The sequence below is a fragment of the Streptomyces sp. NPDC051310 genome (assembly GCF_044455245.1).
Taxonomy (GTDB): Bacteria; Actinomycetota; Actinomycetes; order Streptomycetales; family Streptomycetaceae; genus Streptomyces.
The window spans coordinates 1-56,029 of the sequence record NZ_JBITEO010000013.1; the positions used below are offsets into that span (position 1 = coordinate 1).

The window sequence follows — 56,029 nt, forward strand, 5'->3', positions numbered from 1 at the left end:
CCCCCCCCCCCCCCCCCCCCCCCCCCCCCCCCCCCCCCCCCCCCCCCCCCCCCCCCCCCCCCCCCCCCCCCCCCCCCCCCCCCCCCCCCCCCCCGACACTGCGCTGCATGGGGACACGAAATCAGGCACAACGGGACGCCATCACCGTCGAGATCGGGTACGCACTGGTGACCGGCGCGTTCCTCGCGGCGGTGGTGTTCTGTCTGGTCGGCGCGCCCGTCGTCGTCCTCGGGCTCGACGGCGCCGCGGCCCGCGGAGTACTGGTCGCGGCCGCCCTCACGGCATGTGCGGCCTTCGTGATCCGTGCTGCCCGGGTGCTGTGGGGCTTCACCGGCGCACCCGCCCAGCCCGGCCGACCCGGACACACCGGGCCCGACGCGTAGGGCGGTACGGCGAGTTCGGCCGGGCATCGCGAGTTCGGCCTGGCCATCGCGAGTCGGCCTGGCATGGTGCTTTCGGCGCGGCATCGCGGGTTCGGCGCGGGCACCGCGCTCTGCGCCGCCGACAAGTTCGGCGCGGTTGCGGGCGTGGCGCCTGCGACCGGCGCCGCCGCCGCTCCCGCCCGGCGTCGTGGTGACGGCCGCCGCGCCGCCGCCGGACCGCCGGCCTCAGCGCATCAGCCCCACCTCGCGTCCGAGGCGGGCGACCACGTGCCCGAAGAAGACGTCCCGCTCCTCGACAACCCGGTTGAACTGGCCGAACACCTCGAAAGAGATCAGCCCGAACAGCTGCGACCAAGCTGATACGAGTGCGACGACGAGTGCCGGCGGCAATCCCGGCGCGATGTCGGCGGTGAGCCGGTGCGCCTCGGGACGGAGCTCCTCGGCGAGCGGCGGCAGCGCCACACCGTCGCCGCGGTAGGCGTCACGGGCGACGGAGATGAGCGCGAGCCCGACCCGGGACGCCGGCTCGATGGTGGCACTCGGAGCGGTGTAGCCGGGGACCGGGGAACCGTAGATCAGCGCGTACTCGTGGGGGTGTGCGACGGCCCAGCGGCGTACGGCGGTGCAGACGGCCGCCCAGCGCGCGAGCGGACCGGCGTCCGGTTCCGCGGCGGCGAGCCCTTCCTCGGCGGCGGCGCCGATCGCGTCGTACGCGTCGACGATGAGCGCGGTGAGGAGGTCGTCCCGGCTGGGGAAATAGCGGTAGAGCGCGGAGGACACCATGCCGAGCTCGCGGGCGACGGCCCGCAGGGACAGTTTCGCCGCCCCCTCGGCGGCGAGCTGCTTGCGCGCCTCGTCCTTGATGGCGGCGGTGACTTCCACGCGAGCCCGGGCGCGGGCTCCTTGAACGCTGGTCATGAGGTCAGTGTGCCAGTGAGTGAGCGCCGCTCCGCTCCGAGAGCACCGCTCCGACGGGTGGCGCGGCAGTCGATGCCGGAGCGGCGATCCGAAGCCGGAGCGGCGAATCCCAGCACGAGTGGCGACCCGAGCCGGAATGGTGATCCAACGCTGGAGCGGTGACCTGACGCTGAACTGGTGAACCGCGAGGAGATCGGCGATCAAAAAGGAGAGCACCGCTCTTGCTTTACTTCACCACTCCCGTGCACACTGCTCTGAAGAGAGAGCAGTGCTCTCACGAAGGCCTGTCCCCCGAGAGGACCCGCCCATGTCCCCCACGCCGTCGTCGCCGTCCCCCTCGCCCGGCCCCTCGCCGTCGCACCACGTCATGAAGCCCGGCTGGTTCACCGTCAACGTTCTGAACCGCATCGTGAGCTGGCTGACCCGTCGCGGTGTCAGCGTCTGGGGGTCACGTGTCCTCGCCGTCCGGGGACGGAAAAGCGGCGAGTGGCGCCGTACGCCCGTCAACCTGCTCACCCTCGACGGGAACCACTACCTCGTCGCCCCGCGTGGCCACGTCCAGTGGACGCACAACATGCGTGCGGCCGGCGGGGGCGAGTTGCACCTGGGCAAGCATGTCCAGGCGTTCACGGCGCGGGAGGTCGCGGACGAGGACAAGCCCGCCCTGCTGCGCGCCTACCTCAAGCGCTGGAAGGCGGAGGTAGGCGTGTTCTTCGGCGGCGTCGGGCCGGACGCGTCGGACCGGGAGCTGCGCGCGATCGCGCCCAAGCACCCCGTTTTCCGGATCACCCCCAGCTGATCCGGAAGACCACCTCGGGGCCGCCCCGCCCACCCGGCCCACCGGCCGCGCGCCGAGCCGGCCGACCCCGGCCGCGGCACCCACAAGCCGACGACAAAGCGAGCCGACGACAAAGCGAGCTGACGACAAGCCGACGGTAGGCCGACTGGGCGACGAGGGGCGACAGGCCGGCCGGCAGGTCAGCCCGCCAGGCGTCGGTCCAGCGCGTCCAGCGCCCGCCTGGCCATGCCGTGCGTGCTGATGAGCCCCGCCAGCGTGGTCACGCCGCGCGTGATGTCGGCGAACGCGTGCCACGCGGGCCTGAAGCCGGTGATGGTCGCGTGCAGCAGGCCGGGCCGCCGCTCGAACAGCGTGAGCATCCGCCGCCCGACCGCCATCTCCACCCCCAGCCCGGATTTGATGGCGAAGGCGTAGTTCAGCGCCTGGCGCCGCGCGTCCACGGCGTCGGGCGCCTCGGCGATCCGGACCGCCCACTCGCCCGCCAGCCGACCGGAGCGCAGGGCGTACGAGATGCCCTCGCGCGTCCACGGCTCCAGCAGCCCCGCCGCGTCCCCGCAGACCAGGACCCGGCCGCGGGACAGCGGCGAGTCGTCGCTGCGGCACCGGGTCAGGTGCCCCGACGAGATCGCCGGCTCGAAGCCCGCCAGCCCGAGCCGCGCGATGAAGTCCTCCAGATACCGCTTGGTCGCGGCGCCCTCGCCGCGCGCCGAGATCACGCCGACGGTCAGGGTGTCCCCCTTCGGGAACACCCACCCGTAACTGCCCGGCATGGGGCCCCAGTCGATGAGCACGCGCCCGGCCCAGTCCTCCGCGACCGTCGCCGGTACGGGAATCTCCGCCTCCAGGCCGAGGTCGACCTGGTCGAGCTTGACGCCGACGTGAGCCCCTATGCGGCTGGCGCTGCCGTCCGCACCGACGACCGCCCGTGCGAGCACGACGTCCCCGTCGGCCAGGACGACCGCGACCGTGCGCCGGTCCGGCACCGCCGAGCCGTGCTGCTCGACACGCGCCACCGTCACCCCGGTCCGCAGCTCGGCGCCCGCCTTCTGCGCGTGCTCCACCAGGCCGGCGTCGAACTCCGGCCGGTTGATGAGCCCGAAGAGCATGCGCTTGGAGCGCCGGGTGCGGGCGAAACGGCCGTTCAGGGAGAACGTGACGGCATGGACCCGGTCCTGCAACGGCAGTTCGAAGCCGGGCGGCAGCGCGTCGCGCGAGGGCCCGATGATTCCGCCGCCACACGTCTTGTAACGGGGCAGCTCGGCCTTTTCGAGCAGGAGCACCCGTCGGCCGGCGACGGCCGCCGCGTAGGCCGCGGAGGCTCCGGCCGGTCCGGCGCCGACCACGACGACATCCCATACCGGCGCCGCGTACTCGTTACCGGCGTCTGCGTTCTCGCTGCTCACGATGTGCTTCTGCTCCCGTCCCGAACTGGTCCCGCTGTTCCCACCGGTCCGACCTCGTGACCGGATGATCTCGACCGCATCCTACGGCTCGGGCGCGCCCCGCCCCTGTGGGAGGATCGGAACTGCGTTCGCCGTACAGAAAACGGTCACCCCCGTCCGTCACAACGTCGCACCTACGAGGAGCGTGCCCATGACCGCCACCGCCGGCCACCCGATCGCCGCGCAGATCGCCGAGACCGTCGCATCCCTGATGCCGCGGGCGAAGGAGGAGCTTGCGGAGCTCGTGGCGTTCCAGTCGGTGGCGGACGCGGAGCAGTTCCCGCCGAGCGAGTGCCGGGCCGCCGCGGCCTGGGTGGCGGACGCCCTGCGCGCGGAGGACTTCCAGGACGTCGCCGTACTGGACACGCCGGACGGTTCGCAGTCGGTGTACGGCTACCTGCCCGGCCCGCAGGGGGCGCCGACCGTGCTGCTGTACGCGCACTACGACGTGCAGCCGCCGCTGGACCTGGCGGGCTGGGACACCCCGCCGTTCGAGCTGACCGAGCGCGAGGACGGCCGCTGGTACGGACGGGGCGCCGCCGACTGCAAGGGCGGCTTCATCATGCACCTGCTCGCGCTGCGCGCCCTCAAGGCGAACGGCGGTGTGCCGGTGAGCATCAAGGTGATCGCCGAGGGCTCGGAGGAGCAGGGCACGGGCGGTCTGGAGCGGTACGCGGAGCAGCACCCCGAGCTGCTGGCCGCCGACACCATCGTGATCGGTGACGCGGGGAACTTCCGGGTCGGGCTGCCGACCGTGACGGCGTCGCTGCGCGGGATGACGATGCTGCGGGTCCAGGTGGACACGCTGGCGGGCAATCTGCACTCGGGGCTCTTCGGCGGGGCCGCGCCGGACGCGCTGGCGGCGCTGATCCGGGTCCTGGACTCGCTGCGGGCCGAGGACGGATCGACGACCGTGGACGGGCTGGAGGCCGACGGGCGGTGGCAGGGCCTCCAGTACCCGGAGGAGGACTTCCGCAAGGACGCGAAGGTGCTGGACGGGGTCGAGCTCATCGGTGACGGCACGGTCGCCGACCGGCTGTGGGCGCGGCCGGCCGTCACGGTCATCGGTATCGACTGCCCTCCGGTGGTGGGGGCCACGCCGTCGGTCCAGTCCACCGCGCGCGCCCAGATCAGCCTGCGGGTGCCGCCGGGCCAGGACGCCGCGGAGGCGACGAAGCTGCTGACGGCGCACCTGGAGACGCACACGCCGTGGGGCGCTCGGGTGACCGTGGAGCAGGTGGGGCAGGGCCAGCCGTTCCAGGCGGACGTCACGAGCCCGGCCTACACGTCGATGGCCGAGGCGCTGCGCATCGCGTACCCGGGGCAGGAGATGCAGACCGCGGGCATGGGCGGCTCGATCCCGCTGTGCAACACGCTGGGGGCGCTGTACCCGGAGGCGGAGATCCTGCTGATCGGGCTGAGCGAGCCGGAGGCGCGGATCCACGCGGTCAACGAGAGCGTGTCGCCGCAGGAACTGGAGCGGATGTCGGTCGCGGAGGCGCACTTCCTGCTGAACTACGCCCACGCGCAGCGCGGCTGAGCCGGGCCGTCCCGGCAGGACGGGGCGGACCGGGGGCGGGACGGGGCGGACCCGGGTGGGACGGCGCCGCCGTGAGCGAGCGCGTCCGCACCGCTGCGGTCCGCACCGCTGCGATCCGCTCCGCCGCGGTCCGCTCTGCTCGTGGCTAAGAGGGAGGCGCGGGGCGGGCACCGGTGCGTACGGTCGCCGCATGGACCTCGACCTCATCCGGGTGACGCCCCGCCTCCACATGCTCCGCTTCCCCATCGGCCAGGCGTATCTGTGGCGGGACGCGGACGACGACCTGACCCTGATCGACGCCGGCTGGGCGGGGGCGGCCGCGGCGGTCGAAGCGGCGGTACGGCGTGCCGGGCTCCGGCCGGCGGGCCTGCGGCGCATCGTGCTCACGCACTGCCACCGCGACCATGTGGGCGCGGCCGCGGAGCTGGCCGAGCGGTACGGGGCCGAGGTGGTGGCCCACCCGCTGGACGCGCCGGTGGTCCGGGGCGAGGCGCCGGTCCCCGAGCCCGTGCTGCTGGACTGGGAGGTGCCGCTGTACGAGCGCGGGCTGACCGTGCCGGAGGCGCCGCCGACCCGGGTGGACCGCGAGCCGGTGGACGGGGAGGAACTGGGCTTCGGCGACGGGGCGCGCGTGGTGCACACGCCGGGCCACACCGACGGGTCGATCGCCGTGCATCTGCCGCGTCACGGGGTGCTGTTCACGGGCGACACCGTGGCATCGGTGGGGCAGGTGGGGCTCGGTGTCTTCCATGTGGACCGGGCGGCGGCACAGGGGTCGATGCGGCGCTTGGCCGCGCTCGCTCCGGAGGTGGTCTGCTTCGGCCATGGCGACCCCCTCACGGCCGGCGCGGCGGCGACGCTGCAGGCGGCGGCCGACCGGGACGCCGCCGAGCCGGCCGCGCCGGCGGAGCCGGAACCGTAGGCCGGGGTCGGCCCCACCCCGGCATCCGGGCGCCGCGGCTCACGCGGTGCCGACCGGGACGCCCGCCTCCAGGTTGAGCACGGTCCCGCGTTCGCGGGCGCGCAGGGCCCAGCGGAGCCGTTCGTAGCGGACCGGGGGCAGCATGCCGGAGGCTTCTTCCTCGGTGACGAAGCGCCAGCCGCGCAGCTCGGCCCCGGGCAGAAGGACGCCGTCGGCCTGGGCGCGGGTGAGGCGGCCGCCGTCGAAGAGGAGGCGCAGGCCGCCGTAGCCGGGCGGGCGGGGCGGTTCCCAGTCGACGAGCAGCAGCCGGGGCACGGTGTGCAGTTCTAGGCCTATTTCCTCGGCGACCTCCCGCATGCCGGCGCGGGCCGGGGGCTCACCCGGTTCGACGACCCCGCCGGGGAACTCCCAGCCGGGCTTGTAGGTGGGGTCGACGAGCAGGACGCGGTCCTGTTCGTCGAAGAGGAGCACCCCGGCCGCGAGCGTCTCGCCGGTCGGTTCCGGTGTCTGCACGATCTCGCACGCGGCGACCGCTCCCCCGCGCACCGCCCGGGCGATGGCCCCGGCGGTCTCGTGCGGGCTGAGGCGGCTGTTGTCGACGGCGTACGCGTCGGTGGCCAGCCAGCCGTCGAGCGCGGCGCGGTAGGGCTCGATGTGGTCGTACGCCCACTGGCGGACGCGCTCGTTGCCGTCCGGGTCGGCGTCGTACTCCTCACGGCCGGCGATACGCCCGCGCAGGATCGTTTCGTCCGGCGTGAGTACGACATGGTGTACGGAGATGCGGCGTGCGGCCAGTCCGCCGAAGATCTCGTCGCGGTACTCCTGGCGCAGCAGGGTCATGGGCACCACGAGCACCCCTCCCACCTCGGCCAGCATGGCGGCCGCGGTGTCGACGACCATGCGCCGCCACATGGGCAGGTCCTGATAGTCGGTCACCTCGGCGAGCCGCTTCTGCGGCAGCAGGTACCGCAGCGCGCCTCCGACGATCTCGGGGTCGTACAAGGTGCTGTCAGGGATCAGATCGATCAGCTCGCGCGCGGCGCTGGTCTTGCCGGCACTGAACGCACCGTTGATCCAGATGATCACGGGTCCCCCTCCTCCGTAGCCCCCAGTGGCTTTGCCCGCACCACCCTGCCATGGAAACCCGCGCCCGGACAGGAGGGCGCGTAGACACTGTCTACTCGCTCTGATAGACAGTGTCCATGAGTGAACAGGAACCGGGACTGCGCTCCCGACTGGTCCGGACCGGCGTCGAGTTGGTGACCGAGGAGGGTCTCGCACCCTTGACGCTGCGGGAGATCGCCCGCCGGGCCGGGGTGTCCCACGGCGCGCCGCGACGCTACTTCCCCACCCACGTCGCGCTGCTGTCGGCCATCGCGCGCGAGGGCTTCGCCGACCTGGCGGCCCGGGCCGGCCGGGCCGTCGGTGACGGCACCGCGACCCCCCGGGACCAGCTCATCGCGCTGGGGCGCGTCTACCTGGAGTTCGCGCAGGACAACCGCGGCATGTTCGAGCTGATGTTCCGCCACGACCTGCTGGAGTCCGACGAGCTGGGCCTGCGCGAGAGCAGCCTGCCGCTCTTCGGCGTCCTCGTGGACCTGGTCGCCCGCGCCCGCCGCGGGGCCGGCCCGGCGCCCGCAGTGGTCGCGGGCGCGCTGTGGGCCAACCTCCACGGCATCGCGCAGCTGTGGCGGTGGGGCAGCCTCCCGCTCGCGACGGGGTGCGAGGACGTCGAGCCGCTGCTGCGCGCCGCGCTGGACGCGCACCTGGGGCCGGAGGGACCGGCGCAGCCGCGGCGGGAGGCAGGGCCACTGGGCCCGCACGGGACGAACGAGACGCACGCGACACACGAGACGCGTGGGCCGCAGGAAGCGGGGGGCCGGTGAGGGCGCGGCGGTTCCGGCTGCTGACCCTCACGGGCAGCATCACCGGGGCCTCCGTGGTCGCGCTGGACGGGACGGTGCTGACCGTCGCTCAGCCGTCTCTGCAGCGCGACCTGCACGCGTCGTTCGCCCAGACCCAGTGGACCAGTACCGGGTACCTCATCGCCGTGGCGAGCCTGCTGGTGTTCGCCGGGCGGCTCGGCGACCGGTACGGACACCGGCGGATATTCGCCGTCGGCATCATCGGCTTCGGCGCGGCCTCCGCGGCCATCGGCCTGGCCCCGGACATCGCGTGGGTGATCGGGCTGCGCGTCGTCCAGGGGGCGTGCGGCGCGCTGCTGCAACCGGCCACGCTCGGGATGCTGCGCGTCGCCTATCCGCCGCACCTGATCAGCAGGCCCCTCGCACTGCGCACCGCCGCCATCGGGGTGGCGGCGGCCGCGGGGCCGGTGGTCGGCGGTGCGCTGACCACGCACTTCGGCTGGCGGGCGGTCTTCTTCCTGAGCGTGCTGCCCGCTGTCGTCGTCGGCGCGGCGGCACTGGCCGTACGCGAGGGGTACGCGGCCCAGGAAGCCGTTCGCTGCGGACCCGGCGGCGCGGGGGCCGACCGGGCCCGGGACGGATCCGGTTCCGCGGAGGGCGGTGCCTGGGGCGGACCTGGCCCCGCGGAGGGCGACGCGCGGGGCAGACCGGGCCGCACGGAGGGCGGCGGAGCCCGGGGCGGCCGCGGCGGCACCGGGCTGGACCTGCCGGGGGCGTGCCTCCTCGCCGCCGCCCTCGGGTGTCTCGTCCACGCCCTGGTGGGGCTCCCGGCGACCGCGCCGTGGCTCGTGGCCGCCGGGGTGTGCGGCGCCGCGTTCGTCCGGCACGAGCGGCGTACCGCGAGCCCGCTGCTGCCGCCGGAGGTGACCGGCTCCCGGACCGTCACCGCCGCACTGGCCGTGCTGCTGGCCGCGTCGGCCGCGATGTTCGGTGCGCTGTTCGTCGGCACGTACGTCCTCCAGGAGATCCAGTCCATGGACCCGCTGCGCAGCAGTCTGACGGCCCTCCCCATGGCGGTGGCGATGGTGGCGAGCGCCACCGCCACCCCCGCCCTGATGCGCCGGCACGGACCGCGCGGGACGACGGTGACGGCCATGGCGGTGCTGGCCCTCGGCATCCTGCTGCTGTCGCGGCTCACCGCGGCCGACGCGGCGTCGTGGGCGGTCGGCGGCGGCTTCCTGCTGCTGGGCACCGGTTTCGGCACGGTGATGGTCACCGCCACGACCGTCCTCGTACGCCGGGTGCCCGCCGCACACGCGGGTGTGGCGGGGGGACTCCAGCAGACGGCGATGAACACCGGCCCGGCGCTGGGCATCGCCGCGGCGGCCATGCTCCTGACCCTCGCCGCACCCGGTACGGCCGGAGTCCGTGCGACCGGCGCCGGCGGGAGTAGTGCCGGAGCCGTCGAGGCGTTCGGATCCGCGGCCGGCGGCACGCTGACGGGCCTGGCGGCCGTCGCCACGGCCGGTGCCCTGTGCGCACTGCGGCTGCCGGCGCGCGACGAGCCGGCGGAGTTCGTGGCACCCGGCCCCGGCCAGGCGCCTGCGGCACGGCGGTAAAGGTGCGGGCGGCGGGGCCCGCCGCCGGGCTGCCCGCCGGACCGGAAGGCTCCGCCGGGCAGGGAGCCTCCGCCGGCCAGGGAGGCCCCGGCGCCACACCTGACGAAACGCACCCGCGCCGCCCACACGCTGTTACGCTCCGTGTTCACTCGATCACTTCACTGTCAGCGACGGGAGCCCGCGTGAAGATCGTCTGCGTCGGCGGAGGGCCCGCCGGCCTCTACTTCTCCCTCCTCATGAAACGGCAGGATCCGTCCCACGACATCACCGTCCACGAGCGCGACCCCGCCGGTTCGACGTACGGCTGGGGCGTGACCTACTGGGCCGGACTGCTGGACGCGCTGCGGGCCCATGACCCCGAATCGGCGCGTGCCATCGGGGAGAACTCCGTCCGCTGGAGCGGCGGCGCCGCGCACATCCGCGGCGGGACGACCGTCCACCACGGCGACGAGGGCTTCGGCATCGCCCGCCGCCGCCTCCTCGACGTCCTCACCGAGCGTGCGGTGGAGCTCGGTGTGCGGCTGGAGTTCGGGCACCCGGTCACCGACCCGGGACAGGTGGCGGACGCCGACCTCGTCGTCGCCGCCGACGGGGCGCGCAGCGGGCTGCGGGACCGCCACGCCGACCACTTCGGCACCGAGGTGACGGCCGGGCGGAACATGTACATCTGGCTCGGCACCACCAAGCTCTTCGACACCTTCACGTTCGCCTTCACCGAGACCCCGCACGGCTGGATCTGGTGCTACGCCTACGGGTACGGGGAGAACCGCAGCACCTGCGTCGTCGAGTGCCCGCCCGCCACCTGGCGGGGCCTCGGGCTGGACCGGGCCGGCGAGGCGGAGGGGCTCGCCCTGTTGGAGGAACTCTTCGCCGGCCCGCTGGACGGACACCGGCTGCTCGGGCGGGGGCGGACCGGCGGCAGCGCGCGGTGGCGCACCTTCCGCACCGTCACCAACCGCACGTGGCACCGCGACAACCTCGTACTGATGGGCGATGCCGCCCACACCACGCACTACTCCGTCGGCGCGGGCACCACGCTGGCCCTGGAGGACGCCATGGCCCTGGCGGGGGCGCTGCACGACAGCCCGGCGCTGCGGCCCGCGCTCGTCCGCTACGAACGCGCACGCACATCGGCGCTCCTGCCCGTCCAGAGCGCGGCCCGCTACAGCGCCCAGTGGTACGAGAACCTCCCACGGTACGTGGACCTGCCGCCGGCACAGATGTTCGCGCTGCTGGGCCAGCGGCACTCCCCGCTGCTGCCGTACGTGCCGCCGCAGCTGTACTACCGGATCGACCGGGCCGCCGAGCGGCTGGAACCGCTGCGCAGGCTGAAACGGCGCCTGGGCCCGCGCCTCGCGGGCGCCCTGCACGGCCTCGGCCGCTGAGCGTCAGCGGTCGGCGAGGCCCGACCGCCGAGAATTCATCGGCGCACGGCTCAGCCGCTGCAGGACCCGGACCCGGCCGCCGAGGACGCAGGGGGCACCCGGTTCAGCCGCAGAAGAGCCCGGCCCCGCCGACGAGTGCGCGGCCTCAGCCGCTGAGGGGGGCGGGCGTCGGCGCCCCGCCGGGCAGCCTGCGGGGCGAGGCCGCGGCGGCCGCGCCGAGCAGCCCCGCGTCGGTGCCGGTGAGCGCCGGGGCCACCGTCAGCCGGCCGACGAACGAGAGCGTGGCGTAGTCGCGCAGGGCGCGGCGCAGCGGGGCGAACAGCACCTCGCCCGCGCCGGCCACTCCCCCGCCGATGACGGCGATCTGCACCTCGACGAGCGTCGCGGTGGCGGCGATGCCGGCCGCGAGGGCCTGGGCGGCCCGCTCGAAGGACGCGACGGCAACCGGGTGCCCGGCGCGTGCGGCGACGGCGACGGCGGCGGCCGTGGAGTCGCCGTCGAGGCCGGGCCGCCAGCCGCCGTCGAGGGCGCGGCGGGCGATGTTGGGGCCGCTGGCGATGCGTTCGACGCAGCCGCGCGATCCGCAGGGGCACGGGTCGCCGTCCAGCTCGACGCTGATGTGGCCGATGTGGCCGGCGTTGCCGGTCGGTCCGGTGTGCAGGCGCCCGCCCAGGACGAGTCCGCCGCCCACCCCCGTGGAGACGACCAGGCACAGGGCGTCGGCGTAGCCGCGCGCGGCTCCCTGCCAGTGCTCGGCGGCCGTCATGGCGACGCCGTCCCCGACCAGGGTGACGGGCAGGCCGCCGGTGGCCTGCCGGACCCGCTCGACCAGCGGGAAGCCGCGCCAGCCCGGCACGTTGACGGGGCTGACCGTACCGGCGGAGGCGTCCACCGGCCCGGCGCTGCCGATGCCGACGGCGGTGACGCCGCCCCAGAGCGGCGAGGCCGCCAGTTCCGCGAGCACCCCCTCCACCGCGCCCATCACCGTCTCGCCGTCCTCGCGGGCCGGGGTCGGCCGCTGCGCCCGGACGATGATCACGCCGTCGCCGTCGACCAGCGCGCCGGCGATCTTGGTGCCACCGATGTCCAGCGCGGCGGTCAGGTCGGAGTGCATCGGTGTCGGGTCCCCCGTGAGAGCTGTCATTACCTGCGGATACAGAGGTGGTTCGGGAAGAGTCTGCCTCAGTCTCCCCGGCACTGACAACGTTGTCCAGGGCCTATGCTCGACGCCACAGCCTTGCACAGCCGATGACAGTACGACAGGACAGGACAGCGCACTGTGGCCGAGACCGCCCGCCGACCCGATCACCGCTACGGCAACCGGCCCACCATGAAGGACGTGGCGGCCCGTGCGGGCGTCGGCCTCAAGACCGTTTCCCGCGTGGTGAACGGCGAACCGGGCGTCACTGCCGACACCGAGCGGCGTGTCCAGGAGGCCATCGAGGCGCTCGGCTTCCGCCGCAACGACAGCGCACGCGTGCTGCGCAAGGGACGCACCGCCTCGATCGGCCTGGTCCTGGAGGACCTCGCCGACCCGTTCTACGGGCCGCTCAGCCGCGCCGTCGAAGAGGTCGCCCGGGCCCACGGGGCGCTGCTGATCAACGGCTCCAGCGCGGAGGACCCGGACCGGGAGCAGGAGCTGGCCCTGGCGCTGTGCGCGCGCCGGGTCGACGGGCTGATCGTGATCCCGGCCGGTGACGACCACCGCTACCTGGAGCCCGAGATCAAGGCGGGCGTCGCCACCGTCTTCGTGGACCGCCCGGCCGGGCGCATCGACGCCGACGCGGTGCTCTCCGACAGCTTCGGCGGGGCCCGCGCGGGTGTGGCGCACCTGATCGCGCACGGCCACCGCCGCATCGGCTTCATCGGCGACCAGGCGCGGATCCACACGGCCGTGGAGCGGCTGCGCGGCTATCGGGCGGCCATGGAGGACGCGGGGCTCGCGGTGGACGACGACGCCTGGGTGTCGCTCGGCTCGACCGACCCGGAGCGGGTGCGGGGCGCCGTCGCGGCGATGCTGGCGGGGCCGGACCCCGTGACGGCGGTGTTCGCGGGCAACAACCGGGTGACGGTGACGGCCGTGCGCGAACTCGCCGGGCGGGAGCGCCCGGTGGCCCTGGTCGGCTTCGACGACATCGAGCTCGCCGACCTGCTCGGCATCACGGTCATCGCCCAGGACGCGGCCGCGCTGGGCCGTACCGCGGCGGAGCGGCTCTTCCGCCGGCTGGACGGCAGCGACGACGCCCCGGCGCGGGTGGTGCTGGACACGACGCTGATCCCGCGCGGCTCGGGCGAGATCCCGCCGTCCTGACGCGCGGACGACGACCCGCGGGCGCCCGCAATCCCCTGCGGCTCACGCGGCGCCCGCACCTCCTGCGGCTCCCGCGCGGTGCCCGACCTCCGCGGCTCACGCGCGGCTCCCGCACCACCGGGGCTCCCGGCTCCGGAATCTCACCACGGCGGGGCTGCGGCGGCGCCGGGCCACCTCGCGCCCATGACGCCGCGGCCCGGCGGCGCCGCAGCCCCGCCGTGCACCGCCCACCGCCGTGGATCGCTCCCGAGGCGGACCGGCCCCACGCGGGCAGACACCCACCGCAACGGGCCGCACCCGGCCGGGGCCCGCCGCCTGCGCGGGCCGGGCGGGGTCAGCAGACCGGCAGGCCCGGGAGCGGGGCGTCGTTGTCGCCGCCCTGGATGTAGACGTCGCTCACGTAGACGCCGGTGTTGCCGCTGTCGTCGTCGGTCTTCGCCCACCAGACGTTGGTCCACTCGCCGTGGGTCTCGCGGCGGCCCAGGTCGGCCTGGCAGTAGAAGTAGTTGGTGCCGGCGTTGAGGGTGCCGGCCGCGCTGCCGTCGGCGCGGTACGACGTCGCGGTGCGCCACACCTGGCAGTTGTACTTGCCGCCGCCGATGGGGTGGCAGACGGGCGCCGCCGCGGGGGCGCCGCCGCCCCCGGTCGTGGTGGTGGCTCCGGAGGTGCCGCCGCCGGTGCTGCCTCCGGAGGAGCCGGTGCCGCCGCCGTCGCCGCCGCCGGAGCCCTTGCCCCCGTCCGTGCCCGCCGCCGGGGCGGACGGCTTGCGCGACGGCGTGGGCGAGGCGGGGCCGGCGGACTCCGGGGAGGACGGCGAGGCGTCGGCGCCGGGCTTCTCCGAGGACTCCGGGGCGCCGGGCACCTGGTCGAGGGCCCGGGCGGGGTCCGGTGTGCCGCCCGTCGAGGCGTCCACGCGACCGCCCGCCAGCTCCTGGTCGGTGCCGCCACCGGAGCCGTCCATGAAGGCGTACGTCACGCCTCCTCCGGCCAGCAGCACGGCCGCGGTCGCCGCCGCGACCAGGACCCTCGAACGGCCCCTGCGGCGCCGCTCCGCCCGGGTGGACGGCGCCGGCGCCCCCGGTGCCGTGGACGCCTCCGGTGCCTCGTACGCCGCCTGGGTGGGCGGTACGGGGGCCGCGGGCCCCAGGGGGACCATGGGCGTGGCGGGCGCCGGGCCGAAACCCTGGGGCTGGTGCGGCAGGACGGTCCGCTCGGTCGGTACGTACACCGGCCCGGGCGCCACGGGCAGCCGCCCCTCGCCCACCGCCGCCAGCAGCCGCGCCGCCGTCAGGGCGTCCGGGCGCTGCGCCGGGTCCTTGTGCATGAGCTGCTGCAGCACCGGGCCGAGGGGCCCCGCGCGGCGCGGCTCGGGCAGCGGCTCCGAGACGATCGCGGTGAGCGTCGACCACGTCGACGTACGGCGGAAGGGCGAGGTGCCCTCGACCGCGGCGTAGAGCGTGGCGCCGAGGGCCCAGACGTCGGACGCGGGTCCCGGGTCCTGGCCCTGCGCGCGCTCGGGCGCGAGGTAGTCCAGGGAGCCGACGATCTCGCCGCTGCGGGTCAGGTGGGTGGCGGAGCCGTCGCCGGGGTCGTCCATCGCGGCGATGCCGAAGTCGGTGAGGACGACCCGTCCGGTGCGGTCCATCAGGACGTTGCCGGGCTTGACGTCCCGGTGCAGCACGCCCACCGCGTGGGCGGCGCCGAGCGCCTCCAGCACCTCGGCGCCGATGGCGGCGGCCTCGCGGGGGTCCAGCACGCCGCGTTCGGCGAGCACGTCGTCGAGGGACGGCCCGTCGACGAGCTCCATGACGATGACGGGCCGGCCCTGGTGGTCGGCGACGTCGTGGACGGCGATGACCCCGGGGTGGCGCACCCGCGCGGCGGCCCGGGCCTCACGCTGCATGCGCAGTCGCAGGTCGGCGAGTTCGTGGCCGGAGGAGTCCGTGTACGTACGGAGCTCCTTGACGGCCACCTCGCGGCCCAGCACCTCGTCGAGCGCGCGCCAGACGATGCCCATGCCGCCGCGGCCGAGCTGCCGGACGACCCGGTAGCGCCCCGCGATCAGTTCGTTCTCCCCCGAAGACACCGCTGCCCCGTTCCCGTGTACGCCGATCGATACGGCGTACAGAGTACGGGGCGCCGGCGGCCGTCCCGGCCGCTACGGGGCGGTGGTGGTCAGGTCGCCGCGCCGGGGGGCGGCGAAGCCGTCGAGGTCCGCGCGGCTCAGGCCGGTCAGACGGGCGACCTCGTCGGTGTCGAGGGCTCCGCAGTCGATGCCGCGCAGCAGGTAGGAGCTGAGGGCCTTGGCGGTGGCGGGCTCGTCCATGACGTCGCCGCCCGCCTGGTTGGCGTACGCGGACAGGCGCGCCGCGGCCTGCTCGAAGCCCTCGCGGTAGAAGGCGAAGACGGCGGCGTACCGGGTGGGCAGGTGGCCGGGGTGCATGTCCCAGCCCTGGTAGTAGGCGCGGGCGAGCGCGCGGCGGGTGAGGCCGTAGTGGAGGCGCCAGGCGTCGTGGACCTTTTCGGTGGGGCCGACGGGCAGGACGTTGGTGGAGCCGTCGGAGACGCGTACGCCGGTGCCGGCGGCGGCGACCTGCATGACGGCCTTGGCGTGGTCGGCGGCCGGGTGGTCGCCGGCCTGGTGGGCCGCGGAGACGCCGAGGCAGGCGCTGTAGTCGAAGGTGCCGTAGTGGAGGCCGGTGGCGCGCCCCTCGGCGGCGTCGATCATGCGGGCGACGGTGGCGGTGCCGTCGGCGGCGAGGATGGCCTGGCTGGTCTCGATCTGGATCTCGAAGCCGAGGCGTCGGCTCTCCAGGCCGCGGGCCTTCTCGAACTCCTCCAGCAGGCGGACCATGGCGGTGACCTGCTCGGGATAGGTGACCTTGGGGAGGGTGAGGACGAGCCCGTCGGGCAGGCCGCCCGCCTCCATGAGGCCGGTGAGGAAGATGTCCAGGGTGCGGATGCCGCGGTCGCGTACGGCGGCTTCCATGCACTTCATGCGGATGCCCATGTAGGGGGCGGCCGTCGCGTTGCGGTACGCCTCGGAGACCAGGCGGGCGGCGCGGGCGGCGTGCCGGTCCTCCTCGGCCCCGCCCTTTCCGCCGTAGCCGTCCTCGAAGTCGATGCGCAGGTCCTCGACGGGTTCGCGCTCCAGCTTCGCCCGGACGCGCGCGTGGACCGGCTCGGCGAGCTCGTCGGACAGGCCGAGGACGGAGGCGAGGGAGGCGGCGTCCGGCGCGTGCTCGTCGAGCAGGGCGAGGGCCTGGTCGCCCCAGGACCGGATGGTGCCGGCCTCGAAGGCGTCGCCGGGTACGTAGACGGTGTGGACGGGCTGGCGGGTGCCGGGGTCGCCCGGGTACCGGCGGGCGAGTTCGGCGTCCACCGACAAGAGCGAGGCGCTGATGCCGTCGCTGACCGCACCGGCGAGACTCGTCGCCACCTTCTCCTGCTGACCCATTCCCGAACCCTCCGCACTCTCACTGGCACTTTTCCGCTTCACGGAATCAACAATCCGCATAGTGAAGTTAATCGGTGGGCCTGACCTGCGTCAATGGTGCCTCCAACAGAACGGGGCCGCGCGGTGAAGATCACCACGCGGCCCCGGACCGTTACGGAAGGCGCAGGTCAGCCCTTGCGCGCCTGGACCTCGGCGGTCAGCTGCGGGACGACCTCGAAGAGGTCGCCGACCACGCCGTAGTCGACCAGGTCGAAGATCGGGGCCTCGGCGTCCTTGTTGATGGCCACGATGGTCTTCGAGGTCTGCATGCCCGCGCGGTGCTGGATCGCGCCGGAGATGCCCGCCGCGATGTACAGCTGCGGCGAGACCGACTTGCCGGTCTGGCCGACCTGGTTGGTGTGCGGGTACCAGCCGGCGTCGACCGCGGCGCGCGAGGCGCCGACGGCGGCACCGAGCGAGTCGGCGAGCTGCTCGATGATCGAGAAGTTCTCGGCGCCGTTGACACCGCGGCCGCCGGAGACCACGATCGCGGCCTCGGTCAGCTCGGGACGGCCGGTCGACTCGCGCGGGGTGCGGGAGACGACCTTGGTGCCGGTGGCCTTCTCGGAGAAGGAGACCGACAGGGCCTCGACGGTGCCTGCGGCCGGGGCGGCCTCCACGGCGGCCGAGTTCGGCTTGACCGTGATGACCGGGGTGCCCTTGGAGACACGGGACTTGGTGGTGAAGGAGGCGGCGAACGCGGACTGCGTGGCCACCGGGCCCTCGTCGCCGGCCTCGAGGTCGACGGCGTCGGTGATGATGCCGGAGCCGAGACGGACCGCGAGGCGGGCCGCGATCTCCTTGCCCTCGGCGGAGGACGGGACGAGCACGGCGGCGGGCGAGACGGCCTCGTGCGCGGCCTGCAGCGCGTCGACCTTCGGGACGACGAGGTAGTCGCCGAACTCCGGGGCGTCGGCGGTGAGGACCTTGACCGCGCCGTGCTCGGCGAGCGTGGCGGCGGTGGCCTCGGCGCCGGAGCCGAGGGCGACGGCGACCGGCTCGCCGATGCGGCGGGCGAGGGTCAGCAGCTCCAGCGTGGGCTTGCGGACGGCACCGTCCACGTGGTCGACGTAGACGAGAACTTCAGCCATGGGACTCAATCTCCTGCGGTGCGAGAAATCTGGGCGGGTGAGTGGCTCGCGCGAGCCTCAGGTGCCGGGCCGGTCCGGGGAGGGCGGCGGATACGGCTCCACCGCGCGGCCCCGGACCCCGGGCACCTAGATGAACTTCTGGCCCGCGAGGAACTCGGCCAGCTGCTTGCCGCCCTCGCCCTCGTCCTTGACGATCGTGCCGGCCGTGCGGGCCGGGCGCTCCGTGGCCGAGTCGACCTTGGTCCAGGAGCCCTCGAGGCCGACCTCGTCGGCGTCGATGTCCAGGTCGTCCAGGTCCAGGGACTCGACCGGCTTCTTCTTGGCGGCCATGATGCCCTTGAAGGACGGGTAGCGGGCCTCGCCCGACTGGTCCGTCACGGACACGACGGCCGGCAGGGACGCCTCCAGCTGCTCGGACGCGGTGTCGCCGTCGCGGCGGCCCTTGACGGTGCCGTCCTCGACGGAGACCTCGGAGAGCAGGGTGACCTGCGGGACGCCCAGGCGCTCGGCGAGGATCGCCGGCAGGACGCCCATGGTGCCGTCGGTGGACGCCATGCCGCAGATGACCAGGTCGTACCCGGTCTTCTCGATCGCCTTGGCGAGCACCAGCGAGGTGGCCATGACGTCCGAGCCGTGCAGGTCGTCGTCCTCGACGTGGACGGCCTTGTCGGCGCCCATGGACAGCGCCTTGCGCAGCGCGTCCTTGGCGTCCTCGGGGCCGACGGTCAGCACCGTGATCTCGGCGTCGTCCGCGTCCTCGGCGATCTGCAGCGCCTGCTCCACCGCGTACTCGTCCAGCTCCGACAGCAGGCCGTCGACGTCGTCGCGGTCGACGGTCAGGTCATCGGCGAAGTGCCGGTCGCCGGTGGCGTCGGGCACGTACTTCACACAGACAACGATCCTCAAGCTCACGCCGGCTCTCCTACTGCATCGTCATAACTGGGCTGCCTTGTTGCACGCAGCATAGGCGCCTGATGGGACGGTTTCCGCTCGGGGCGGGTGCCGCCCCCAGCGGAAATATTACTCGTCAGTACACCCACTGTGTTCCCGGTAAGCAAGCGCTTTGAACTGTGACCTTGCCAACGCTGAGTAACCGGGTTGTACGGGCGCTTCTCAGTCGCGCAGCGCGTTGAAGCGACCCTGGTGATACAGCAGCGGGCGTCCGGCGCCGTCGGGGTCGCCGTCCACCACCTGCGCCAGCACGATGCGGTGGTCCCCCGCCGGGACGCGCGCCACCACCCGGCACACGAGCCAGGCCAGGACGCCGTCGAGCAGGGGGACGCCCTCGGGGCCGGCGTGCCACCGGGTGGGCGGGGCGAACCGGTCGGCGCCGCTGCGCGCGAAGGTGGCGGCCAGCTCCTGCTGGTGCTCGCCGAGTATGTGGACACCGATGTGTTCCGCCTCGGCCAGCACCGGCCAGCTGGACGAGGTCGTGCCCACCCCGAACGAGATCATCGGGGGTTCGGCGGCGACCGAGCTGAGCGAGGTCGCGGTGAATCCGACGGGCCGCCCGGCTCCCTGCGCGGTGACGACCGCCACCCCTGCCGCGTGCCGCCGGAAGACGGAGCGGAGCAGCTCGGGCGTGGCGGTGGGCACCGGCGTGGCGGGCCGGGAGGAGGTGCGCAGGCCGGGCGAGACGGTCATGGGGCGTCAGCCTTCCGATGCGTGGCATGCACAGTCAAGTGCGGCCGGGGAACTGCGAGATGTGTCACGGCGATCACACCGCGTGGCCCAGGGCGGCGATGACGTCCGCCCTGCGCGGCTGGCCGGCCGCGCGCCGCACGATCCGGCCGTCGCGGTCCAGCACCAGCACGGTGGGGGTTTTGACGATGCCCAGCGCGCGGACGAGGGAGAGGTGGCCCTCGGCGTCGATCTCGACGTGGGTGACGCCGTGGATCATCCCGGCCACCTCGGCGAGGGTCCGCCGGGTGGCGCGGCACGGCTGGCAGAACGCGCTGGAGAACTGCACGAGCGTCGCCCGCTCACCGAGCCGCGCGCCGCCCAGCTCTGCCGGTCCGAGCACGCCCTCGCCCGCGCCGCCGCCCTCGCCGCTCACGCCTCCGCCTTCCGTCGCGTCTTCCCTCACACCCGTCTCCCCTCTCCGTACCGCCGGACACCCGCCGCGGGGAGCGCCCGGCCCGGCACCGGAGCACCCCTCCGGGAGCCGACCGCCGGCACGGGCAGCCCCGCCGAGGTGGCCGGGCGGCGGACCGCCCCGGCAGCGCCTCCTGGGCCGCCGTCAGATGGAGCGTCCGTACGGCCCTCGATGATTCCCGCGCGGCGCCGATCAGCCACGACGTGACGAGAATCTCGCCCCACGGAGCCGTCAGGACTGGTTTGAAGGGCGGACATGGGGCACGATCTGCCCCATGCCGGATACCTACGGCTGCGTAACTTCCGACGGGAGAACCTCCCGGGGCATGTCAGACAGAGAAGGGTCCTCTCCGTGGCAGAACTCGTCTATCGGCCGGTCATCGGCGCCGCTCTCACCATGTTCAAGGCGCTCGACCTGAAGATCGACACACAGGGTTCGGAGAACATTCCGCGCAGCGGCGGAGCGGTGCTGGTGAGCAATCACATCAGCTACCTGGACTTCATCTTCTCGGGCCTCGCGGCGCTGCCCCAGAAGCGTCTGGTCCGCTTCATGGCCAAGGATTCGGTGTTCCGGCACAAGATCTCCGGTCCGCTGATGCGCGGGATGAAGCACATTCCGGTCGACCGCGCCCAGGGCGAGGCCGCGTATCGCCACGCGCTGGAATCGCTGCGCGCCGGCGAGATCATCGGCGTCTTCCCCGAGGCGACGATCTCGCAGTCCTTCACACTGAAGAGCTTCAAGTCGGGCGCGGCGCGGCTGGCCCAGGAAGCCGGCGTCCCCCTGATCCCGATGGCGGTGTGGGGCACGCAGCGGCTGTGGACGAAGGGACGGCCGCGCAACTTCCGGCGCAGCCACATCCCGGTGACGATCCGGGTGGGCGAGCCGGTGGACGCGCCCACCGACCAGTACGCCGGTGCGATCACCCGGCGGCTGCGCGAGCGGGTGCAGGAGCTGCTGGAGGCGGCGCAGCGCGCCTATCCCGTGCGGCCGAAGGACGCGGGCGACACCTGGTGGGTGCCCGCGCACCTCGGTGGTACGGCGCCGACGCCGGCCGAGGTCCGCGAGGCCAGCTGAACCGCCGCCCGGCTTGCCGGGCGCACAGGACACCGGGCGCCGGGGCCACCCTCCGGGGGCCGCCGGCTCACCGCGCCCTCCCGCTTCCGCCCTCCCCCGGCTGTCCGCGCGCGTCTCAGCCGCCGGACGCGCGGACGGTGATCCGGGCGCCGGGGCTGAGGGCCTCCAGCGCCTCCGCGAGTTCGACGCCCGCCGCTTCGAGGGCGCCGTGGGTCATGGGCGGCAGGCTCTCCAGCAGGAAGAGCGCGTTCACGGACCGTTCGGTGAGGCGGGTGCGCACGCCCTGGCGCCAGTTCCAGCGACGGCAGGTGACACCTTCGTCGTCGCACCAGACGACCTCACCCGGTTCCGGGTGCTCGGTCACCTCCTCGCCGCCGGCCGCCGTGGCGAACGGCTCGTCGCCGGTGGCGCGCACCAGGCGCATCCCGCCCCGGATGCGGTCGAGGTCCTCGCCGCCGACCGGGATCAGGTGGGCGACGCTGATGGCGTTGTACGCGTCGACGAGCAGGTTGATCCGGGGCAGGCCGCCGTCGGAGACCGCACGCCGGGCGAGCGCCTCGGCGGAGTTGCGGGTACGGGAGGGCTTGGCGCCGAAGGCGCCGTACGCCGCGCGCCAGGCGGCGACGTGGGGGTCCTCGTGCGGGGCGCGGCCGTCCAGCCGCTCGGTGAGGCGGCGTACGGCCTCGTCGAGGAGGGCGGAGCTCGCCGCGTTGCTGGGCCCGTTGACCAGACCGCGGGCCTCGACGGCCAGATGGGTGAAACCGGGGGCGAGCGCGCGCACCTCGTCGGCGACGGTGAGCGGCAGGGAGAGGGGCAGGGGCAGCGACTGGGTCATGGTCCGCCGTTCAGAGTTCCGTGGGCAGCGTCTGCCACAGGTGCGCCCGGTCGGGAGCGGCCTGCGGGACGTTCGACACGACCGGTTCAGAATACTGTACCGGATAGTCCAATACATTGGACTCCGAGCGCACGGCGAAGGCCGACTGCCCCCGGTCGGCGTCCACCGAGTGCGCGATGGCGTCGCGGACCAGCTCGAAGGAAGCCTTCTCGCATGAGTATGCATCCGGATGATCAACGGTGAGACGGGCGGCGATGCCGCGCACCGGCGAATGCTCATGATCGATGGCTTCACCGGGCGCGATTTGGGCGGAGAGTTCGGGGGTGTGCTGAATCAGCTCCATATGCACCGACCATAGAGAAGCGACCGGCTGGAGTCAATGAACTTCCAGCCGGTCGCATACTCATGCATGTCATCAGGTGGCGCCGAGGGCGCGGGATCCATGGCGGATCAGCGTGCCATCTCGTCCTTCAGCGCCAGGAGGAAGGCATCGACGTCGTCCTCCGACGTGTCGAAGGAGCACATCCACCGTACGTCTCCGGCCGCCTCGTCCCAGAAGTAGAACCGGAAGCGCTCCTGGAGCCGCAGCGACACCTCGTGCGGCAGGCGCGCGAAGACCGCGTTCGCCTGGACGGGATAGAGGATCTCGACGCCGTCGACCGCCCGGACGCCCTCCGCCAGCCGCTGCGCCATCGCATTGGCGTGGCGGGCGTTGCGCAGCCACAGGTCCTTGGCGAGCAGCGCCTCGAACTGCACCGACAGGAACCGCATCTTGGACGCCAGCTGCATCGACATCTTGCGCAGGTGCTTCATGTGCCGCACCGCGTCCGGGTTGAGCACCACCACGGCCTCGCCCATGAGCATGCCGTTCTTGGTGCCGCCGAAGGTCAGCACGTCCACGCCCACCGCGTTGGTGAACGCGCGCATCGGCACGTTCAGCGACGCGGCGGCGTTGGCTATCCGGGCACCGTCGAGGTGGACCTTCATGCCCAGCCCGTGGGCGTGCTCCACGATCGCCCGGATCTCCTCGACCGTGTACACGGTGCCGAGCTCGGTGTTCTGGGTGATCGAGACGACCTGCGGCATCGCGCGGTGCTCGTCGTCCCAGCCGAACGCCTGCCGGTCGATGAGCTCCGGCGTCAGCTTGCCGTCCGGAGTGGTGACGGTCAGCAGCTTCAGCCCGCCCATCCGCTCCGGCGCCCCGCCCTCGTCCACGTTGATGTGGGCGGACTCGGCGCAGATGACCGCGCCCCACCGGTCGGTGAGGGCCTGGAGGGCCGTGACGTTGGCGCCGGTGCCGTTGAAGACGGGGTACGCCTCGGCGGTCGGGCCGAAGTGGCTGTGCATCACCCGCTGGAGGTGCTCGGTGTAGACGTCCTCGCCGTACGAGACCTGGTGGCCTTCGTTGGCGAGGGCGATCGCCGCGAGGACCTCCGGGTGGGCGCCGGCGTAGTTGTCGCTGGCGAAGCCGCGTACGGTCGGGTCGTGGCGCCGCCGGGCGTCGGTCCTGACGGCGGGGGTCACGGCTTGGGGGTCAGCCACAGGCGCTGTCCATTCACTTCCTGGGCGGGCTTCTCCCACAGGCCGGCGATGGCGTCGGCCAGGTCCCTGGCGTCCGTGAAGCCCGCGAACTTCGCATTGGGGCGCTCGGCGCGCATCGCGTCGTGCACCAGTGCCTTGATCACCAGGATGGCAGCCGCCGCCTTGGGCCCTTCCTCGCCCCCCGCCTTGCGGAAGGCGTCGGCGAGCGCGAGGGTCCACGCCTCGGCCGCCGCCTTGGACGCGGCGTACGCGGCGTTGCCCGCGGTCGGCCGGGTGGCGCCGGAAGCGCTGATGAGCGCGTAGCGGCCGCGGTCGCTGCGCAGCAGCCCGTCGTGGAAGGCGAGGGAGGTGTGCTGGACCGTGCGGATCAGCAGCTTCTCCAGCAGGTCCCAGTCGGCGAGGTCGGTCTGGGCGAACGAGGCGCTGCCGCGCCAGCCGCCGACGAGGTGGACCAGGCCGTCGATGCGGCCGAACTCCTTCTCGGTCTTGTCCGCCCACGCACGCGTCGCATCCAGGTCGAGCAGATCGACGATCTCCCCGGTGACGGTGGCGCCGCCGTGCATGTACCGGGCCGCGTCGACCGCCTCGGCGAGGCGCTCCGGGTCGTAGTCGGCGCCGACGACCGTCGCGCCGGCCGCGGCGAGCCGCATCAGGGCGGCGCGCCCGGCCGGGCCGGCCGCTCCCGCCACCGCGATGACCGCGCCTTCCAGCGCCCCGTTGCCGTTACCGTCGCCGTTCATGGACGTCGCCTCCTCCTGCGTACGAGAGTTCACGCGGCGGCCTCGGAAGCGGTGCCCGCACCGGGGGTCGCCGCGGTGATGCCCTTGGTGGAGGCGATCACGTTCTTCAGCTTCTTGGCAAGCGCCTCGTAGAACATGCTGAGCGGAAACTCGTCCGGAAGCACGTCGTCCACCAGCTTGCGCGGCGGCAGGCTCAGGTCCAGGGCGTCGGGGCCCTTGGCCCAGCGCGAGCCGGGGTGCGGGGCGAGGTAGGTCGAGACCAGGTCGTACGCGGCGAACCAGTGCACGAGCTTGGGGCGGTCGATGCCGTCGCGGTAGAGCTTCTCGATCTCCGCGCAGAGGTCGTTGGTGACCTGGGGGGCCCGCTCCCAGTCGATCTGCAGGGTGTTGTCGGTCCAGCGCACCACGTCGTGCTTGTGGAGGTAGGCGAAGAGGAGCTGGCCGCCGAGGCCGTCGTAGTTGCGCACGCGGTCGCCGGTCACCGGGAAGCGGAACATCCGGTCGAACAGCACGGCGTACTGCACGTCACGGCCGTGCGGGTTGCCCTCGGCCTCCAGCTTCACGGCCTCCTTGAAGGCGGTGAGGTCGCAGCGCAGCTCCTCCAGGCCGTACATCCAGAACGGCTGGCGTTGCTTGATCATGAAGGGGTCGAACGGCAGGTCGCCGTGGCTGTGGGTGCGGTCGTGGACCATGTCCCAGAGGACGAAGGCCTTCTCGCAGCGCTCCTGGTCGCCGAGCATCTCCTGGATGTCGCCGGGCAGCTCCAGGCCGAGGATGCCGACGGCGGCCTCGGTGACGCGGCGGAAGCGGGCGGCCTCGCGGTCGCAGAAGATGCCGCCCCAGCTGAAGCGCTCGGGGGCCTCGCGGACGGCGATGGTCTCCGGGAAGAGGACGGCCGAGTTGGTGTCGTAGCCGGAGGTGAAGTCCTCGAAGGTGATGCCGCAGAAGAGCGGGTTGTCGTAGCGGGTGGCCTCCAGCTCGGCGAGCCAGTCCGGCCAGACCATCCGCAGCGCGACCGCTTCGAGGTTGCGGTCCGGGTTGCCGTTCTGCGTGTACATCGGGAACAGCACGAGGTGCTGGAGGCCGTCGACGCGGTGGGCCGCGGGCTGGAACGCCAGCAGCGAGTCCAGGAAGTCGGGGACGGCGTAACCGCTGTCGGCCCACTTGCGCAGGTCGGCGACGAGGGCGCGGTGGTACGCGGCATCGTGCGGCACCAGCGGGGAGAGCTGCTCCACGGCGGCGACGACGCGGTCGAGCGCGGCGTCGACCGTCGCGCGGGAGGGGGCTCCGTCGGCGCCGAAGTCTATGGAGCCGTCCGCCGACTGCCAGACGCGGATCTCCTCCACGGCATTCTTGAGCTCGGGCCAGGCCGGGTGGTCGACCACCCGGGCGTCCGCCCCGGCGTCGGTATCTGCGGCCCCATGGGCCCCCACAGTCCCAGCAGCAGCTTCCTGCACAAGAATTTCCGTCATCACTTTCCTCCACGGGAGAACCTCGCGTTAAGGCACCGTATCCATGGGCGGTTCTTCGCCACAAGTGGAGGTGGAAGAAATTATCCTGCCGACCCCCCGTCGTGACCGCTGTTTTTCCTGTCCCGGGATGCTGAGGCGCATGCATCGGCGGTGGATGAGGGCCGAACGGGTGGGTTGACCTCGGCGGCCGGTACCCCGGCGCGTGCCGGGGGCGCGCGCGGGTGAGGGAACGGAGTGCTCCATTCCGGCGTGGCGTGGCCGGTCACATCCCATGGGGCCGCCGTTAGGCTGCGGCCGTCCCGCGTGGATCCGGTCACCCGACGGAAGCGAGAAGGTCTTGGGTTTCCTCATCATCGGTCATCGCGGAGTCATGGGTGTCGAACCCGAGAACACCCTGCGCTCCTTCCGCCGCGCCGAGAGCGCGGGCATGGACGCCATCGAGCTCGACCTGCACCTGAGCAAGGACGGCGCCCTGGTCGTGATGCACGACGCCGAGGTCGACCGCACCACCGACGGCACCGGTCCGGTCGCCGACAAGACCCTCGCGGAGCTGCGCGGCCTCGACGCGGGGCTCGGCGAGCGGATCCCCGTGTTCGAGGAGGTGCTGGAGGCGGTGCGCGCCCCGATCCAGGCCGAGATCAAGGACGTGGCCGCCGCCCGCGCGCTGGCCGGGGTGCTGCGGCGGCACGACCCGGCCGGCCGGGTGGAGGTGTCGTCGTTCCACGACGAGGCCGTCGCCGAGATCGCCCGGCTGGTGCCGGGGGTGCGGACGGTGCTCATCGCCGGCCACTGGGGCCCCGACATCGTGGAGCGGGCGCAGGCCGTGGGAGCCGCCGCGCTGGCGCTGAACATCCGCCGGCTGACCCTGGAAACCGTCGAACGGGCGCGGGCGGCCTCCCTGCGGGTCATCGGCTGGGTGGTGAACACTCCGCAGCACCTGCGCCTGGTGCGTGCCCTGGAGCTGGACGGCGCGACCACCGACTTCCCGGAGATCCGGCGCACCGGCCGTTTCACCGCCTGACCCGCCCCGCCGGGCCTGGTGGGAGCCGCTCCCGCCCCGTCCGCCCCAGGTGTAACCGCAAGGCGCCCGGGAACCCGCGACGTGTCCCAAGCCACCCCAGGACACCGGACGGACACATATGAGCAGCGGCTTCATGGGCCCGGAAGGCTTCGGCCCCGACGCCTTCAGCGAGTTCCTGGCCCGCTTCTTCGGCGGCGGGGCGGGATCGCCCGGCGGAGCGGGCCGGTCCGGGCCCCGGTACATCGACATCGGCCGTCTGATGAGCGAGCCGGCCCGCCGGATGGTCGGCGACGCCGCGTCGTACGCGGCCGAGCACGGCAGTACGGACCTGGAGACCGAGCACCTGCTGCGGGCGGCGCTGACCACCGAGCCGACCCGCGACCTGATCGCCCGCGCGGGCGCCGACCCCGACGCCCTGGCCGCCGAGATCGACCGGAGCGCGGGCGAAGGCCCCCGGCAGTCGCGCATCGCCGTGACACCCGCCGTCAAGCGGGCCCTGCTCGACGCCCATGACCTGGCGCGGCACACCGGCGCCTCCTACATCGGGCCGGAGCACGTGCTCGCCGCGCTCGCCGCCAACCCCGACTCGGCCGCGGGCCGCATCCTGACCGCCGCCCGCTTCGACCCGGGCGCCGTCCCCGGCAGCGGCGGCGGCAGCGCACCGCGCGTCCCGCCCGGCGGCTGGGCGGACACCGGCGTCGACCACCGGCCGCTGCCCCAGCGCAGTACGCCGACCCTCGACAAGTACGGCCGCGACCTGACCGAACTGGCCAGGGCGGGCCGCATCGACCCGGTCATCGGCCGCGAGCCGGAGATCGAGCAGACCGTGGAGGTGCTCTCCCGGCGCGGCAAGAACAACCCGGTGCTGATCGGTGACGCCGGTGTCGGCAAGACGGCCGTCGTCGAGGGGCTGGCGCAGCGGATCGCCGAGGGGGACGTGCCCCACACGCTGCGCGACCGCCGGGTCGTCGCCCTGGACATGACGGGGGTCGTGGCCGGCACCCGCTACCGGGGCGACTTCGAGGAGCGGATGAACGCCATCATCGACGAGATCCGCTCGCACTCCGACGAGCTGGTCGTCTTCATCGACGAGCTGCACACCGTGGTCGGCGCGGGCTCCGGCAGCGGAGGCTCCGAGAGCGGCTCCATGGACGCGGGCAACATGCTCAAGCCGGCCCTCGCCCGCGGGGAGCTGCACATCATCGGGGCCACCACGCTGGAGGAGTACCGCCGCTACATCGAGAAGGACGCGGCCCTCGCCCGGCGCTTCCAGCCGATCCTGGTGCCCGAGCCGAGCCCCGAGGACGCGCTGGAGATCCTGCGCGGCCTGCAGGACCGGTACGAGGCCCACCACCAGGTGCGGTACACCGACGAGGCGCTGCTCGCGGCCGTCGAGCTGTCCGACCGCTACCTCACCGAGCGGTTCCTGCCCGACAAGGCGATCGACCTGATCGACCAGGCCGGGGCCCGGGTACGGCTGCGCTCCGACTCGGGCGACGCCGATGTGCGCGTCCTGGAGCGGCAGCGCGAGCAGCTGCTGCGGGACAAGGACCAGGCCGTGGCGGCGGAGCAGTACGAGAGGGCCACGGAGCTGCGCGACCGGGTCCACGACATCGAGGAACGGATCAAGGCGGGTCGCGGCGAGCCGCAGGCCGGGGACGGCCGGGTCCTGGAGGTCACGGCCGAGGCCGTCGCCGAGGTGGTCAGCCGGCAGACCGGGATCCCGGTGAGCAGCCTGACCCAGGAGGAGCGGGAGCGGCTCCTCGGCCTGGAGGAGCACCTGAAGAAGAGGGTCATCGGGCAGGAGGAGGCCGTCACGGCCGTCTCCGAGGCGGTGCTGCGCTCGCGGGCCGGGCTCGCCGACCCCAGCCGCCCGATCGGCAGCTTCATGTTCCTCGGCCCCACCGGCGTGGGGAAGACCGAGCTGGCGCGGGCGCTCGCGGACGCCCTGTTCGGCAGCGAGGAGCGGATGGTGCGCCTGGACATGAGCGAGTTCCAGGAGCGGCACATGGTCAGCCGGCTGGTCGGCGCGCCGCCGGGGTACGTCGGCCACGAGGAGGCCGGCCAGCTGACGGAGGCGGTGCGCCGCCACCCGTACTCGCTGCTCCTGCTGGACGAGGTGGAGAAGGCCCACCCGGACGTGTTCAACATGCTGCTGCAGGTGCTGGACGACGGCCGGCTGACCGACTCCCAGGGACGGACGGTCGACTTCAAGAACACCGTCATCGTGATGACCAGCAACCTCGGCTCGGAAGCGATCGGCGGCGCGCGCGGCCTGCTCGGCTTCGGCGCGACCGGCGCGGAGGCGGACGAGGAGGCGCTGCGCGAGCGGGTGCTGCGGCCGCTGCGCGAGCACTTCCGTCCGGAGTTCCTCAACCGCATCGACGAGGTCGTCATCTTCCGGCGCCTCGACGAGGAGCAGCTGCGGCAGATCACCGATCTGCTGCTGGAGGAGACGCGGCGCAGGCTGCGCGCCAAGGACGTGGCGGTGGAGTTCGACCCGGACGCGGTCGACTGGCTCGCGCGGCGCGGCCACCAGCCCGAGTACGGGGCGCGGCCGCTGCGGCGCACCATCCAGCGGGAGGTGGACAACCGGCTGTCACGGCTGCTGCTCGACGGCCGCCTGCCGGCGGGAGCGCGGGTGCGGGTGAACGTGGGGAACGGGCAGTTGGCGTTCCACACCGACGAGCCCGCGGAGCCGGGGCCTTCCTGACCGGCCCCGGCCGGGCGGCCCCGGTCCGCTGCGGTGCGGCCCCGGACCGGGGCGCGGGGCGGCGTGCGGCAGGCTGCTGGGGCCGGGGCTTCCCGGGCCGATGCGGCGTGCGCGGGCCGCGCGCGCGCCGGGAGCGGCGGGCCGTCCAGGGGCGGGCTGCCTCCGGGCGGGCGCCGCCGCAGCGGGCCGCGGCCGTCAGCGGCAGGGGGGCACGGTCACGACGGGCCGCGGTCGAGCTCCTTGACGAGCAGCTCGAACCGGAGGTCGTCGCGCTGCGGCAGGCCGAAGCGCTCGTCGCCGTACGGGAACGGGGTCGTCTTCCCCGTGCGGCGGTAGCCGCGCCGCTCGTACCAGGCGATCAGCTCCTCGCGGACCGAGATCACCGTCATGTGCATCTCGCGCGCGCCCCACTCGGCGGCGGCCAGCCGTTCCGCCTCGGCGATCACGCGGCGCCCGACACCGCCGCCCTGAAGCCCGGGGCGGACGGCGAACATGCCGAAGTAGGCGGTCTCGCCGCGGTGTTCGAGCTGGCAGCAGGCGATGATCTCGCCGTCGCGTTCGACCGTCAGCAGCCGCGAACCAGGGGTGGTGATGACCTGCCGCACGCCGTCCGCATCGGTCCGCTGCCCCTGGAGGATGTCCGCCTCGGTCGTCCAGCCGGCGCGGCTGGAGTCGCCGCGGTACGCCGACTCCACCAGGGCGACGAGCGCGGGGACGTCGGCCTCGACGGCGTCGCGGTAGGTCAGCTCCAGCCCGTCCCGGGGCGGTGCGGTGTCCATGGGGCTCTCCTCGGTCCTGGTTTCTCGCCAGGGAGCCTAACGCGCAGGGCGCACCGGGCTCACGCTCCCCCGTACGCCCCCGTCGTACGACCCTGCGCTCGCGTGCCGCCGGATCCGTGCGGGCATCCTCCCGCCGAGCCGTCTCGCCGAACGGGGAGGTACGCGTGCACGGACCCGCGATGACCGGCTGGCTGCTGGCCGCCCTGTGCGGATCGACCGCTGCGTACTGCCTGGTGCGGATGCGGCGGTGCGGCGGTGCGGCGCGGACGGCGGCCGGGGGTGAGGCCGTGATGGGTTTCGGCATGGCGGCCATGGCGGTGCCGGTGTCCGTACCGCAGGGGTGGGTGGTGTACGCGGCGGTGTTCGGTGCCGCGTCCCTGCACGCCGCGTGGCCGGCCCGGCGCGGGGGCCACCACCTGCACCATCTGGTGGGCTCGCTCGCCATGGTCTACATGGCGGTGGTGATGGCCGGAGCGGGTTCCGGGGCACACGGCGGCCACGGTCTCGCCGACCCGGGCGGGATTCCGCTGGTGACGGGGGCGCTGCTGGCGTACTACGCGGCCTACGTGGTGCGGGCCGGGACGCGGCTGGTGCCGGTGGCCGTGCCGGCCGGCGGGCCGGTCGCCGACGGGCCGGTGGCGGCCGAGGCGGCGGGGGCGGGGGTGGCGGCCGCCTGCCGCGTCTCCATGGGAACGGCCATGCTGGCGATGCTTCTGACGCTGTGAAGCACGGGCTCGGGGGCCTTGTCAAACCGTGTCGTGCGTCACTTGGCCCACGAGACCATACCGGTGAGTAGTCCCGCGCTCATAAGGTGAGTCCATGGTGGTCTCCCTCACGCTGCTCACGCTCGGCGTTCTGACCGCGCTGACGGCTCCGCGGCTGCTGGCCCGGGCCGACTGGGCGGAGCGCGAGCCGGTGGTGGCGCTGTGGGTGTGGCAGTGCGTGGTGGCCTCGGTGCTCATCAGCTTCGGGCTGTCGATGACCCTCAGCGCGGCGGCCGCCTGGCAGGCGGTGCGCGGACATGTGTTCGCGCCGGCGCCGCAGGCGGTCGTGGAGGCGTACGCGCTGGCCGCGCACGGCCCGTGGTCCGCGGTCCTCGCGGTGCTGCTGGCCTGCGGTGGCCTGTGGAGCGCGGCGATGCTCACGCGGGAGGTGCGCCGGGCGCGGGCGCGGCGCCGCCGACGGCGCGCCGAACTCCTCGTACGGGCACCGCTGTTGCCGGGTGAGGAGCCCGGCAAGGAGCCGCTGGTGCTGCTGGAGGGGCCGCGCCCGGAGGCCTGGTGGCTGCCGGGGACGGCGCCACAACTGGTGGTCACCACCGCCGCGTTGGACCGGCTGAAGGGGCGCCAGCTGGACGCGGTGCTCGCCCATGAGCAGGGGCACGCGCGCGCCCGGCACGACTGGCTGCTGCACTGCTCCGCGGCGCTGGCGACGGGCTTCCCGCAGGTCCCGGTGTTCGCGGCGTTCCGCGACGAGATGCACCGGCTGGTGGAGCTGGCCGCCGACGACGTGGCCTCCCGGCGGTTCGGGCGGCTGACGATCGCCCTGGCGCTGGTGGAACTGAACGAGGACCGGGGCGTCTTCGGCCCCTCCCCCGCTCCGGACGCGCAGCTCCCGCAGCGGGTCAACCGGCTGCTGACCGCCGCGCCCCGGCTCACCGCGGGCCGGCGCCTGCGGCTGACGGCCACGGCGGCGCTGGTGCCGGTGGTACCGCTGATGGTGGCGTTCGTACCGGCGCTGATGGCGTTCGTACCGGCGCTGCGGGGACTGCGGTAGGACGGATTGCGGGAACGTCCCGCGCGCGGGGATAGCCGCCCCGTTCCCGGTAAGGATCGTTCCATGCACTCCCCCACACCCCCTCCCCCCACACGCACCCCGTCCGCCCCGGCCGTCGCATGGTGGTCCGGCGTCCCCGCGGGGGTGCTGCTCGTGCTCGTCGCGGTGGAGTGGGGCCCGCTCGCCTCGTTCGACCGGATGGTGGCGGACGGGCTGCACGCGTCGGCGGTGCGCAGCCCGGTGTTCACCCGGGTCAACCGGGTGCTCAGCGACTGGGTGTGGGACCCGTGGGCGATGCGGGTGCTGATCGCCGTGGTCGTGGCCTGGCTGTGGTGGTCCGGGGAACGGCTGCTCGCGCTGTGGACGGCGGCGGTCGCCCTGGTCGGCGCGGCGTTCCAGCACCTGCTCAAGGCGGTGGTGGGCCGGGACCGGCCGCAATGGGCGGACCCGGTGGACCACGCGCACTTCGCGGCCTTCCCGTCGGGGCACGCGATGACGGCGGCCCTCACCTGCGGTCTGCTGCTGTGGCTGCTCGCGCTGCACGGCAAGGGCCCCGGCACGCGCGCGTGGCGCGCGGTCCTGGCGGTGGGCGTGTTGTCGGCGCTGGGGGTGGGGCTGACCCGGATGTACCTGGGGGTGCACTGGGCGTCGGACGTGGTGGGCGGCTGGTTGCTCGGGGTGTGCCTGGTGGCGGTCTCCGTCCTGGCCTTCGAGCGGACGGCAGGGTCCCGGCGGGGCTGAGCGGGGAAGGATCCCCGCATGACGATCAAGAGCGTGCTCTTCGACTTCTCCGGCACCGTGTTCCGCGTCGAATCGACCGAGGCGTGGCTGGGCGCGGTCCTGGCCGCCTCCGGAACGGCGGCCTCTCCGGCGGACGCCGCCCGCTGGGCCGGGGAACTGGAGACCGCCGGGGCGCTGCCGGGCGGCGCCGCCCCGCGGCACCTTCCCGAGCACCTCGCCGGGCTGTGGGCCTCCCGTGACCTGAGCGCCGGGCACCACCGGGCCGCGTACACGGCGCTGGCCCGTCAGGTGGAGCTGCCGGACCCGGGGCTGTACGACGCGCTGTACGAGCGCCACATGACACCGGACGCCTGGCAGCCGTACCCGGACGCGGCCGAGGTGCTGGGCGCGCTGCGCGACCGCGGGGTCGGGGTCGCCGTGGTGAGCAACATCGGCTGGGACCTGCGCCCGGTGTTCCGCGCGCACGGGCTGGACCGCTTCGTGGACGCCTACGTCCTGTCGTACGAACACGGCATCCAGAAACCGGACGGGCGGCTGTTCCTGGCGGCGTGCGCGGCGCTGGGCCAGGACCCCCGGCGCGCGCTGATGGTGGGCGACGACCGGAATGCGGACGGGGGCGCGGCGCGGGTGGGCTGTGCGGTGCACTTCGTGGACCATCTGCCGGCGCTCGCGCGCCCGGCGGCTCTCCGCCCGGTACTGGGACTTCTGTGACGACCGGGACGCACGAGCGCGCCAAGGGACCGGGCGATCCCCCGCGTCGCCCGGTCCGCATGACACCCGCCCCGCTGACCTGCAGCGCAGTGCTTCGCAGCGGGCACTCCCTGAGTATATTGGCTCAGAGCCAGTCAACGCAGGAGTTAAAGCATGTCCCCGCGGAGCGCATCGGTCAATGAAGAAATGCGGCGGCGCTCCAGGGAGCGGCTGCTGCAGGCGGCGGTGGAACTGGTCGGCGAACGGGGGTACGAAGCCACGACGCTGGGCGACATCGCCGACCGGGCGGGCTCGGCGCGCGGTCTGGTCTCCTACTACTTCCCCGGCAAGCGGCAGCTGTTGCAGTCGGCGGTGCACCGTCTGATGCACCGCACGCTGGAGGCGGCCCTGGAGCGCGAGCCGCGCAGCGAGGACGGCCCGGAGCGGCTGGCGCGCGCCATCGACGCCATCCTGACGCTGGCGGTGGAGCAGCCCCGGCTGATGCGGACCCACATGGCGGGGATCCTCCAGGCCGAGGGGTTCGTGCAGTGCCCCGAGCAGCAGCGGCTGGCCTTCCTGTTGCGGGACACGGTGGCCCGGTACGGGGCGCGGGACGTGGACGCCGACTATCCGCTGCTCCGGGCCCTGCTGATGGGCGCGGTCTTCGCGGTGGTCGTACCGGGCGCGCCGATGCCACGGGCGCGGCTGCGCGCCGAGCTGTTCCAGCGGTACGGGCTTGACTGGGAGCTGGGGGTGCCGCCGGGCGACGGACCGGGCGGTCTGGCGCCCGAGCCGGAGCCGGCGGCCGCGCCGCCCGTGTCGTCGGCGTAGGTCCGGCACATCCGGCACATCGGCACGGCCCCCCCCGGTCGGCCGTCTCCCGCGGCGGGCCCAGCGGTGCGATGCTGGAGGTCCCTGCGGGAAGGAGCGCAGCCGTGCTTCGAGTCGCCGTCGTCGGTTCCGGCCCGAGCGGGGTCTACACCGCCCAGTCCCTGGTGGAGCAGACCCGGGTGCCGGACGTCCGCGTCCACGTCCTGGACCGGCTGCCCTGTCCGTACGGGCTCGTGCGGTACGGGGTGGCGCCGGACCACGAGAAGATCAAGTCCCTGCAGAACAACCTGCGCGCGGTGCTCGAGCACGAGCGGATCGGCTTCGTCGGGAACGTCGAGGTCGGCGCCCGGGGCGTGACACCCGCGCGGCTGCTGGAGCTGTACCACGCGGTGGTGTACTGCGTGGGGGCGGCGCGCGACCGCAGGCTCGGCGTGCCGGGCGAGGAACTGCCGGGCAGCTACTCCGCGACGGACTTCGTGTCCTGGTACAGCGCGCACCCGGACGCCGTCGGGAACGGCTTCGGCGTCGCGCTCGCCGCCCGCTCGGCGGTGGTGATCGGCGTGGGGAACGTGGCGGTGGACGTGGCGCGGATCCTGGCGCGCGGTCCGGAGGAGCTGCACCCCACGGACGTCCCCCAGACGGCGCTCGGCGCGCTGGCGCAGAGCCGGGTGCGCGCGGTGCACATGGTGGGCCGGCGCGGCCCCTCGCAGGCCAAGTTCACCACCAAGGAGCTGCGCGAGCTGGGGGCGATGCCCGGGGCACGGGTGGAGGTGGATCCCGCCGACCTGGCGCTCGACCCTGCGTACGCGGATCCGGCGGGGCTGCCGGCGGTCAACCGCCGCAACGTCGAGGTGGTGCGCGCCTGGGCCGCGGACACCGCCCCGGACCCCCGGGAGCGGGTCATCCGGGTGCGGTTCTTCCTGCGGCCCGTGGAGGTGCTGGAGCGGGACGGCCGGGCGGCCGGGGTGCGCTTCGAGCGGACCCTGCCCGACGGCACGGGCGGCGTGCGGGGCACCGGCGCCTACGAGGACATCGAGGCCCGGCTGGTGCTGCGCGCCGTCGGCTACCGCGGTGTGCCGCTGGAGGGCCTGCCGTTCGACGCGTCGCGCGGCACGGTGCCGCACGCGGCGGGGCGGGTGCTGCGCGACGAGAGGCCGTCACCGGGCGAGTACGTCGCGGGCTGGATCAAGCGCGGACCGACGGGCGTGATCGGCACCAACCGGCCCTGCGCCAAGGAGACGGCCGCCTCGCTGCTCGACGACGCCGCGCTGCTGCTGCGCCGCCCGGTCGCCGACGACCCGGTGGCCGCGCTGCGCGCCTGGGGCCTGCAGCCGGTGGAGTGGCCGGGCTGGCTCTCCATCGAGCAGGCGGAGGCGGCTCTGGGCCGCACGCTGGGGCGTTCCACGGTGAAGATCGCGGACTGGGCGGGGCTGCTGGAGGCGGCGGGCGCACCGCCGCGGTAGGGGGTGTCTTGTCGATCAGGCCGGATCAGTGAGCGGCGTTCGGTGCCGCGCATCGCAAGGCGGAGGAGGAGCCGACGCGGTGGGGGGCTTCCGTGCCCGAAGGGCAACGGGGGCCGTCGGCGACCGACGACAACGCAGCGAGGTGCGGTGCCGGGCGCCGCGAGCCCGGCACGATCGGCAAGACACCCCCTAGGCCGCCTTCCGTGTCCTGCCCGGCTCGTGCCGCTCGGCCTCCCGCGGCGCGTGATAAGCAGACCGTATGCAGACATTCCTGCCCTTCTCCGGCTTCACCCGGTCGGCGACGGCGCTGGACCCGCGCCGGCTGGGCAAGCAGCGAGTGGAGGCGCTCCAGGTGTTCCGCGGTCTGACCGTGCCCGGTTACGGGTGGCGCAGGCATCCCGCGGTCCGCATGTGGGCCGGTTACGAGGAGGCCCTCGTCCGGTACTGCCTCGACGTCTGCCTGGTCTGGACCGCGGAGGGCCGGTCCGACACGTGCGCCTCCACGTTGATGCGCGACTTCCACGCCTGGAGCCCGGGGACGGAGGTCCGGCGCCAGGACCGGCTGGCCGCGGACGGGGACCTGCCGCCATGGCTCGGCGACCCCGCGTTCCACCGCAGCCACCAGTCGGCCCTGCTCCGCAAGGACCCGCAGTACTACCAGGGCCGGTTCCCCGGCGTACCGGACGACCTGCCGTACCTCTGGCCGAAGTCGGACCGGGACCCGGAGCCCTAGCTTCCGGCATCGGGCTTCCGTTCCGGGCTCCCGGCTTCCGGCTAGGGAGCCGTGGCCAGACGGGCGGACTGGTGCGCGGCGGCAGCGAGGACCGTGTCCAGCAGGCCGGGGAAGAGGGCGTCCAGGTCGTCCCGCCGCAGGCCGTTCATCTTGGCCGTGCCGCGGTAGGTCTGGCGGATGACGCCGCTCTCGCGCAGGACGCGGAAGTGGTGGGTGGTGGTCGACTTGGTGACGGGCAGCTCGACGTACGAGCAGGCCACCTCGGCGTCGGCCGCCGCCAGTTCGCGGACCACGCGCAGCCGCATCGGGTCGGACAGCGCGTGGAGCACGTCTTCGAGGCGGATCTCGGCGCGCGCGGGATGGGCGAGCTCGCGCGGGCCGGTCGCGGAGGTCACAGGGGTCACGGCGGCTCCAGACTCATCGGGTTCCCCCATTGTACGAGGACCCTCGTAGTTTGACAGGCGACGTACTACGATGGTTATCGTACGAGCAGTACCCCGGTCCCGCCGTGAATGGAGTCCGCCGTGAGCGCACTGTTCGAGCCCCGCACCCTGCGGTCGCTGACCGTCCCCAACCGCGTGTGGATGGCACCGATGTGCCAGTACAGCGCCGAGGCGTCCGGGCCGGGTGCGGGCGTCGCGAACGACTGGCACTTCGCCCACTACGCGGCCCGCGCCGCGGGCGGCACCGGGCTGATCCTGCTGGAGGCGACCGCGGTGTCCCCCGAGGGCCGGATCAGCCCGTACGACCTCGGCATCTGGAACGACACCCAGGTGGAGGCGCTGCGCCGGATCACGGCGTTCCTCAGGACCCAGGGCACCGTGCCCGGCATCCAGATCGCCCACGCCGGACGCAAGGCGTCGACCGGCCGCCCCTGGCAGGGCGGTGGCCCCGTCGGCGGCGACGAGCACGGCTGGCAGCCCGTCGGGCCGAGCCCCGTACCGTTCGACGACGGCCACCCCGTGCCCGACGAGCTGACCGGCGACGGGATCCGCGAGATCGTGGGGCAGTTCGCGGCTGCGGCCCGGCGCGCCCTGGACGCGGGCTTCGAGGTCGTCGAGGTCCACGGCGCCCACGGCTACCTCATCGGCGAGTTCCTCTCCCCGCACAGCAACCACCGCACCGACGCGTACGGCGGCTCCTTCGAGAACCGGACGCGCTTCGCCCTGGAGGTCGTCGACGCGGTACGGGCCGTGTGGCCCGATGAGCTGCCGCTGTTCTTCCGGATCTCGGCCACCGACTGGCTGGAGGAGCAGGCGGGCTGGACGGCCGACGACACGGTGCGCTTCGCCGCCCTGCTCGCGGAGCACGGCGTGGACCTGCTCGACGTGTCGACCGGCGGCAACGCACCGCGCGTCCGCATCCCGGTGGGCCCCGGCTACCAGGTCCCGTTCGCCGCGCGGGTGAAGGCGGAGACGGGTCTGCCGGTCGCCGCGGTGGGGCTGATCACGGAGGCCGAGCAGGCGGAGAAGATCGTGGCCAACGGCGAGGCGGACGCGGTGCTCCTCGGCCGTGAGCTGCTGCGCAACCCGTCGTGGGCGCGGCACGCGGCGCGCGAGCTGGGCGGCGACGTCCACGTGCCGGACCAGTACCTCCGGTCGGTCTGACGCCGCGGCCGGCTGGTGCGGGCCGGCGCTGACACGGGTGCCGACCTGCGGGAACGCAGAGCGGGGCGCCACTGTCAGTGGGTGGGTGCACACTGGCCCGTATCCGCGACAACGGCGTCCTGGAGGTGTCGGCCATGACCGACGACGTACTGCTGACCGTAGGCACACGCAAAGGGCTCTTCATCGGCCGCAGGCGCGGCGGCCGATGGGAGTTCGGCGGCCCGCACTTCAACGCGCAGGCCGTGTACTCGATCGCCATCGACACGCGCCGGACCACGCCCCGGCTGCTGGCGGGGGGCGACAGCTCGCACTGGGGCCCGTCGGTGTTCCACTCCGACGACCTGGGAGAGACCTGGGTCGAGCCCCGGCAGCCTCCGGTCAAGTTCCCCAAGGACACCGGCGCTTCGCTGGAGCGGGTGTGGCAGCTCCACCCGGCGGGCCCCGCGGCTCCCGGCGTGGTGTACGCGGGGACGGAGCCCGCAGCGCTCTTCCGCTCCACCGACGACGGCGAGACCTTCGAGCTGGTACGCCCGCTGTGGGAGCACCCGACCCGGTCGCAGTGGATGCCCGGTGGAGGCGGCGAGGCGGTCCACACGGTCGTCACGGACCCCCGCGACCCCGACGCCGTCACCGTCGCGGTGTCGGCGGCCGGGGTGTTCCGGACCCGGGACGGGGGCGCGACCTGGTCTCCCTCCAACGACGGCGTGTCGGCGGTCTTCCTGCCGGACCAGCACCCGAAGTTCGGGCAGTGCGTCCACAAGATCGCGCAGGACGCCGGCGATCCCGACCGGCTGTACCTCCAGAACCACTGGGGGGTGTACCGCAGCGACGACGGCGGCGCCAAGTGGACCGACATCGGCGCGGGCCTGCCCTCCGACTTCGGTTTCGCGGCCGTGGCGCATCCGCACCGGGCGGACGTGGCGTACGTGTTCCCGATCACCGCCGACGCGGACCGGGTCCCGGCCGGCCGCCGCTGCCGGGTCTACCGCACCACCGACGCCGGCGAGTCCTGGGAGGCGCTCTCGGACGGCCTGCCGGAGGGCGACCACTACGGGACGGTGCTGCGCGACGCGATGTGCGCGGACGACGCCGATCCGGCGGGCGTGTACTTCGGCAACCGCAACGGCGAGGTCTACGCGAGCGCGGACGAGGGCGACAGCTGGCAGTTGCTGGCCTCGCACCTGCCGGACGTGCTGTGCGTCCGGGCGGCCGCCATCGGGTGAGGGGCGGCTCGCTGCGCCAGTAGAGTGACGGCCGTGGCAGCACGACCGTTGAATGAAATCGTCGAGCCGGGGTGGGCGCACGCCCTCGCGCCGGTGGCCGAACGCATCGCCGCGATGGGCGACTTCCTCCGCGCGGAGATCGCCGCGGGACGCACCTACCTACCGGCCGGAGCGAACGTACTGCGCGCGTTCCAGCAGCCGTTCGACGAGGTAAGGGTGCTGATCGTCGGCCAGGACCCGTACCCGACACCGGGGCACGCGGTGGGGCTGAGCTTCTCGGTCGCGCCCGAGGTGCGGCCGTTGCCCCCCAGCCTGGACAACATCTTCCGGGAGATGCACGCCGACCTGGGCCTGCCCCGGCCGTCCAGCGGTGACCTGACGCCGTGGACCCGGCAGGGGGTGCTGCTGCTCAACAGGGCGCTCACCACGGCGCCCCGCAAGCCGGGCGCTCACCGCGGCAAGGGCTGGGAGGAGGTGACCGAGCAGGCCATCAAGGCGCTCGCCGCACGCGGCAAGCCGCTGGTGTCCGTGTTGTGGGGCCGTGACGCCCGCAACCTGCGCCCGCTGCTCGGCAGGCTCCCCGCCATCGAGTCGGCGCACCCGTCCCCCATGTCGGCGGACAAGGGCTTCTTCGGCTCCCGCCCCTTCAGCCGTACGAACGAACTGCTGCTCCAGCAGGGGGCCGAGCCGGTCGACTGGCGCCTGCCGTGACGTCGCGGCGGGACGGTACCGCGTGAGCGACCACCCGTGGGTGCTGGGGGTCGACTCCGGTGGGTCGGGGCTCCGTGTGGCGCTCGGCCGCGCGGCCGCGGCCCGGGAAGGCGCCGAGGGCGGCACCGGGAGCGACCGGCGGGGTGTCGTGCGCGCCGTCGACACCGTGCCCCTCGCCGAGCCCGTACCGACCGGAGAGCGGGGGATCGACGCCGGGGAGTTGCTGGCGCGGCTGGTACCGGCCGCGGAGGCACTGCTCGGACGGGCCGGGGCGGGGACCGGGGACCTCGCCGCCGTCGCCGTCGGAGCGGCCGGAATGTCGACGCTCGGCGACGAACTGCGCGCCGAGCTGCCCGCGGCGCTGCGGCGCACCCTCGGCGTGGAGCGCCTCGCACTGGCGGCCGACGCCGTCACCGCCTACGCCGGTGCGCTGGGCCGGCGGCCGGGCGCGGTGGTCGCGGCGGGCACCGGGATGATCGCGCTCGGCACGGACCTGAGCGTGTGGCGCCGCGCGGACGGCTGGGGCCATCTGCTGGGCGACTGCGGCGGCGGCGCCTGGATCGGCCGCGCCGGCCTCGACGCCGCCCTGCGCGCCCACGACGGACGGCGCGGCGGGTCCGCCCCGCTCCTGGCGCGCGTCCGGGCCGTGTTCGGAGAGCCGGGCGCACTGCCGGGGCAGCTCTACCCGCGCGCCGACCGGCCCGCGGTGCTGGCCTCGTTCGCGCCCGAGGTCGCCCGGTGCGCCTCGGACGGCGACCCCGTCGCGGCCGCGGTCCTGGCGCGGGCGGCACGGCACATCGCGGAGGCCGCGGCGGCCGTCTGCCCGCCTCCCGCGGACCGCGAAGTCGCGCTCACCGGCGGCCTGTTCCGGATGGGCGACCCCCTGCTCGTACCGCTGCGGGCCGAGCTGGCGGAGCAAGTGCCGCACGCCCGGCCGGTGATGGCCGAAGGCGATCCCCTCACGGGGGCGCTGACCGTCGCCGCGGCCCTCGCCACGGGCACGCTCCGGCTGCCTCGCGAGCCGGGCATGCTGGAGACAACCCCTGCGTAGCGGATGCTTGGGACATAGCCGGACAGAGGGCTCCCGACCGGACCCTCCCCAAGCATCGGGGCAGGTAAAGCCAGTAGCATGCCGGGCCATGAGCTCCCCCACTGGGCCTGCTTCCGGCCTGCCTGTACGAATGCCGCGACCCCGACAGTCCGGGCGGCACCGTCGCCCTGAACCCGTGGCGGCGCCCGAGGGCGCGCCCGTGCTCGTCCTCGCCGTTCCCGGCGCCCCTTCCGCCGCGGTGCGCGGTCTGGCGGAAGAGGTCGTGAGCATCGCCCGTGCCGAGCTGCCCGGCCTGGAGGCCGCGATCGGCTTCCTGGACGGCGACGACGCCGAGTACCCCACGCTCTCGGGCATCGTGAAGCAGGCGGCCGCGCTGCGGGCGGAGCGGTACGAGCTCGCCCGCGCCGCCGGGCGCGAGGTCGCCGAGCCCGAGGGCCCGGCCGCCGTCGTGGTGCCGCTGCTCGCCGGCCCGGACCACGCCCTGATGGACCGCATACGGGAGACCGTCGCGAACAGCGGCGCGCCCGCCCAGCTGACCGACGTCCTGGGCCCGCACCCGCTGCTGGCCGAGGCCGTGCACGTCCGGCTGTCCGAGGCGGGTCTGGCCCGCGCCGACCGGGCCCGGCTGTTCACGGTCGCCACGGCGGCCGACGGCATCGTGCTGGCCACGGTCGGCGGCGAGGAAGCCGTCCAGGCGGCCGGCATCACGGGCATGCTGCTGGCCGCGCGCCTCGCGGTGCCGGTGATGGCCGCGGCGCTCGACCAGGAGGGTTCGGTGGCGGCAGTCGCCGAACAGCTGCGCGGCTCGGGTTCGCAGCAGCTCGCCCTCGCGCCGTACCTGATCGGCCCCGAGCTGGCCGAGGGCCTGCTGGAGGAGGCCGCCCGGGCCGCGAACTGCCCGGCGGCCGAGGCGCTGGGCGCCTACCCGGCGGTCGGCAAGCTGGTGCTGTCGCAGTACTCGGCGGTACTGGGCCTCGCCCAGCAGCCGCAGGGGGCGCCGGTCCGCTGACCGCGCCGCCACGACGGCGAAAGGCCCGCACCGGGAACCACCGGGGCGGGCCTTCGCGCGCCCGCCCCGCGTCCGGCGTCCGTACGGTGCCCATCCGCCCCGCGTCCGCCGTCCGTACGTGTCGGGGCGGGCCTCCGCGCACCCGCCCGCCTCCGGCGTCCGTACGGTCCCTTCCGGCCCGCGCACGGCTTCCGGACCCGTATGTCCAGCCAGCCCACGCCTCCCGGACCCGTACGTCCAGCCCCCGCAGGGTTTCGCGGGTCCGAACGTCCAGCCCCTGCACGGCTTCGGGACCGTACGTCCACCCGCGTACGGCTTCCGGACCCCTGCGTCCACCCCGCGTACGTCTTCCCATACGGTCACGTCCAGCCCACCCACGGGCCCCTGTGCGGCTTGTCTGCGGCGCGCGAGCGGACCCGGCGTACAGCGTCCGTAGGGCGTCCGTCAGGCCGCGCGAGCGCAACCCGCGTGCGGCTCCCGGTCAGCCCGGTCGCCCGGGGCGCGTACGGGTCAGGCGAAGACCACACAGGACGCCGCCGATGCTTCGACGGACCCTGCCCGGCTCGGTACGCCCGTCCTCCGGTCCAGGTCGAACCAGGTGACGTCACCGGAGCGCTCGTTGGCCACGTACAGCCGCCGCCCCTCCGGGTCGAGGGCCAGGTCGCGTGGCCAATGGCCGCCGCAGGGCACGGCCGCGACCGGCTCCGGCTTCTCGCGGCCCTCGTCGAGGGCGAGGACGGCGATGGAGTCGTCACCGCGCACCGCGGCCCAGGCGAAGCGCCCGTCGGGCGCGACGGCGATGCCGGAGGGGTAGCTCCGGGAGGACGCGTCCGCAGGCGGGAGGCCCGGCCGGGCGCCCGGCAGGACGTCCGTCCGGTGGACCGGTTCGAGGGCGCCCGCGGCGGCGTCCCAGCGGCAGACGGTGAGGGTGGGTTCCAGTTCGCCCAGCACGTAGACGTGGCTGCCCGCCGGATGGAAGGCGAGATGGCGGGGCCCGGTCCCGGGGGGCAGCACGGTCTCGGCGTGCGGGGCCGGGACGCCGCCGGCGAGGTCGTACACGCGCACGGAGTCGGTCCCCAGGTCGACCGCGAGCAGCCAGCGGCCGCCGGGGTCCGCCACCACCTGGTGGGCGTGCGGGCCCTCCTGCCGCTCGGGGTCGGGGCCCGCGCCGGTGTGCTCCAGCACCGTGGGCGTCCCGGGCGCGCCGTCCACGCCGAGCGGCAGCGCGCTCAGGCTGCCCGATCCGTAGTTGGCGGTGATCACGTGGCCGGCGGCCAGCGCCAGGTGCGTCGGACCGGCGCCCCGGACCGGGACGGGGCCGCCGATCAGGCGCGGGGCCGGACCGGTGATGTCGAAAGCCGCCGCGGCGCCTTCCGGCCTCTCCGACACCGCGTAGAGCACGGCGCCGCCGGGGGCGGGGGCCAGGAAGGACGGGTCGGGTACCTCGTCCGTCGCTCCGGTGATCGTCAGGGCGCCCGTCCCCGGATCGACGTCGGCCGCGGCGACCCCGCGCCCGCCGGCGGACGTGAACGACCCGATGAAGGCCCTGCGGCCCCCTCCGTACCCCATCGCAGTGCCCCTCTCCGATGCCGGCCGCCGGCCGGTCGCCGGTGGTGCGGGCGACGCTAGCAGGTCTAGACCAAGGCGGGGTGTTGCGGCGGCCCTAGGAGCGGACGGGAGAGGACGGACGCGAGCTCCGCAGCGGCCCGGCGAGGTCGACGAGGACCTTCTCCAGGCCGTGGAGGTGGCGGAGCGCGGCGTCGGTGACCGGGTGGTGGGACGCGGCGTCCGCCGCGGCGTCGGCCGGCTGCGGAGCGGTTGGTTCCGCGTCCGGTGCCACGAGGGCTCCCAGGGCGATCTCCACGCGCCAGCACGCCGCGGCGAGCCGGGCGTCGTGCGAGGCGACCGGGTCCGCCGCGACCGAGGCCAGGCCCCGTACCTCCCGGGCGCAGTCGTCCAGCAGGGCCAGGACCCGGCGGGCCCGGGCCTTGCGGGCGCGCAGCGGGCTGAGCGGGTGCAGGAGCGGGGCCAGCGACAGCCGCGCCCGGCCGAGCAGCACCTCCAGCTCGGCCGCGAGCGGCGCCGGGTCCGCCTCCGGGTGGCCCGCGAGGCGCCGCGCGGCCGCGGTGGTGCAGCCGTGCACGCAGTGCAGAGCGCGCCCGATCCACGCGTCCGTGGTGGCGTGCGTGGTGACGGGCAGCACGAACAGCACGGCCAGCGCCGCGCCCAGGGCCCCCACGCCGGTTTCGGCGAGACGCAGGGCGAGCAGGCTCGGCTCCAGCACGCCCAGGAGCCCGTACAGCAGGCCGACCATGACGGTGACGGCCAGCATCATCCAGGTGTACGACACGGGCGCCGAGTAGAAGATGCCGAAGACGCAGACCGCGACCAGCGCGGCCGTCGGCGCGAGGGCGCCGTCGAGCGGGACGGCGGCCACGAGGCTCACGGCGATACCGGCCAGCGTGCCGAGGATGCGGCGGAAGCCGCGGACCAGCGTCTCGCCGCGCGACGCGGTGTTGACGAAGATCCACCAGGTGGCGCCGACCGCCCAGTACCAGCGTTCCCCGGAGAGGAACTGCCCGGCGACGAGGGCGAAGGCCGCGGCGAAGGCGGCCTGGACCGCCTGGCGGGTGGTCGTGCGGGCGAGGCCCCTCCCGCCCGGCAGGGCGGGCACGGCGGGCGGCGGCGGCAGGCGGCGCTCGTAGCACCACAGGCCGAACCGGACGGCCGACGAGGCGAGCAGTGCGAGGACGACGGCCGCGTACAGCTCCGGCAGCTGCCCCGGCACGGTGCGCAGGAACTGCGACACGAAGAACGTCATGAACGCGAAGACGCCGAGGGCGTGGCCGCGCGGCCCCCAGCGGCGCACGTACACCGCGCCGCCGGCCACGGCGACGAACGCCAGGTCCCGGAGGAGCGCGTGGCCCTGGAGCCCGGCCGCGAGAGCGAGCACCGGGAAACCGACGGCGGGCAGCAGCGCGGTGGTGACCGCCTGGGCCCGGACCGTCGTGTCCGTGACCGTGAACAGTGCCAGCAGGGCGGCGAGACCGCCGGTGATGACGGCGGGGAGGGCATGCCCCGTGAGACCGCACGCGGCCACCGCCGTACTGATGCCGAGGACGGCCCGGACGGCGCTGCGCAGTCGCAGCCGCCCCGGGTCCGGAGCCACGAACATCCTCTTCAGCACTGCTTTCCCCGCCCCTTCTCCGTACGCACTTGTGTTCCCGGCCGGTGGGTACCGGCGGATGTCGGCACCGGCCGGCGCCCGCCGGGGGGACCAGCACCCGCCGACATGTACCGCCATGTACCGGCAGATACCCGCATGAAAAAGGCGCCGCGGAATCCGCAGCGCCATCGACCGGACCATGAGACCATCCCGCTCCCCACTGGTACAAGCGTGGTCGGATCGACTGGGCCATTGGCCCAGCGCACGGGGGTCTCGGGCGCCACCGGGCGGGCCAACGGACGAGATCGTGGGCGTCACCCCTCCGGCGGTACCTGGTCAGCCGCCGCCCCGCCCGCGCAGGGTGTGCCGTCGGACCAGCCGGGAGATGTCCTCCGCGGTGACGATCCCGACCGGCCGGCCGGCGTCCAGCACGAGGATGCGGGCCCCACCGCCGGGGCCCGCGCGGTCGAGCACGTCGGTGAGCAGGTCGTCCGGCGCGGCGACCGCGCACTGCGCCAGCGGGACGGCCACGTCCCGTACCCGCAGCGCGTCCCGGAGCTCCGCCGGGATCGCGGCGAGCCGTCGCGTCTCGACGATGCCGCTCGGCCGGCCCTCGAAGTCGAGCAGCGGCACGGCGGAGTGGCCGGACCGGGCCGCCGCCTCGTCGAGGAAGGCCCCGACGGTCAGCCAGTCGGCACCGGTGATCACCGGACTCGACATGGCATCGGACACCCGCACTCCCTGCAGGGCGGTGCGCAGCACGGCCTGCTGCCGCTCGGCGCCCGCGACCAGCGTGATGAACAGTCCGATCGCCACCAGCCACAGACCGCCCGTGGTCCCACGCAGCACGGAGATCCAGCCGGCGGCCATCAGCAGTACGCCCATGACCTGGCCGCCGCGCGAGGACACCCGCTCCGCCCGTCCCCTGTCGCCGGTACGCCACCACAGCAGTGCCTGCAGCACCCGGCCGCCGTCGAGCGGGGCGGCGGGCAGCAGGTTGAACACGCCGAGCAGCACGTTCATCCACCCGAGCCACACCAGCACACCGGCCGGCACCACCCAGTCCGTGAGCGCGCCCAGACCCACTCCCGCTCCGAGCCCGATGCCTCCGACGACCAGACTGGTCAGCGGTCCGCTGACGGCTACGGCGAAGGCCACGCCCGCGGTCCGCGGCGCGTCCATCCGGGTCACCCCGCCCAGCGCCCACAACGTGACGTCCTGCACCGGGATCCCCTTCCGGCGCGCCGTGGCGGCGTGTGCCGCCTCGTGCGCCAGGAGACTGCCCATGAGCAGCAGCGCGCCGACGGCCCCGGCGGCGGTGTAGGCCGCGTCCGACTCCCCCGGGGCCCAAGCGGGCAGGGTCCGGCCGCCCAGCCCGTACGCGAACAGCACCACGAGCAGCGGGACGCTCCAGTGCATCCGCAGGGGCACACCGGTCACACTTCCGAGCCGGACCGAGCCCTTCATCATCGACTCCTGACACCTCGGGCGCCTGGCCTCAATTGTCCTCCTCCCCGGCATATGTCCGGCGTCATGGGGGGAGGTGATCGGCATGATCGGCGATACGGATGGTGACGGGCAGGGGCGGGGTCCGGCAGACAGCGGCCACCGGACGGTCCCGCACACGGCGGACGTACGCATCGAGGCGTGGGGACCGAGCCGGGAGCTGTGCCTCGCGGAGGCGGTCCTCGGGATGGTCGAGTGCTTCGCCGACGTCTCCGGGGTGCGGCCGGTGGCCGTGCGGCAGGTGCGGGTGGACGAGACGGACGACGACGACCTGCTGGCGGCGCTCCTCGACGAGATCATCTTCCGGCTGGACGTGCACGGCGAAGTGCCCCTGGACGTCGAGGCCGAACTCACCGACGGCGGGCTGGACGTGCGCCTCGCGGTGGCCGACCTCACGGCGGTCCGGCTCGTCGGCGCGGCCCCCAAGGCCGTCTCGTGGAGCGACCTCCACCTGGCTCCGGGCCCGCGCGGCTGGTCCTGCGCGGTGACGGTCGACGTCTGAGCCCCGGCTCAGCGCGGGGGCGGTGCGGTCCCGCGCGGTGCCCGTGCGGCGGCATCCCGCGCGGCGCCTGTGCGGCGGCGTCCCCCGCGGCCCCCGTGCGGCGGCATCCCGCACGGTGCCTGTGCGGCGGCATCCCGCACGGTGCCTGTGCGGCGGCGGGCGCCCGCGGGACGGCCTCGGTTTGGGCGCACCGGCGTGGACCGCGCATTCGTGGACGGCGGCACCGGGGCGGCGGGCCCCGCCGGTCGCCAGCCCTGGACGACCGCCGGTCGTCAGCCTTTGACGACCCCCAGCGGGACCAGGCGGGCCACCTTGCGGCACAGTCCCGCGCCCTCGCTCGCCTCGATCACCTCGGAGACGTCCTTGTACGCCTCCGGTGCCTCCTCCGCCAGGCCGCGTCCCGAGGCGCCGCGGACCGCGATGCCCTGGGTTTCGAGCCGGGACCGCAGCTCGTCGCCGCGGACCGCGCGCAGGGCGGCGTGCCGGCTCAGCACCCGGCCGGCCCCGTGGCACGTGGAGTGGAAGGCGTCGCCTCGCGGCACCCCGGTCAGGACGTACGACGCGGTGCCCATGGTGCCGGGGATCAGCACCGGCTGCCCCACCCCGCGCAGGTCGTCGGGCAGGTCGGCGTGGCCCGGCGGCAGTGCCCGGGTGGCCCCCTTGCGGTGGACGCACAGCGTGCGCGTACGCCCGTCCACATGGTGCTCCTCCACCTTCGCCAGGTTGTGGGACACGTCGTACACCAGGGTCAGCCGCGCCCCCGCCGCGCGGCGGAAGACCCGGCGCGCCGCCTCGCCCAGCATGTGGCGGTTCGCCCGCCCGTAATTGGCCGCCGCGGCCATGGCCCCGAGGTAGGCGCGGCCCGCCGGCGAACCGACCGGGGCGCAGGCGAGCTGCCGGTCGGGCACCGTGATGCCGTACCGGGGCATGGCCTTGTCCATCGCCCGCACATGGTCGCTGCACACCTGGTGCCCGAGACCCCGCGAGCCGCAGTGGATCATCACGCACACCTGGCCCCGGTGGAGGCCGAAGGCGGTGGCGACCGTCTCGTCGTACACCTCGGCGACCTGCTGCACCTCCAGGAAGTGGTTCCCGCCGCCGAGGCTCCCGACCTGCTCCAGCCCCCGCTGCAGGGCCCGCTCGCCGACCTGGCCGACGTCCGCGTCCGGGACCGCCCCGGCGTCCTCGCAGCGCAGCAGGTCGCGTTCCTCGCCGTGGCCCTCCTCGACCGCGTACCGCGATCCGCCCTCCAGGACCCGTTCGAGCCGGGCCGTGCTGCCCAGGCGCCAGACCGCGCCGCGGCCGGGGCCGTGCGGGGTCGCCGCCCCCAGCCCGTCCATCAGGGCCGGGAGCACCGGCTCCAGCTCCGGCCGGTCGCAGTCGGCGGCCAGCAGCCGTACGCCGCAGGAGATGTCGAAGCCGACACCGCCCGGCGACACCACGCCGCCGTCGTCGACGTCGGTGGCGGCCACGCCTCCGATGGGGAAGCCGTAGCCCCAGTGGATGTCGGGCATCGCGTACGAGGCGGTGACGATGCCGGGCAGGGTCGCCACGTTGACGACCTGCTCCAGTGACTTCTCGGCGTCCCGCAGCAGCCGCCGCGACGCGAACACGATCCCGGGGACCCGCATGTCCCGGCGGGGCGCGATGCGGAAGCGGTAGGGACGCTCCTCGGTGACCTCCATGGCAGCCTCCCGTCCGTCCGTTGGCGCGTACCCGCCTCCCGTGCCGCCATGTCGCCGTCCCGGATGTCCCCGTCGCCGTCCCGGGATGTCACCGCCGTATGCCCTGTGACCGCCCGCGGGAGGCAGGGCGCGCGGCGGGCGTTTGCCGGGGCCGTGCAGGTCAACCCGTCGCTGCGAGGAGGCGATGACGATGACGACATCCGTCAAGGACATGCTGAACACCTACCCGGCCGACCTCGGTGGCGTGGATCAGGAGGCGATGGCCGACTGCATCGAGGCGTGCGTCGCCTGTGCGCAGGCGTGTACGGCCTGTGCGGACGCCTGCCTGTCCGAGGGCATGGTCGGCGATCTGACCAAGTGCATCCGGACCGACATGGACTGCGCGGACATCTGCACCGCGACCGCCGCGGTGCTCTCCCGTCACACCGGGTACGACGCGAACATCACGCGCGCGCTGCTGCAGGCGTGCGCCACGGTGTGCAAGGCCTGCGCGGACGAGTGCGGGAGCCACGCGGACATGCACGAGCACTGCCGGCTGTGCGCCGAGGCGTGCCGCCGGTGCGAGGAGGCGTGCAACACGTTGCTGGAGAGTCTCGGCTGAGGACCGGAGCCGGGGCCTGAGCCGGGGCCGGCGGGCCGCGTCGGGCCGCTGATGGGCAGCGGTCAGGCCGCGTGCTGCGCCATTGGTACTGTCACGTTCCGCATCACCCCACCACAATGGGATGGAACGGGACCAACGATGGCAGTGGACGAGCTCGACACCCGCATCCTGCGGCTGTTGATCGAACAGCCGCGCACCAGTGTGCGCGAGTACGCCCGCATTCTCGGCATCGCCCGGGGCACGCTGCAGGCGCGGCTGGACCGGATGGAGCGGGACGGCGTGATCACCGGCACCGGGCCGGTCCTCTCCCCCGCCGCGCTCGGGCATCCGGTGCTCGCCTTCGTCCACATCGAGGTGACGCAGGGACATCTGGACGACGTGGGGGACGCCCTCGCCGCCGTTCCCGAGATCATCGAGGCGTTCTCGATCACCGGTGGCGGCGACCTGCTCACCCGGGTCGTCGCGCGTGACAACGGGCACCTGGAGGACGTCATCCAGCGGCTCATCCAGATCCCCGGCGTGGTGCGCACCCGGACCGAGATGGCTCTGCGCGAACGGGTGCCGCACCGGCTGCTGCCCCTGGTGGAGGCGGTCGGCCGGGCGTCCGTGCGCCGGGGTGAGCGGGTGGGCGGCTGACCGGTCGCAGCGCCCGCCCGGCATGCTGGTGCCATGAGCAGCACGTCACGTACCGCGGTCGTCTTCGATCTCGACGGCACGCTGGTGGACAGCGAACCCAACTACTACGAGGCCGGACGCCGGCTGCTGGAGAGCCACGGCGTCACGGACTTCAGCTGGGAGCGCCACACGGACTTCATCGGCATCGGCACGCGCGAGACGCTGGAGGCGCTGAAGGAGGAGTACGGGCTCGACGCGCCGATCGAGGAGCTGCTGGCCGGCAAGAACCGCCACTACCTGGAGCTGGCGCGCGCGGCGACCGAGGTGTTCCCGCAGATGCGGGCGTTCGTGGAGCTGCTGCACCGGGAGGGGGTGCCGATGGCCGTGGCTTCCGGCTCGTCGCGGGCCGCGATCGAGGCGGTGCTCGGCGGTACGGGCCTGGACGCGTACATCGCCACCCTCGTCTCCGCCGAGGAGGTGGAGCGGGGCAAGCCCGCGCCGGACGTCTTCCTGGAGGCGGCGCGCCGGCTCGGCGTGGAGCCGGCGCACTGCGTGGTGCTCGAGGACGCCCCGCCCGGCGCGGCGGCGGCCCGTGCGGCGGGGATGCGGTGCATCGCCGTGCCGTACGTACCGGCGACGGTGGACGATCCCGCGTTCCGCGATGCGGGGCTGCTGCTGCGGGGCGGGCAGGCGGAGTTCACGGCGCAGGCGGCGTACGACTTCGTCATGGCGGGGCACCGGCCACCGGCTGCGGGCGGGTGAGGCGCGTGCCGCGGCGGCCGGCGGGTGAAGGCGCGGCACCCGGCGGGGTGCGCGACGCGGCACCCGGCGGTATGCGGAGCAAGGCGTTGCCCCAGCGTCCGGTCCGTCCGGTGAAATCGCGTTGCGCGGCGAGCGGCTGAGGCGGGAGGCTGCCCGTCATGGCAGAGACCCGCACGGGCGGCGCGCGCGACGTGGCCGCCCTCTTCTCCGACGGCCGGCTGACCGCCGTGCCGCGCAAGCAGGCCCGCCGCGCGCAGCTGCTCACCCACCTCGCCGAGACCCTCTTCGAGCGGGACCGGCCGTACACGGAGCCCGAGGTCAACGAGGCGCTGCGCACCGTGCACGACGACTGGCCGGCGCTGCGCCGCCATCTGGTGGTCGCGGGACTGCTGGTCCGCACGAAGGACGGCGCCCGCTACCGGCGGGCCGGTTAGGCGGGCGTCCGGCCCCGGGCGGTCGGAACAGGACAGCCGGAGCCGTACCGCCAACAAAGCCGGTCACCACCGGCCGGTCGCGACCGGACTTCCGGCCCCGAGCGGTCGGAACAGGACGGGCCGTACGGCCATCAGGGCCGGTCGCAACCGGCCGGTCGCCATCGGACGTCCCGCCCCGGGTGGTCGGAACCGGGTGGTCGGAACGGGGTGGTCAGAACCGGGCGTGGGCCGTGATGTCCGCCTGGAACTGCTCGATCATCGCGGGCGTCACCGTCGGCCGGCACTGGGCGATGGCCTCCAGGTAGTCCTCGGTACTCGCGCCGGGCACCCCCGCTCGGTCCGCGAGGTCCCGCTCGAACGCTGCCTGCGCCGCGATCCGCGCCGCGTGCTCGATGTCCGCCGGTGTGAACAGGTCGCTCGCCGCCACCAGGACGTTCACGTCGACATCTGCGCGGCCGTGCGCGTACCGGGACCAGATCGCCGCGCGCGCCGCCTTGTCCGGCGTGCCGATCGGGATCAGGTAATCGAACCTGCCCGGGCGCAGGAACGCCGGGTCCAGCGAGCGGATGGAGTTGGTCGCGCACACCAGCAGCCGCTCGTCGCCCTCCCGGAAGCCGGGGATCAGCTTCAGCAGTTCGTTGGTCACCCCGTGCATGCCTCCGGGCTGCGCCGGCTCGCTGCGCACCGGTGCGATCTCCTCCACCTCGTCGATGAAGACGAGCACCCGCTCCAGCTCCGCGATGCGGGCGAACGCGCTGCGCAGCGCCGCCGCCAGGTTGCCCTCGCCGGCGAGCCGGGAGGGCAGCAGTTCCACGAAGGGCCAGCCGAGCCGGGAGGCGATGCCCCGGGCGAACGTGGTCTTCCCGGTCCCGGGCGGCCCGAACAGCGTGATCGCCCGCGGCGGTTGCACCCCGTGCCGGGCCGCCCGCTCCGGTTCGGCGAGCGGCAGCACCACGCGCCGCTCGATCAGGTCCTTCTCCGCCTCCATGCCGGCGACCTTGCCCCACAGGTCGGCCGGCAGGAACCGCCCGCCCAGGTCCTCCAGCAGGCTGACCGCCGGGCCGTGCAGCGGCTCGACCTTCTCGAAGTAGGCGACGGCCGGACGGCGCGTGTAGCCGGCGTTGAGCAGGCCCTCGCCGAACAGGTCCTCCTCGGGCAGGACGTAGGCGACGCGGCCGACCCGGGCGGCGAGGAGCCGGCGCTCCAGTTCCACGAGCAGCGCGCTCGCCAGGCCCCGGCCGCGCCAGCCCGGCGCGATCGCGATGCGCATGACCCACGCCCGCTCGCCCGCCACGCAGGCGAGGGCGGCGCCGATCGGCGCGCCCTGGTGCACGGCGACGACGGCCGGCTGGCGGGAGGTCAGCGCGCCGATGCACTCGGCGAGCGAGAACACCGACTCCTGTCCCAGCTCGGCCGTGGTGTCGATCAGGTGGACGACGGCCGCGAGATCGCTCTCGCGGTAGTCGTGGATCAGCCAGTTCACCGGTACCGCCCCTCGTTGGTGATGTTCCGGCGAGGCTAGGGGCGGCCGTCCGCCCGGTCCTGTGCCGCCGTGCACAAGGCGGGGGCGCCGACTACGACGTCGTGTCGGTTGGCGGAACGGGCGTACGCGGTGGCGCACGACGGTGGACGGGGCGGGGCCGCGGTCGCGAGGATCCGGGAGGACACACGGTTCCCGGGCGAAGGGCGACGGCAGGCATGGCGCAGCACTGGGCGGACTTCCAGTACGAGATCTACCTGAACGGCATGACCGGCGCCGTACCGCGGCTGCCGACGGACCTGACGCGGCTGGAGGAGCTCACGGAGCGGCGCCTGGGCCCGGGTCCGGTGGGGTACGTGGCCGGTGGCGCGGGCAGTGGCAGCACCGCCTTGGCGAACCGGGCGGCGCTGGACCGGCGGCGCATCGTCCCGCGGATGCTGCGCGACGTGCACGAACGCGACCTGTCGGTGCGGGTCCTGGGCCGCGGGCTGCCCGCGCCGCTCGCGCTGGCACCCGTGGGGGTGCTGTCGATCCTGCACCCGGACGCGGAGCCGGCCGCCGCGCGGGCGGCCGCGGCACAGGGGGTCCCGTACATCCTGTCGTCCGCGTCCAGTACGCCCATGGAGGAGGTCGCCGAGGCGATGGGCGAGGGGGAGCGCTGGTTCCAGCTGTACTGGGCGAAGGACCGCGAGGTCACGCGGTCGTTCCTGCAGCGGGCGAAGGCGGCGGGCTACACCGCGCTGTTCGTCACGCTGGACACTCCGCTGCTGGCGTGGCGGCCGCGCGACCTGGACCAGGCGTACCTGCCGTTCCTGCACGGCGTGGGCACGGCGAACTACTTCACCGACCCCGCGTTCCGGGCAGGTCTCGCCAAGCCGGTGCACGAGGACCGGAACGCGGCGGTGATGCACTTCGTCGGCATGTTCGCCGACCCGGCGAAGACATGGCCGGATCTGGCGTTCCTGCGGGAGAACTGGGAGGGCCCGATCGTGCTGAAGGGCGTCCTGCACCCGGAGGACGCCCTGCTGGCCGCCGAAGCCGGCATGGACGGTGTGGTGGTGTCCAACCACGGCGGCCGGCAGGTGGCCGGTTCGGTCGCCGCCGCCGACGCCCTGCCGCGGGTCGCCGCGGCGGCCGGCGACCGGCTGACCGTGCTGTTCGACAGCGGCATACGCACGGGCGACGACATCTTCAAGGCCCTGGCGCTGGGCGCGCGGGCGGTGCTGGTGGGACGCCCGTACGCCTACGGGCTCGGCCTCGACGGGCAGGCGGGCGTCGAGCACGTCATCCGGTGCCTGCTGGCCGAGCTGGACCTGACCCTGGCTCTGTCCGGACACACGGGCCCCACGACCCCGGGTCCGGACGACCTCGTCGAGGAGAAGACGGCATGACCGCTCCGAAGAACGTGCTCGCCGTGATCCCGCCCCACGTGGGCGGCCGCGCCGCCGGTGCCGCCCTCGCCTCGGTGTTCCCCGCGCAGGCACGGGTCACCGTCGTGGAGACGGCCGGCGAGGACCCGGCCGCCCTGAGCGAGGCCCACGTCGTCGTCACCGCCCTCGGCCCGGTGACCGCGGCGCACCTCGCCGCCGCGCCGGGGCTGGAACTGGTGCAGTGCGCCAGCCACGGTCACGACTACGTCGACGTGGCCGCCGCCCGTGCACAGGGCGTCCGCGTGTGCACGATCGGCTCCAGCGGGGCGGAGAAGCAGAACGTGGCCGAGCAGACGTTCGCGCTGATGCTGGCGCTCGCCAAGCAGCTGATCCCCGCGCACACCGCGCTCGTCGACGCCGACTGGGCGCTGCCGCGGCTCCAGCGGTCGCTCACGGAGCTGTCCGGCAAGACGCTCGGCATCATCGGCCTCGGCCACATCGGCACCGAAGTCGCCCGGCGCGCGGTCGCGTTCGACATGACGGTCGTGTACGCATCGCCCCGGCGCGCCTCCCCCGCGACGGAGGCCCGCCTGGGCGGCGCCCGCCACCTGGAGCTCGACGAGCTGCTGCGCACAGCCGACTACGTCTCGCTGCACGCCCCGCTGACCGACGCCACCCGCCACCTCCTGGACGCGCGGCGCCTGGCCCTCCTCAAGCCCACGGCGTTCGTCGTCAACACGTCCCGCGGCGCCCTGATCGACCAGGACGCCCTCGCCGACGCCCTGGAGTCCGGCGCCCTCGCCGGCGCGGGCATCGACGTCTTCGACCCCGAACCCCCGACCCCCGCGCTGCGCCTGCTGAAGGCCCCGAACGTGGTGCTCTCCCCGCACGTCGCGGGCGTCACCCGCGAGACCCTGGTCCGCATCGCCCTGGCCGCGGTCCGGAACGTCACCGACCACCTGTCGGGCAGGCCGCTCCGGGACGTCGTCAGGTAGCCGCGACGAGGTCCGGCGGGCCGGGCGCATCCTTCGGCTGCAACGCCCTTGCTTTCAGGGACCTTTCGGTAACCGACGCGGGGGAGCCTCGTCCCGCGTCGATTACCGTTCGCGCATGGCGTTGCCCGACATCACCCGGCAGGCAGTCCTCCAGGCCGTCCAGGAGTACGACGACCGCGGCCCCCAAGCCTTTCTCCGCGCGTACGGCTTCCGCCCCGCGCGTTCGTACCTCCTCGTCATCGACGGCAGGCAGTACGACTCCAAGGCCGTCGTCGGCGCGGCGCACGGGTTCCTGCCGGGCCGGGAGCCCCTGCGCGCCGCCGAGTTCTCCGGTGGGCGCGACCACGCCGCGAAGGTGCTGAGCGGCCTGGGGTTCCAGGTCGTGTATGCTCCGGCGGCCACCAGCACGGACATCGGTGACCTGGTGCGGCGCGTCGAGCAGCTGAAGGTGGCGCATGCCGTCGGCGGTCCCCGTCTGTACCAGCCGATCACCTTGCTCTGGGCCGCCGGAAGGGCGTTGCGCGGCGAGCCGCGGTTGGCCGACTGGGCGGAGACCAGCGCGGCGCTGACCGGACTCCTCGAACGGTACGGCCTGCGCGGCGAGCGTCCCCGTCCCGACTTCCCGGTGCTGGCCCTCTACCACTCGGGGCTGTGGACCCTGCAGGGACACAGCGGTGTGGTGCCGTTCGCCCATGGGGACGCGCTCTTGCGCCGGTGGTGCGCCGCACAGCAGCCCGTGAGCGGCCTGACGGAAGCGGTCCACGAACTCCTGCGCACGTCGGGTGAGGCCCGGCTGGTGTTCATCGGGGCGATCGTGGACCGCTTCTTCGAGGACCTGGACGAGGTGCCCCTCCTGACCGAGGTGGGCCTGTACGACGTGGCGGTCGCCGACGACGCGGACGGCTCCCCGCCGAGCGTCCCCGTCACCGCCGCCGACCGGGCCGTGGCTGCTGCCGCCCGGTACGAGAGGCTGTGCACGCTCGTCGAACGCCGTGAGGCGGCCGATCACGGCAAGCGCCGTGAGACCTCATCGAAC

Annotated in this window: 52 protein-coding genes and 1 pseudogene (1 of these 53 cut by a window edge); 31 read left to right on the forward strand and 22 right to left on the reverse strand. The window is 74.2% G+C overall.

Annotated features, from left to right (window positions below):
- Window positions 1-107 precede the first annotated feature (107 nt).
- Window positions 108-383 (forward strand): DUF6332 family protein, encoded by a 276-nt coding sequence (locus ACIA79_RS20005; RefSeq protein WP_399429657.1) that lies wholly within the window; start codon window positions 108-110, stop codon window positions 381-383.
- A 225-nt stretch (window positions 384-608) separates the two neighbouring features.
- Here ACIA79_RS20005 and ACIA79_RS20010 read toward each other — a convergent pair whose 3' ends face one another.
- Window positions 609-1,301, reverse strand: a complete 693-nt coding sequence (locus ACIA79_RS20010) for a TetR/AcrR family transcriptional regulator (RefSeq protein ID WP_399429658.1) — start codon at window positions 1,299-1,301, stop codon at window positions 609-611.
- Window positions 1,302-1,608: 307 nt separating this feature from the next.
- Between ACIA79_RS20010 and ACIA79_RS20015 the strand changes: the two genes are divergently transcribed.
- Window positions 1,609-2,100 carry a nitroreductase family deazaflavin-dependent oxidoreductase gene (locus tag ACIA79_RS20015; RefSeq protein ID WP_399429659.1) on the forward strand — a complete coding sequence of 164 codons (492 nt, stop codon included), beginning with the start codon at window positions 1,609-1,611 and terminating at the stop codon, window positions 2,098-2,100.
- A gap of 179 nt (window positions 2,101-2,279) precedes the next feature.
- Here ACIA79_RS20015 and ACIA79_RS20020 read toward each other — a convergent pair whose 3' ends face one another.
- Complete coding sequence (locus tag ACIA79_RS20020) at window positions 2,280-3,503, reverse strand: geranylgeranyl reductase family protein (RefSeq protein ID WP_399429660.1); 1,224 nt, start codon at window positions 3,501-3,503, stop codon at window positions 2,280-2,282.
- Between the two features lie 190 nt (window positions 3,504-3,693).
- On the opposite strand from ACIA79_RS20020, the gene ACIA79_RS20025 reads away from it, so the two are divergent.
- Together ACIA79_RS20025 and ACIA79_RS20030 are read left to right on the forward strand one after the other, a co-directional pair.
- On the forward strand, window positions 3,694-5,082 hold the full coding sequence (locus ACIA79_RS20025; protein ID WP_399429661.1) for a dipeptidase: 1,389 nt from the start codon (window positions 3,694-3,696) through the stop codon (window positions 5,080-5,082).
- A gap of 190 nt (window positions 5,083-5,272) precedes the next feature.
- On the forward strand, window positions 5,273-6,004 hold the full coding sequence (locus tag ACIA79_RS20030) for an MBL fold metallo-hydrolase (RefSeq protein WP_399429662.1): 732 nt from the start codon (window positions 5,273-5,275) through the stop codon (window positions 6,002-6,004).
- Window positions 6,005-6,043: 39 nt separating this feature from the next.
- Here ACIA79_RS20030 and ACIA79_RS20035 read toward each other — a convergent pair whose 3' ends face one another.
- A complete protein-coding gene (locus tag ACIA79_RS20035; protein WP_399429663.1) occupies window positions 6,044-7,090 on the reverse strand; it encodes an NUDIX domain-containing protein in 1,047 nt (348 codons plus the stop codon).
- A 116-nt stretch (window positions 7,091-7,206) separates the two neighbouring features.
- On the opposite strand from ACIA79_RS20035, the pseudogene ACIA79_RS20040 reads away from it, so the two are divergent.
- From ACIA79_RS20040 to ACIA79_RS20050, 3 genes and pseudogenes are all read left to right on the forward strand, one after another.
- Window positions 7,207-7,782 (forward strand): annotated as a pseudogene (locus tag ACIA79_RS20040) (TetR/AcrR family transcriptional regulator); the annotation flags it as partial.
- 104 nt (window positions 7,783-7,886) lie between these two features.
- Window positions 7,887-9,488: an MFS transporter gene (locus ACIA79_RS20045; protein ID WP_399429664.1), complete on the forward strand. Its 1,602-nt coding sequence runs from the start codon at window positions 7,887-7,889 to the stop codon at window positions 9,486-9,488.
- 182 nt (window positions 9,489-9,670) lie between these two features.
- On the forward strand, window positions 9,671-10,873 hold the full coding sequence (locus tag ACIA79_RS20050; RefSeq protein ID WP_399429665.1) for an FAD-dependent monooxygenase: 1,203 nt from the start codon (window positions 9,671-9,673) through the stop codon (window positions 10,871-10,873).
- Between the two features lie 145 nt (window positions 10,874-11,018).
- Here the strand turns inward: ACIA79_RS20050 and ACIA79_RS20055 are convergent, their stop codons facing one another.
- Window positions 11,019-11,987, reverse strand: coding sequence for an ROK family protein (locus ACIA79_RS20055; RefSeq protein WP_399429841.1), 969 nt, complete (start codon window positions 11,985-11,987; stop codon window positions 11,019-11,021).
- 216 nt (window positions 11,988-12,203) lie between these two features.
- Here ACIA79_RS20055 and ACIA79_RS20060 point away from each other — a divergent pair, with 216 nt between their 5' ends.
- Window positions 12,204-13,184, forward strand: a complete 981-nt coding sequence (locus ACIA79_RS20060) for a LacI family DNA-binding transcriptional regulator (RefSeq protein ID WP_399429842.1) — start codon at window positions 12,204-12,206, stop codon at window positions 13,182-13,184.
- A 334-nt stretch (window positions 13,185-13,518) separates the two neighbouring features.
- On the opposite strand, the gene ACIA79_RS20065 is transcribed toward ACIA79_RS20060, so the two are convergent.
- The 6 genes from ACIA79_RS20065 to ACIA79_RS20090 form a co-directional block, all read right to left on the reverse strand.
- The gene (locus ACIA79_RS20065; protein WP_399429666.1) at window positions 13,519-15,270 is read right to left on the reverse strand and encodes a protein kinase; all 1,752 of its coding nucleotides are present in this window, start codon (window positions 15,268-15,270) and stop codon (window positions 13,519-13,521) included.
- A 72-nt stretch (window positions 15,271-15,342) separates the two neighbouring features.
- On the reverse strand, window positions 15,343-16,641 hold the full coding sequence (locus ACIA79_RS20070; protein ID WP_399429667.1) for a DUF6986 family protein: 1,299 nt from the start codon (window positions 16,639-16,641) through the stop codon (window positions 15,343-15,345).
- Window positions 16,642-16,808: 167 nt separating this feature from the next.
- Window positions 16,809-17,771 carry an electron transfer flavoprotein subunit alpha/FixB family protein gene (locus tag ACIA79_RS20075; protein WP_399429668.1) on the reverse strand — a complete coding sequence of 321 codons (963 nt, stop codon included), beginning with the start codon at window positions 17,769-17,771 and terminating at the stop codon, window positions 16,809-16,811.
- 126 nt (window positions 17,772-17,897) lie between these two features.
- Window positions 17,898-18,683 (reverse strand): electron transfer flavoprotein subunit beta/FixA family protein, encoded by a 786-nt coding sequence (locus tag ACIA79_RS20080; protein WP_399429669.1) that lies wholly within the window; start codon window positions 18,681-18,683, stop codon window positions 17,898-17,900.
- Between the two features lie 201 nt (window positions 18,684-18,884).
- Window positions 18,885-19,415 carry a flavin reductase family protein gene (locus tag ACIA79_RS20085; protein ID WP_399429670.1) on the reverse strand — a complete coding sequence of 177 codons (531 nt, stop codon included), beginning with the start codon at window positions 19,413-19,415 and terminating at the stop codon, window positions 18,885-18,887.
- Window positions 19,416-19,488: 73 nt separating this feature from the next.
- Window positions 19,489-19,827: a TlpA family protein disulfide reductase gene (locus ACIA79_RS20090; RefSeq protein WP_399429671.1), complete on the reverse strand. Its 339-nt coding sequence runs from the start codon at window positions 19,825-19,827 to the stop codon at window positions 19,489-19,491.
- 390 nt (window positions 19,828-20,217) lie between these two features.
- On the opposite strand from ACIA79_RS20090, the gene ACIA79_RS20095 reads away from it, so the two are divergent.
- Window positions 20,218-20,940, forward strand: coding sequence for a lysophospholipid acyltransferase family protein (locus ACIA79_RS20095; protein ID WP_399429672.1), 723 nt, complete (start codon window positions 20,218-20,220; stop codon window positions 20,938-20,940).
- Window positions 20,941-21,055: 115 nt separating this feature from the next.
- Here ACIA79_RS20095 and ACIA79_RS20100 read toward each other — a convergent pair whose 3' ends face one another.
- The 5 genes from ACIA79_RS20100 to ACIA79_RS20120 all read right to left on the reverse strand — a co-directional run bounded on the left by ACIA79_RS20100 (window position 21,056) and on the right by ACIA79_RS20120 (window position 25,529).
- On the reverse strand, window positions 21,056-21,775 hold the full coding sequence (locus ACIA79_RS20100; protein ID WP_399429673.1) for a B3/4 domain-containing protein: 720 nt from the start codon (window positions 21,773-21,775) through the stop codon (window positions 21,056-21,058).
- Window positions 21,776-21,785: 10 nt separating this feature from the next.
- Window positions 21,786-22,118 carry a hypothetical protein gene (locus ACIA79_RS20105; protein ID WP_399429674.1) on the reverse strand — a complete coding sequence of 111 codons (333 nt, stop codon included), beginning with the start codon at window positions 22,116-22,118 and terminating at the stop codon, window positions 21,786-21,788.
- A 107-nt stretch (window positions 22,119-22,225) separates the two neighbouring features.
- The gene (locus ACIA79_RS20110) at window positions 22,226-23,317 is read right to left on the reverse strand and encodes a threonine aldolase family protein (RefSeq protein ID WP_399429675.1); all 1,092 of its coding nucleotides are present in this window, start codon (window positions 23,315-23,317) and stop codon (window positions 22,226-22,228) included.
- Complete coding sequence (locus tag ACIA79_RS20115) at window positions 23,296-24,057, reverse strand: SDR family NAD(P)-dependent oxidoreductase (RefSeq protein WP_399429676.1); 762 nt, start codon at window positions 24,055-24,057, stop codon at window positions 23,296-23,298. Before ACIA79_RS20115 ends, ACIA79_RS20110 begins: the two co-directional genes overlap by 22 nt.
- 29 nt (window positions 24,058-24,086) lie before the next feature.
- Window positions 24,087-25,529: a DUF6421 family protein gene (locus tag ACIA79_RS20120; protein WP_399429677.1), complete on the reverse strand. Its 1,443-nt coding sequence runs from the start codon at window positions 25,527-25,529 to the stop codon at window positions 24,087-24,089.
- Window positions 25,530-25,866: 337 nt separating this feature from the next.
- Here ACIA79_RS20120 and ACIA79_RS20125 point away from each other — a divergent pair, with 337 nt between their 5' ends.
- On the forward strand, window positions 25,867-26,550 hold the full coding sequence (locus ACIA79_RS20125) for a glycerophosphodiester phosphodiesterase (RefSeq protein ID WP_399429678.1): 684 nt from the start codon (window positions 25,867-25,869) through the stop codon (window positions 26,548-26,550).
- Between the two features lie 118 nt (window positions 26,551-26,668).
- A complete protein-coding gene (locus ACIA79_RS20130) occupies window positions 26,669-29,263 on the forward strand; it encodes an ATP-dependent Clp protease ATP-binding subunit (RefSeq protein ID WP_399429679.1) in 2,595 nt (864 codons plus the stop codon).
- 215 nt (window positions 29,264-29,478) lie between these two features.
- On the opposite strand, the gene ACIA79_RS20135 is transcribed toward ACIA79_RS20130, so the two are convergent.
- The gene (locus tag ACIA79_RS20135) at window positions 29,479-30,042 is read right to left on the reverse strand and encodes a GNAT family N-acetyltransferase (RefSeq protein ID WP_399429680.1); all 564 of its coding nucleotides are present in this window, start codon (window positions 30,040-30,042) and stop codon (window positions 29,479-29,481) included.
- A gap of 164 nt (window positions 30,043-30,206) precedes the next feature.
- Here ACIA79_RS20135 and ACIA79_RS20140 point away from each other — a divergent pair, with 164 nt between their 5' ends.
- The 7 genes from ACIA79_RS20140 (at window position 30,207) to ACIA79_RS20170 (ending at window position 36,276) form a co-directional block, all read left to right on the forward strand.
- Entirely contained in the window at window positions 30,207-30,767 is a 561-nt protein-coding gene (locus ACIA79_RS20140) for a DUF5134 domain-containing protein (RefSeq protein ID WP_399429681.1), read from the forward strand.
- Between the two features lie 94 nt (window positions 30,768-30,861).
- The gene (locus tag ACIA79_RS20145; protein WP_399429682.1) at window positions 30,862-31,818 is read left to right on the forward strand and encodes a M56 family metallopeptidase; all 957 of its coding nucleotides are present in this window, start codon (window positions 30,862-30,864) and stop codon (window positions 31,816-31,818) included.
- A 63-nt stretch (window positions 31,819-31,881) separates the two neighbouring features.
- A complete protein-coding gene (locus ACIA79_RS20150) occupies window positions 31,882-32,559 on the forward strand; it encodes a phosphatase PAP2 family protein (protein ID WP_399429683.1) in 678 nt (225 codons plus the stop codon).
- 18 nt (window positions 32,560-32,577) lie between these two features.
- A complete protein-coding gene (locus ACIA79_RS20155) occupies window positions 32,578-33,270 on the forward strand; it encodes an HAD family hydrolase (protein ID WP_399429684.1) in 693 nt (230 codons plus the stop codon).
- A 153-nt stretch (window positions 33,271-33,423) separates the two neighbouring features.
- Window positions 33,424-34,080, forward strand: coding sequence for a TetR/AcrR family transcriptional regulator (locus ACIA79_RS20160; protein WP_399429685.1), 657 nt, complete (start codon window positions 33,424-33,426; stop codon window positions 34,078-34,080).
- A 104-nt stretch (window positions 34,081-34,184) separates the two neighbouring features.
- Window positions 34,185-35,543, forward strand: a complete 1,359-nt coding sequence (locus tag ACIA79_RS20165) for an FAD-dependent oxidoreductase (protein WP_399429686.1) — start codon at window positions 34,185-34,187, stop codon at window positions 35,541-35,543.
- Between the two features lie 259 nt (window positions 35,544-35,802).
- On the forward strand, window positions 35,803-36,276 hold the full coding sequence (locus ACIA79_RS20170) for an MSMEG_6728 family protein (RefSeq protein ID WP_399429687.1): 474 nt from the start codon (window positions 35,803-35,805) through the stop codon (window positions 36,274-36,276).
- A 41-nt stretch (window positions 36,277-36,317) separates the two neighbouring features.
- Here the strand turns inward: ACIA79_RS20170 and ACIA79_RS20175 are convergent, their stop codons facing one another.
- On the reverse strand, window positions 36,318-36,671 hold the full coding sequence (locus tag ACIA79_RS20175; protein WP_399429843.1) for an ArsR/SmtB family transcription factor: 354 nt from the start codon (window positions 36,669-36,671) through the stop codon (window positions 36,318-36,320).
- Between the two features lie 129 nt (window positions 36,672-36,800).
- Between ACIA79_RS20175 and ACIA79_RS20180 the strand changes: the two genes are divergently transcribed.
- The 5 genes from ACIA79_RS20180 to ACIA79_RS20200 all read left to right on the forward strand — a co-directional run bounded on the left by ACIA79_RS20180 (window position 36,801) and on the right by ACIA79_RS20200 (window position 41,877).
- On the forward strand, window positions 36,801-37,883 hold the full coding sequence (locus ACIA79_RS20180; RefSeq protein WP_399429688.1) for an NADH:flavin oxidoreductase/NADH oxidase: 1,083 nt from the start codon (window positions 36,801-36,803) through the stop codon (window positions 37,881-37,883).
- A gap of 134 nt (window positions 37,884-38,017) precedes the next feature.
- Window positions 38,018-39,106, forward strand: a complete 1,089-nt coding sequence (locus ACIA79_RS20185) for a WD40/YVTN/BNR-like repeat-containing protein (protein ID WP_399429689.1) — start codon at window positions 38,018-38,020, stop codon at window positions 39,104-39,106.
- A 33-nt stretch (window positions 39,107-39,139) separates the two neighbouring features.
- Complete coding sequence (locus ACIA79_RS20190) at window positions 39,140-39,817, forward strand: uracil-DNA glycosylase (RefSeq protein ID WP_399429691.1); 678 nt, start codon at window positions 39,140-39,142, stop codon at window positions 39,815-39,817.
- A gap of 22 nt (window positions 39,818-39,839) precedes the next feature.
- On the forward strand, window positions 39,840-40,868 hold the full coding sequence (locus tag ACIA79_RS20195; RefSeq protein WP_399429692.1) for an N-acetylglucosamine kinase: 1,029 nt from the start codon (window positions 39,840-39,842) through the stop codon (window positions 40,866-40,868).
- Window positions 40,869-40,956: 88 nt separating this feature from the next.
- A complete protein-coding gene (locus ACIA79_RS20200; protein ID WP_399429694.1) occupies window positions 40,957-41,877 on the forward strand; it encodes a sirohydrochlorin chelatase in 921 nt (306 codons plus the stop codon).
- 510 nt (window positions 41,878-42,387) lie between these two features.
- Here ACIA79_RS20200 and ACIA79_RS20205 read toward each other — a convergent pair.
- The 3 genes from ACIA79_RS20205 to ACIA79_RS20215 form a co-directional block, all read right to left on the reverse strand.
- Complete coding sequence (locus tag ACIA79_RS20205) at window positions 42,388-43,446, reverse strand: lactonase family protein (RefSeq protein ID WP_399429695.1); 1,059 nt, start codon at window positions 43,444-43,446, stop codon at window positions 42,388-42,390.
- Between the two features lie 94 nt (window positions 43,447-43,540).
- On the reverse strand, window positions 43,541-45,064 hold the full coding sequence (locus ACIA79_RS20210; protein ID WP_399429696.1) for an FUSC family protein: 1,524 nt from the start codon (window positions 45,062-45,064) through the stop codon (window positions 43,541-43,543).
- Window positions 45,065-45,379: 315 nt separating this feature from the next.
- Window positions 45,380-46,510: a site-2 protease family protein gene (locus ACIA79_RS20215; RefSeq protein WP_399429844.1), complete on the reverse strand. Its 1,131-nt coding sequence runs from the start codon at window positions 46,508-46,510 to the stop codon at window positions 45,380-45,382.
- An 85-nt stretch (window positions 46,511-46,595) separates the two neighbouring features.
- On the opposite strand from ACIA79_RS20215, the gene ACIA79_RS20220 reads away from it, so the two are divergent.
- The gene (locus ACIA79_RS20220; protein WP_399429697.1) at window positions 46,596-47,051 is read left to right on the forward strand and encodes an archease; all 456 of its coding nucleotides are present in this window, start codon (window positions 46,596-46,598) and stop codon (window positions 47,049-47,051) included.
- 272 nt (window positions 47,052-47,323) lie between these two features.
- Here ACIA79_RS20220 and ACIA79_RS20225 read toward each other — a convergent pair whose 3' ends face one another.
- Window positions 47,324-48,736, reverse strand: a complete 1,413-nt coding sequence (locus ACIA79_RS20225; protein WP_399429698.1) for an RtcB family protein — start codon at window positions 48,734-48,736, stop codon at window positions 47,324-47,326.
- 190 nt (window positions 48,737-48,926) lie between these two features.
- Here ACIA79_RS20225 and ACIA79_RS20230 point away from each other — a divergent pair, with 190 nt between their 5' ends.
- From ACIA79_RS20230 to ACIA79_RS20245, 4 genes are all read left to right on the forward strand, one after another.
- Window positions 48,927-49,337, forward strand: a complete 411-nt coding sequence (locus tag ACIA79_RS20230) for a four-helix bundle copper-binding protein (protein WP_399429699.1) — start codon at window positions 48,927-48,929, stop codon at window positions 49,335-49,337.
- Between the two features lie 138 nt (window positions 49,338-49,475).
- Complete coding sequence (locus tag ACIA79_RS20235; RefSeq protein ID WP_399429700.1) at window positions 49,476-49,973, forward strand: Lrp/AsnC family transcriptional regulator; 498 nt, start codon at window positions 49,476-49,478, stop codon at window positions 49,971-49,973.
- A gap of 33 nt (window positions 49,974-50,006) precedes the next feature.
- Window positions 50,007-50,714 (forward strand): HAD family hydrolase, encoded by a 708-nt coding sequence (locus tag ACIA79_RS20240; protein WP_399429701.1) that lies wholly within the window; start codon window positions 50,007-50,009, stop codon window positions 50,712-50,714.
- A gap of 158 nt (window positions 50,715-50,872) precedes the next feature.
- The gene (locus tag ACIA79_RS20245; RefSeq protein WP_399429702.1) at window positions 50,873-51,148 is read left to right on the forward strand and encodes a DUF2087 domain-containing protein; all 276 of its coding nucleotides are present in this window, start codon (window positions 50,873-50,875) and stop codon (window positions 51,146-51,148) included.
- Window positions 51,149-51,359: 211 nt separating this feature from the next.
- Here the strand turns inward: ACIA79_RS20245 and ACIA79_RS20250 are convergent, their stop codons facing one another.
- Window positions 51,360-52,631, reverse strand: coding sequence for an ATP-binding protein (locus ACIA79_RS20250; protein ID WP_399429703.1), 1,272 nt, complete (start codon window positions 52,629-52,631; stop codon window positions 51,360-51,362).
- A 215-nt stretch (window positions 52,632-52,846) separates the two neighbouring features.
- On the opposite strand from ACIA79_RS20250, the gene ACIA79_RS20255 reads away from it, so the two are divergent.
- The 3 genes from ACIA79_RS20255 to ACIA79_RS20265 all read left to right on the forward strand — a co-directional run.
- Window positions 52,847-54,019 (forward strand): lactate 2-monooxygenase, encoded by a 1,173-nt coding sequence (locus ACIA79_RS20255; protein WP_399429704.1) that lies wholly within the window; start codon window positions 52,847-52,849, stop codon window positions 54,017-54,019.
- On the forward strand, window positions 54,016-54,993 hold the full coding sequence (locus ACIA79_RS20260; protein ID WP_399429705.1) for a 2-hydroxyacid dehydrogenase: 978 nt from the start codon (window positions 54,016-54,018) through the stop codon (window positions 54,991-54,993). The genes ACIA79_RS20255 and ACIA79_RS20260 overlap by 4 nt, the downstream gene beginning before the upstream one ends.
- A gap of 115 nt (window positions 54,994-55,108) precedes the next feature.
- On the forward strand, window positions 55,109-56,029 hold the 5' portion of the coding sequence (locus tag ACIA79_RS20265) for an HNH endonuclease (RefSeq protein ID WP_399429706.1). It continues 348 nt past the right edge of the window; the window shows 921 of its 1,269 coding nt (coding positions 1-921); the start codon lies at window positions 55,109-55,111; the stop codon falls past the right edge of the window.

Excerpts from the sequence above, each read along its gene's own strand:
- ACIA79_RS20130 (WP_399429679.1), top strand. The coding sequence starts at position 26,669 with ATGAGCAGCGGCTTCATGGGCCCGGAAGGCTTCGGCCCCGACGCCTTC.
- ACIA79_RS20055 (WP_399429841.1), bottom strand. The coding sequence starts at position 11,987 with ATGCACTCCGACCTGACCGCCGCGCTGGACATCGGTGGCACCAAGATC.
- ACIA79_RS20160 (WP_399429685.1), top strand. The coding sequence starts at position 33,424 with ATGTCCCCGCGGAGCGCATCGGTCAATGAAGAAATGCGGCGGCGCTCC.
- ACIA79_RS20135 (WP_399429680.1), bottom strand. The coding sequence starts at position 30,042 with ATGGACACCGCACCGCCCCGGGACGGGCTGGAGCTGACCTACCGCGAC.
- ACIA79_RS20225 (WP_399429698.1), bottom strand. The coding sequence starts at position 48,736 with ATGGAGGTCACCGAGGAGCGTCCCTACCGCTTCCGCATCGCGCCCCGC.
- ACIA79_RS20030 (WP_399429662.1), top strand. The coding sequence starts at position 5,273 with ATGGACCTCGACCTCATCCGGGTGACGCCCCGCCTCCACATGCTCCGC.
- ACIA79_RS20070 (WP_399429667.1), bottom strand. The coding sequence starts at position 16,641 with ATGGGTCAGCAGGAGAAGGTGGCGACGAGTCTCGCCGGTGCGGTCAGC.
- ACIA79_RS20060 (WP_399429842.1), top strand. The coding sequence starts at position 12,204 with ATGAAGGACGTGGCGGCCCGTGCGGGCGTCGGCCTCAAGACCGTTTCC.
- ACIA79_RS20185 (WP_399429689.1), top strand. The coding sequence starts at position 38,018 with ATGACCGACGACGTACTGCTGACCGTAGGCACACGCAAAGGGCTCTTC.
- ACIA79_RS20235 (WP_399429700.1), top strand. The coding sequence starts at position 49,476 with ATGGCAGTGGACGAGCTCGACACCCGCATCCTGCGGCTGTTGATCGAA.
- ACIA79_RS20200 (WP_399429694.1), top strand. The coding sequence starts at position 40,957 with ATGAGCTCCCCCACTGGGCCTGCTTCCGGCCTGCCTGTACGAATGCCG.
- ACIA79_RS20005 (WP_399429657.1), top strand. The coding sequence starts at position 108 with ATGGGGACACGAAATCAGGCACAACGGGACGCCATCACCGTCGAGATC.
- ACIA79_RS20205 (WP_399429695.1), bottom strand. The coding sequence starts at position 43,446 with ATGGGGTACGGAGGGGGCCGCAGGGCCTTCATCGGGTCGTTCACGTCC.
- ACIA79_RS20085 (WP_399429670.1), bottom strand. The coding sequence starts at position 19,415 with ATGACCGTCTCGCCCGGCCTGCGCACCTCCTCCCGGCCCGCCACGCCG.
- ACIA79_RS20120 (WP_399429677.1), bottom strand. The coding sequence starts at position 25,529 with ATGACGGAAATTCTTGTGCAGGAAGCTGCTGCTGGGACTGTGGGGGCC.
- ACIA79_RS20150 (WP_399429683.1), top strand. The coding sequence starts at position 31,882 with ATGCACTCCCCCACACCCCCTCCCCCCACACGCACCCCGTCCGCCCCG.
- ACIA79_RS20145 (WP_399429682.1), top strand. The coding sequence starts at position 30,862 with ATGGTGGTCTCCCTCACGCTGCTCACGCTCGGCGTTCTGACCGCGCTG.
- ACIA79_RS20155 (WP_399429684.1), top strand. The coding sequence starts at position 32,578 with ATGACGATCAAGAGCGTGCTCTTCGACTTCTCCGGCACCGTGTTCCGC.
- ACIA79_RS20260 (WP_399429705.1), top strand. The coding sequence starts at position 54,016 with ATGACCGCTCCGAAGAACGTGCTCGCCGTGATCCCGCCCCACGTGGGC.
- ACIA79_RS20255 (WP_399429704.1), top strand. The coding sequence starts at position 52,847 with ATGGCGCAGCACTGGGCGGACTTCCAGTACGAGATCTACCTGAACGGC.
- ACIA79_RS20075 (WP_399429668.1), bottom strand. The coding sequence starts at position 17,771 with ATGGCTGAAGTTCTCGTCTACGTCGACCACGTGGACGGTGCCGTCCGC.
- ACIA79_RS20010 (WP_399429658.1), bottom strand. The coding sequence starts at position 1,301 with ATGACCAGCGTTCAAGGAGCCCGCGCCCGGGCTCGCGTGGAAGTCACC.
- ACIA79_RS20105 (WP_399429674.1), bottom strand. The coding sequence starts at position 22,118 with ATGGAGCTGATTCAGCACACCCCCGAACTCTCCGCCCAAATCGCGCCC.
- ACIA79_RS20025 (WP_399429661.1), top strand. The coding sequence starts at position 3,694 with ATGACCGCCACCGCCGGCCACCCGATCGCCGCGCAGATCGCCGAGACC.
- ACIA79_RS20115 (WP_399429676.1), bottom strand. The coding sequence starts at position 24,057 with ATGAACGGCGACGGTAACGGCAACGGGGCGCTGGAAGGCGCGGTCATC.
- ACIA79_RS20215 (WP_399429844.1), bottom strand. The coding sequence starts at position 46,510 with ATGAAGGGCTCGGTCCGGCTCGGAAGTGTGACCGGTGTGCCCCTGCGG.
- ACIA79_RS20245 (WP_399429702.1), top strand. The coding sequence starts at position 50,873 with ATGGCAGAGACCCGCACGGGCGGCGCGCGCGACGTGGCCGCCCTCTTC.
- ACIA79_RS20240 (WP_399429701.1), top strand. The coding sequence starts at position 50,007 with ATGAGCAGCACGTCACGTACCGCGGTCGTCTTCGATCTCGACGGCACG.
- ACIA79_RS20230 (WP_399429699.1), top strand. The coding sequence starts at position 48,927 with ATGACGACATCCGTCAAGGACATGCTGAACACCTACCCGGCCGACCTC.
- ACIA79_RS20015 (WP_399429659.1), top strand. The coding sequence starts at position 1,609 with ATGTCCCCCACGCCGTCGTCGCCGTCCCCCTCGCCCGGCCCCTCGCCG.
- ACIA79_RS20220 (WP_399429697.1), top strand. The coding sequence starts at position 46,596 with ATGATCGGCGATACGGATGGTGACGGGCAGGGGCGGGGTCCGGCAGAC.
- ACIA79_RS20170 (WP_399429687.1), top strand. The coding sequence starts at position 35,803 with ATGCAGACATTCCTGCCCTTCTCCGGCTTCACCCGGTCGGCGACGGCG.
- ACIA79_RS20100 (WP_399429673.1), bottom strand. The coding sequence starts at position 21,775 with ATGACCCAGTCGCTGCCCCTGCCCCTCTCCCTGCCGCTCACCGTCGCC.